This is a genomic window from Paenibacillus mendelii, from assembly GCF_024498075.1.
GTDB lineage: Bacteria > Bacillota > Bacilli > Paenibacillales > Paenibacillaceae > Paenibacillus_Z > Paenibacillus_Z mendelii.
The window spans coordinates 519,043-576,713 of record NZ_JANHOF010000004.1 but is presented as its reverse complement, the minus strand read 5'-3'; the positions used below and the strand labels follow the sequence as shown (position 1 = coordinate 576,713).

Genomic DNA, 57,671 nt, shown 5'->3' with positions numbered 1-57,671 from the left:
GGCGCGCTGCGCCAGCTGATGGCCGACATATTCGGGTGTCCGGTGACCCTGGCGGACACCGAGGAAGCATCGGCCATCGGAGCGGCCATGCTTGCTCTGCTCGCGCTGGGCGAAGCAGGCAGCCTGCGCGGGCTCGCCGCGGCCGTGCATATCGTCGACCGGCGCGAGCCGCAGATCGAGGCGGTCCGCGTATACGACCGCCTCTACCCGGTCTACCGCTCGCTGTACGATGCGCTCGCGCCGGCATTCGCAGACATCGCCGCCTATCAGCGTGATGTTATCACTGATCCGCAGTAACCGCTTGCAGGCGGTTGGCATCAAGGCGATGGTAGAATTCCTGCATGAGAACGCACCGGGTGATTCGGCCGTTTAAGGCGATGAATTGACAATTTTCTGACCGGCATGGTTTTCATTCCCGGTCAAAAAGAGTAAAATAGAGCTATTACAGACCATAACGTTATGATAAAGGATGGAAGAAACCAGATGTCGAAACAACAAATCGGTGTAATAGGATTAGCCGTCATGGGCAAGAACCTGGCGCTCAACATTGAAAGCAGAGGGTTCACCGTGTCGGTGTATAACCGCTCCCGCGAAAAAACAGATGATTTGCTTCAAGAATCGACCGGCAAAAACTTGGTAGGTACATATTCCATTGAAGAGTTCGTCCGCTCGCTTGAGGTTCCGCGCAAGATTTTGATTATGGTTCAAGCCGGCGCCGGTACTGATGCTACAATCGATGCGCTTGTTCCACACCTGGATCAAGGCGATATTATTATTGATGGAGGAAACGCCTATTTCCCTGATACGCAGCGCCGCAGCAAGGACCTAGAAGCGCAGGGCATCCGTTTCATCGGTACCGGCGTATCCGGCGGTGAAGAAGGCGCGCTGAAAGGACCGTCCATTATGCCGGGCGGCCAGCAATCCGCATATGAGCTGGTAGAACCGATTCTAACGGCCATCTCCGCCAAAGTAAACGGTGACCCATGCTGCACCTACATCGGGCCGGACGGTGCGGGCCACTATGTGAAGATGGTTCATAACGGGATCGAATACGGGGATATGCAGCTGATCTGCGAAGCCTACGACCTGCTTAAACGCGTGCTTGGCGTCAGCACGGAAGAGCTTCAATCGATTTTCTCGGAATGGAACAAAGGGGAGCTGGACAGCTACCTGATCGAGATTACGGCCGATATTTTCTCCAAATACGACCCGGAAACCAATCAGCCGATGGTAGACGTCATTCTCGACTCCGCCGGACAGAAGGGAACAGGCAAGTGGACAAGCCAAAGCGCGCTTGATCTGGGCGTTCCGTTGTCGATTATTACGGAATCCGTATTCTCCCGCTTTCTCTCTGCGCTCAAGCAAGAGCGCGTAACGGCAAGCAAGCTGCTCAAGGGACCGCAAACAGCTCCTTATCAAGGCGACAAAGCCGCTTTCATCGAAGCGGTTCGCAAAGCGCTGTTCGCCAGCAAAATTTGCTCGTACGCGCAAGGATTCGCTCAAATGCGCGCCGCTTCCGACGAATACGGCTGGGATCTTCGCTACGGCGACATCGCGATGATTTTCCGCGGCGGCTGCATCATCCGTGCACGCTTCCTGCAGAATATCAAGGACGCGTACGACCGCGATCCGGCTCTGCCGAATCTGCTGCTGGACACGTACTTCCAAGAAATCGTGGAGTCGTATCAAGGCGCATGGCGCGAAGTCATTGCAACGGCCGTGACGCAAGGTATCCCGGTACCGGCGTTCGCAAGCGCGCTGTCGTACTATGACAGCTACCGCACGGAGCGTCTTCCGGCTAACCTGCTGCAGGCGCAGCGCGATTACTTCGGCGCACATACATTCAAGCGTGTGGACAAGGAAGGATCGTTCCACTTTAACTGGCTGCAATCGTAATCTTCTAGTCCGAGGTATAGACTTCTTTAAGCGCCTGCGATGCTTCTCTCAGGCAGCTGCGCAGGCGGTCAGTCTCAGGGCCGCATCCGCCGCTCCGCTGCTTGATCAGGATCATCGAGGCCTCGGCAAAGCTTTGAAAAATATGCAGCAAACGTGGTTGGGGAAGGTTCGATAACTCGGACGCTTCGTCAGCCACTTTCTTTTTCACATACTCGAGCATCCATATAACGTCGTCGCGGCAAAGTGGATAATCGGGTGCAAGCAGGCGGCTGAATCGATCGCCTGCCTGATGAGGATCCCGGTTAAGAGCCATGTTCGGATCACTCCCTTGAATACAGATTTTTTATGACTAGCAGTGTACTATCATCTCTACGGCAAAATGAACTTTTTTATACCCGTCCCAACGTAATAATGGTATGATAGTGGCTGGTTAAACAGGGTGGATACTCGCATGATAAGTAGGTGCCAAGAACAATGAATGGAAAGAAGATGCCGACGCATATTGTGCTTATCGGCTTTATGGGGACCGGGAAATCGACAGTCGGGCAGCTGCTCGCCCAGCGGCTGGGTTATGCTGTCGTCGACATGGATGCCGAGATTGAACGCCGAGAAGGGCGTCTCATACGGGATATATTCGCCGAAGAGGGTGAAGGTGCTTTCCGGAAGGCGGAGTCGGACACGCTTAGCGAGATCCTGTCGCGTTCAGAAGTTCAGATCATCGCGACTGGCGGTGGCGCCGTACTAGCGGAACAGAACAGGGAAGCGATGCTCAGCAATGGTTTTGTCATAGCGTTAACGGCCGACACGGCTGACATTATCCAGCGGGTCGGCAATGATCCGGCAAGGCCGCTGCTGCAGGGTAATGCGGCAGATCGCGTACACAAGCTTCTGCTAGAACGTAAACATGCATACGATTTCGCGCATTTAACCCTTAATACGACAGGACTGACCGCCCAGCAGGTAGCCGATAAAATATGGGACAGCTGGCGGAGTCGGGGATGAAAACAGCCGGTTTGATCGCTTTCTTCGGAGCGTTTGGCGCCGTTTGCAGATATGGGGTGAACCAGCTGCTGCCACAAGCATCCGTATACTCTTGGCCGTGGGCGACATTCCTTTGCAATATCGCAGGAAGCTTCGTGCTTGGCGCTTTTTTTGCATACGTCTCCCGTTACTTCGTTAGTGATTTGTGGAGAGAAGCGATAGGAACCGGCTTTATCGGAGCCTTCACGACATTTTCGTCCTTTAGTTTAGAGACTCTCCACATGGTTGAGCACGGTCATCTGCTATCCGCTGCGGGATATATTGTCTTAAGTGCAGGTATCGGACTTGTGGCAGTCTATGCGGGCCATTCACTGATCAAACCGCAGCAGAAGCAAGAGGAAGGACAATCGTCATGATCACCGTTATCCTCATTGCCTTGGGAGGAGCGATCGGCTCTGTTGCCCGATACGGGATCGGCCGGCTGGCACAAAGCCGAGGCTTCCGGCCTTACCTGGCAACATGGGTCATTAACGCGATTGGATCTCTATTGATCGGCCTGTTAGCCGGAGTCTATGATCACGATACACATAAGACGTCATACCTTTTCTTAGCAGTGGGGGTATTAGGAGGCTTCACGACCTTCTCCACCTACATGGTGCAGATCGTGAACTTGGCCAGGCAGCGTTCCTACCGCGAGGCATCTCGATATGGAGCCGGGACGCTTGCTGTCGGAATTCTGTTGGCTGCTCTTGGCTATGTGGTTGCTTTGCGTTGTTTGAATTGATGCCCTTTAGCATACAATTGAATCCATCAAGAATACATAGAATTTTCTACATACAAAGGAGTTTGACGAGATCATGGATGTTATCGTTACACCAACGCCGAACCTGCAAGGCGAAATTCAAGCCCTCTCCTCCAAAAACTATACGACCCGCTATTTGCTTGTTGCGGCGCTCGCAGAAGGAACCAGTACGATATATTACCCGGCTCATAGCGAGGACAGCGATGCTATGCGCCGCTGTATCCGGGATTTGGGTGCCATAATCGAGGAAGATAACGAGAAGATCGTCATAACCGGTTTCGGCCGTACACCGAAGAATATCAAGCAGCTGGATGTCGGCAATGCCGGAGCCGTCCTTCGTTTTCTGATGGCCATTGCGGCACTCAGTCCGGAGGTTACCTTCATTAACCGGTACCCGGATTCCCTTGGCAAACGGCCTCATGACGACCTTATAACCGCCCTTGGCCAACTCGGGGTGGAGGTTGAGCATCATGAGGGCAAACTGCCCATCACGATCCGCGGCGGACAGCCGAAGGGCGGCAAAATTCAAGTATCCGGCGCTGTAAGCTCCCAATTCCTGAGCGCGCTCTTGTTCCTTACGCCGCTGCTTGAAGAGGATAGCGAGATTGAAGTGCTTAACGATCTGAAATCGAAGGTCGTTGTGGGTCAAACGCTAGAGGTGTTGGCCCAAGCGGGTATTGTCATTGAAGCCAGCGATGATCTTATGCATTACCGTATACGCGGCGGTCAACGATACGCGGCCAAGGATTATATCGTCCAAGGCGATTATCCGGGATCGGCTGCCATCCTCGCAGCGGCTGCGGTCACTCAATCCGATGTGACCATTCATCGTCTGGAAGAAAACAGCAAGCAGGGCGAGCGTGCCATCATTGATGTTCTACGGACGATGGAGGTTCCGCTGACACATGAGCAAGGAGTCGTTCGCGTACAAGGCAACGGCAGGCTGAAGGCGCTTGAATTTGACGGGGACAAAGCAACGGACGCCGTGCTTGCGATGGTGGCCGCGGCTGTATTTGCCGAGGGAACTTCCCGTTTCTACGATGTCGAGAACCTTCGCTACAAGGAATGCGACCGTATCACGGATTATTTGAACGAGCTGCGCAAAGCAGGCGCGAATGTGGAAGAACGAAGAAGCGAGATTATCGTTCACGGTCGTCCCGAGGGCGTGGAAGGCGGAGTCGAAATCAACGCACACTATGATCATCGGGTCATTATGGCGCTCACGGTGGTCGGTTTGCGGGCAAAACAGCCGCTGCGCATACGCGATGCCCATCATGTCGCCAAATCATATCCCATTTTCTTCGACCATCTTAAGGCGCTTGGCGCCAATGTGGAATGGGTCGAGTAGTATTCCATTTATGTGACAATATAAGATAACTCAGGAGAGGATGTGTTCATGAATGGCTTTTCAAAATCCATCGCGTGACGAAATCAAAGGTATCCTGGAACAAACGAATACCATCGCAGTTGTAGGTTTGTCGGATAATCCGGACCGGACTTCTTATATGGTATCTCAAGCCATGCAAGCCAAAGGTTACCGGATCATTCCGGTTAATCCCAATGCAGAGGTTATTCTGGGGGAGAAATCGTACCCGTCCTTGAAAGATATCCCTCATCCTGTTGATTTAGTGAATGTCTTCCGACGCAGCGAGCACACGCCTCCAATTGCGGAGGAGACGGTTGCGATCGGCGCTAAAGTGCTCTGGCTGCAGCTAGGCGTCCATAACGATGAGGCGGCAGCAATCGCTGAGCAGGGCGGTGTCCGGGTTATTATGGACAGATGCATCAAGGTCGAGGATTCCATCCTTCTGCCACATGGAAAACCCAAATCCTAACGGACATAATTTCGACTTGTCACTCCAACAATAAGTAAGGTTCAGCGGCGGTTCTAGCCATCCGCTGGAAACCCATTACAATTATTTCGAGGAGGACAAGACGTGTATCAAAACAACCAGCAGTCTCAGAATCAATCCAACAAGTATCAGCCGGTAGGGTTTGTGCAGTCCCAGTATCAAGGTATTCCGAAATCAAGAGGCGGCATCTCAGCCCAAAACGCCGGTCCGGTCATCTCGCACGTTGGATATTCTGCTGCTCAATCTAACCAAAACGGCTTGTTCCAACAACAAATGCGGTCCAGCTCGCAAGGTGGAGGAAGCGGCTTTGGCATAAACGCTTCTGTCGGTCCGGTTATATCCCGCGTTGGATATTCGAACGGCCAAGATTTCTATGCACCACAAGCTTCTGGACAGCAGCAACAACAACAGCAGCAAATGCAAGCGCCGATGAGTCAGCAGCAACAACAACCAATTATTTCGAGATTTGGTTATACCGCTGGGCAGAATTCTTCTGCAAGCTCGTCGTCCTCCATGGGACAGCAAGCTTTCCAAGGAACGAGCAGCTTCAGCTCGCAGGCGCAATCGCAGTTCCATCCGGTTTATCAAGCGACAGGACAAGCGCAGCAAGCAGGTCCTGTGATCTCGCATGCCGGCGGTTATACGGCAGGCGGGCAATCCCAAAGCGGCCAGCGTTTCTAGTTAAACGCGGGCGGGCAATGCTTAAATTCGTTTGTGGCGGGCCCTAAGGGTCCGCCGTTTTCTTTTGACAAAGAGGCTGTGAACGCTTACGATCAAATCACCGCTTAACAGATACACGAGATTATAATGGTTAACCAATGGCTTAGGGTTACCCCATTACAGCGACTATATCGTCAGGAAAGGAGGTTTGTTAATGAATGTGATGGGGCAACTGCAGCAGCTGGGAAGATCGCTCATGCTTCCCATGATCGTCCTTCCTGCTGCTGCTATCTTTTTAAGCTTGAGTGCTTTACCATGGGTGGATTTCGGCATGCCGGGCATGCCAGGTCACCTGCAGACGGCAGGGGAAGCCTTGTTCGCTTTTCTGCCGTATTTGTTTGCATTTGGTGTTGCAATGGGCATGACAAGCAATGCGATCGCGGCTGGTTTGGCGGCATTGGCGGGAATGTTTATATATACAAGCATTATCGGTGCAAGCCGGTTCGAACTAGAACCAACGGTACTTACCGGCGTGATGATCGGGTATGTGACCAGCTTGTTTAACGAGCGGTTCAAGTCGATTCAGCTGCCGGAGTATATTCAATTTTTCGGCGGACCTCGTTTCGTCCCGTTAATCGTCAGCCTGTTTGCCGCTCTTTGGGGTATTTTTATGGTGGAGCTTGCTCCCAATATTAGAGACCTGATGGTGGAGCTTGGCAATATTGTTTCTTCAGGCGGCGGCTTCGGCGTCTTTCTGTTCGGATTCGTGCTGCGGATTCTCGTCGTATTTGGTCTTCATCATCTGGTTAGCCATGTGTTCTGGTTTCAGGTTGGCGGATACGAGCTGTCGGACGGATCGATGGTATTCGGCGATTTGCCGCGTTTCTTTGCCGGCGATCCGAGTGCGGGTGCGTTCATGGCCGGTCTATACCCGACGATGATGTTCGCGCTTCCGGCGATTGCCTTCGCCATTATCCACGAAGCCAGGGAGGACTTGAAGCCCAAGATCCGCATCACCTTTATGTCTGCGGCGCTCGCTTCTTTCCTTACCGGTGTAACGGAGCCGATCGAATTCGCGTTTCTTTTTGTTGCCCCTTACTTATTCGTCGTGCATGCACTGCTCTCCGGGGTCATTATGTGGATTACGTATGAGCTGGGTATCCGACATGGTTTTTCCTTCTCGGCAGGGGCAATTGATTACTTGATTAATGAGCACTTGGCGACAAGAGGCTGGCTGCTGCTGCCGATCGGTATTGTGTTTGGTCTGATCTATTACTTTCTGTTTCGCTGGGCAATCAGGCGCTTCCGCATTCCTACTCCAGGGCGTGAAGAGGGGTCTCAGCTGGACGAGTGGGCCGGAGATATCCCTTATCGGGCTCCGCTCATCCTGCAGGCAATCGGCGGCAAGGAGAACATTCAACAGATGGAAGCCTGCATAACCCGGCTCCGGCTTAAGGTAGCCAGTGATAAGCTGATCGATACGAATGCGCTGAAAAATTTAGGTGCTGCGGGAGTCATCCGCTTGGGCGGGGGCAACGTGCAGATCGTATTCGGGACGTATTCGGAGCTCATTCGGGAGGAGATGGACAAGGCGATCCGCCGCGATCTGTCCCGCGTTCTGTTCTGTTCCCCTATGCAGGGACGCATGATTCCGCTCAGTGAGGTTCCGGATCCGATCTTTGCGGGCAAGCTTGTAGGCGATGGCGTCGCGTTTATCCCGGATCGGGGAGAGCTGGTCTCGCCCGTCAACGGCAAAGTCATCCATATCTATCCATCCTTGCATGCTATAGGGATTCGAACGCCTGAAGGACTCGACGTGCTGCTTCATATCGGTATCGATACTTCACAAATGAAAGGAACGGGCTTTACCGCTGTAGTAGAGGAAGGCGATCAGGTGAAGCCTGGCCAGCTGTTGATCAGATTTGACCTGCAGCATGTACGCGCCGGCGCTAAATCGCTTGCAACACCGATGGTCATTACAAATTCCGATCGCGTCAGTTCTTGGAGCTTCGCACCGTTCAAGAGCGTGAAACGGGGGCAAGCGTCGGTTATGTCGGTTGTACTGAAAGAGAGAAGCAGTGGAGGGGATAAAGAATGATTCATGGAATAGGAGCTTCTTCAGGTATCGCGATCGGTAAAGCGTTCGTGCTGCCAAACTGGGAATGGGATTTACCGGAACAAAAAATCGACGTTGGTGACTTAGCCAGAGAGTTCGAACGTTTGTACGAAGGAATCCGAACGTCCAAAAGTGAGATCGAGCAGATGAAAGATGAACTTCGGGAAGTTGTCGGTACCGAGGAAAGCTATATCTTCGATGCGCACATTGCCATTTTGGAAGACCCCGTGTTCATGAATGAAATTCAAGGGATTATCCAGCGACAATATAAAGCGGCTGAAGTGGCGGTTAAGGAAGCCATCGATCATTTCGTAACGATGTTTGATCTGCTCGATGATGAATATATGAAGGAGCGCGCTCTCGATATCAAGGATGTCGGCAACCGGCTGTTGAAGCATTTGCTGGGCGCCCCGGAAATTACGCTGCCTTCCGACACCCAGCCCTTTATTCTCGTCGCCAAGGAGCTGTCACCGTCGCAGCTGGCCCATCTGAACCCTAACCATGTGCTAGGCATAGCAACTCTTGCAGGCAGCACGACATCGCATTCATCCATCATGGCGCGCGCACTGGGTGTACCCCTCGTCGTCGGCATTGAAGGCAAGCTGGAGGATGCGATCCAGACCGGCGACATGCTCATCATTGATGGAACGACCGGAATCGTTCACCTGGATCCGGACGACCATCTGATTGACAACTATACCGAGCAGCAGCTCCGTCAGAGAGAGGCTGGACAACGGCTCAAAGGAATCGCTCAAGTTCGCTCCGTCACGCCGGACGGCAAGATTATCGAGCTGTCCGCTAATATAAGCTCGCTTAAAGAGCTTGATATTGCGTTAAGCAGCGGGACGAGCGGGGTGGGATTGTTCCGAACCGAATTTCTCTATATGGACCGCCACCGCCTTCCCAAGGAAGAGGAACAATTCGATGTCTACCGGAATGTCGCGGAACAGTTGAATGGAAGACCGTTAATTATCCGGACGCTCGATATCGGCGGAGACAAGCAGCTGGACTACTTTGAGCTTCCGGAAGAGGACAATCCATTCCTCGGCTACCGTGCCATACGTATATGCTTGGATAAGACGGATCTGTTCAAAACGCAGCTGAGAGCCATTTTGCGAACCAGTGCCTATGGCGAAGTGAAAATTATGTATCCGCTCATCTCTTCCGTCGAAGAGGTGAGGGGGGCCAATGCGCTCCTGCAGGAGGCGAAGCATGAGCTGGAAGCGGAAGGCATTGCATTCAACAACGACATAGAAGTGGGCATTATGATCGAGCTGCCTGCTGCGGTCATGATTGCGGATATGCTTGCGGAGGAAGTGGACTTTTTCAGTATCGGCACGAATGATCTGGTTCAATTCACGCTGGCCGTCGACCGTATGAATGATCAAATTTCTCACCTTTACGAGCCTTATCACCCTGCTGTTCTGCGGATGCTGAAGATGACGGTAGAAGCAGCCAAGCGAAGCGGAACGCATGTTGGCGTCTGCGGGGAGCTGGCAGGAGATATTCGTGCCTTGCCGATCTGGCTGGCTCTCGATGTGGATGAGCTTAGCATGTCCGCACACGCAATTCTGCCCATTAAAGAACGGCTGCTTAGCCTAAGGCAGCAAGACAGCCGTTCGTTGTTCGAAGAATTATTGAAATGCCGGACAAGTGCAGCCATACATGAGACCGTAAGAGCCTTTCAACAGCAATTCGAAACGGGAGCCGATGCTTAAGCAGCCGTCCCCGCCGCGGGGTTGAACGAGTTCAAATTAGCTGCGCAGGGCCTCTACGAATGCTTTGGCATATGGCGGCAAATCCGGAGGCCGGCGAGCCGAGATTATATTCCCGTCGACAACCACAGCTTCGTCATACCATGTGGCTCCCGCATTCTCCATATCATCGCGAATGCCCGGGGTTGACGTTACTTTACGGCCTTGCAGGATTTTCGCGGAAATGAGCACCCAACCGGCATGGCAAATTTGTCCGATCGGTTTGCGGGCTTGATCCATTTCTTGGACGAGCTTAATCACCTTTGGATAGCGGCGAAGCTTGTCCGGCGCCCATCCTCCCGGCACGAGGAGCCCGTCGATGCGGCTGCCGTCCATTTCGTCGAAGGAGAGGTCTGCTGTGGCAGGAACGCCGTACTTTCCGATATGCGTACGGCCTTTTTCCGGACCGGCGAATAATACGGCAGCGCCTTCCTCGCGAACGCGATAGACCGGATACCAAAGTTCCAAATCTTCGAAATCGTCATCAAGCAGACAGATGATTGTTTTTCCTTGTAATGTCATGGGTCCATCCCTTCTGAATAACCTGCCGCTAGACGTTCTAGGGAGGCATTCATTGCTATTATTTCGATCATTCTCATTTATTGTAACGGAGGGAAAACGTTGAAGCAAACCGATAGCGCTGCTGAATCAAGGTCAAGAGGCGGGAACCGGGGATGGCTTCGATTTCTTCCTGCAATTGCGTGGATGGCAATCATATTTGCCTTCTCCTCGCGAACGGGAGATGAGCTGGGCACCGTTCTGCCTTGGTTTCAGAAGCTGTTTCCGTTCATGACCAGCTTTGACTGGGGGCATTTTGTTTCGTATTTCGTGTTGGGTCTTACCTTCGACTACGCCTTTGGCCGCAGGTCGGACCGTGTAATGGGAAAAGTGTTCATCGTAATGCTGTGCACGCTCTATGGAATCTCCGATGAATATCATCAATCGTTTGTAGGCGGGCGTTCGCCGGACATCTACGATGTCCGCAATGATGCGATCGGTGCTGCTCTTGCGGTCATAGTGACTTCGATTCCGTTCGTTCGTAACCGCTGGCGCAAAATTGCATCATAAAGCGAAATCATGCAAAAATTACAATGTTGCCTCAAGAAGGACTTTATGCGAAATAGGTCGAATACTTTAATCGTCAAGCACCGTTTCCCGCGAGGGGAAGCATGCTTTCGTCACGTGAGAAGGAGTGGACCAATTTGCAAAAGCGTTGTCCTTGCGGCGATGTGATGCCGATGAAGCTGCGAACCGTCATTTATTCCGGCAAGGTAGAGATTGATAATGTGCCGATTTACTCTTGTCCGACTTGCAGCCGCAGTGAAGTGTTTCCTGAGGTGAAACCCGATTTGACCGGATTGATCGGCAAACTAGGGTCACATCCAGTAAAACAGACTTATTTGTTTAACGAGTGGAATGAATGGGCAGATTTGTTAGTAGAAGCTTATCATGCTCGAAGAAGCACAGACCCGGCTGTCGTTAAGCCGATGATCCAAGAACGTATCAATATGCTTCTTGATTTGTATTCGATGGCGCAATCGACTCATGATGAGGAATGGGTTGCGGACATACATAAGCGGCTTGTTCAATTAAGCCGGAGCGTGGTGTAGTACCAGGGTATTCTCGGTCCAAGCAGCGCTAGGGCGCCTTGGTTCGGTGGGAGTTCTATTAATGGAGTGAGGTCATGGAACAGATTCGTAATCTGATGACGTTAGACCAATGGGAAGAAGCTTATGCCGCTTCGCATAATAAGCCGCTTCTCATCTTCAAACACAGTACGCGTTGTTCGACTAGCGCAGGCGCCTTCGAGGAATTGTCGAATTGGGTCGAGGATGCCGGGCAGTCTCCCTTGGATTGCGTTCTCGTCCTCGTCGTCGAGAATCGGCCGGTTTCGGATGCCATTACAGAACAATTGGCTCTGAAACATGAGTCCCCGCAGGCGATTTTGTTGGAGAAGGGAAAAGTAGCTTGGCATGCTTCGCATTGGCGCATAACGTACTCGACATTAGACGAACATCTCGGGAATCATTGCGAAAAGTAATATTTTGTCGTATCATTACGGTAAAGTAATGCGGAGCGAGACCTGAAAATTTGAGTTAATGGAGAGAAGGCCGTGACGGTAACTATTTATGATGTAGCAAGAGAAGCAGGCGTTTCGATGGCAACGGTTTCCAGGGTCGTGAATAATAACCCGAACGTAAAGCCTCAGACACGAAAGAAAGTATTCGAAGCGATCGAACGACTGGGCTATCGTCCCAATGCCGTCGCGCGCGGTTTAGCGAGCAAGAAAACAACGACCGTCGGCGTCGTTATTCCAGATATTTCGAACGCGATTTTCGCTGAAGTAGCTCGGGGTATTGAAGATATCGCGAACATGTATCACTATAACATTATCTTGTGTAACGCAGATAAGAAGAAAGATAAAGAAATTCGAGTGATTAATACGCTGCTCGAGAAACAGGTTGACGGCCTATTGTTTATGGGCGGAACGGTAACGGAAGAGCATTCACAAGCTTTCAAGACGGCTAATGTTCCCATCGTGCTCTGCGCGACGACTGACGAGAACGGAGAAATCCCTTCGGTCGATATCGACCATGAAGCTGCTGCATTCGATGCGGTACAAGTTCTCATTAAGCAAGGCCACACCTCGATCGGGATGATCAGCGGCACTCTTCAGGATCCGGCTAATGGCTATGCGCGGTTCCAAGGGTATAAGCGCGCCTTGCAAACCGCAGGTATTTCCTATGACGAGGAGCTTGTACGCATCGGTAACTACCGGTATGAATCCGGTGTGGACGCGATGAAGTATTTCCTGGAGCTGCCTAAACGTCCAACGGCCGTATTCTCGGCAACGGACGAGATGGCGATCGGTGCCATTCACTGCATTCAGGACTTCGGTCTCAAGGTGCCGGAAGATATCTCCGTTATCAGCGTAGATAACAGCCGGATGGCCTCGATGGTACGTCCGCAGTTAACTGCCGTTGCACAGCCAATGTATGATATCGGTGCCGTATCGATGCGTCTGTTGACGAAGCTGATGAAGAAAGAAACGGTTGAGCATGCGAAGGTTGTTCTGCCGCATGAGATTGTAACCCGCCAGTCGGTAGGCGATAAATAATGGCGGCGGTATACAAGAAAATCGGCATCATCGGTGCTATGGTTGAAGAGATCGATCTGCTTCATAAGCATGTTCAAGTGACGGGATCATTCGATAAGGCAGGCATTACTTATGTGGAAGGGACGCTTCATGGACGTCCGGTCCTATTCTGCAAGTCTGGTGTCGGCAAAGTGAATGCTGCCGTATGCACACAGCTGATGATCGATGCCGGTGTAGACTGCGTCTTGTTCACAGGTGTAGCTGGTGCAGTAGATCCGTCTTTGAATATTGGTGATATCGTCGTATCGACGACTTGTATTCAGCATGATATGGACTGTACGCCACTTGGGTTTGTACGTGGACAAATTCCTTTTCAGGACGTGTGGGAATTTCAAGCGGATCCTCAATTAATTGAGCTTGCCCTTGGTGCGTGTGAGCGTTTATTTCCGGGGCGGAGCACGCGCGGTCGGATTTTGTCCGGCGACCAATTCATCGCTTCCCGTGAAACCGTTCGGCTCTTGCATCAAGAATTGAACGGGGCATGTACGGAGATGGAGGGGGCTGCTCTTGCGCAGGTTTGCGCCATGAATGAAACCCCATTTGTCGTCATTCGCGCGATGTCGGATAAAGCCGATGGTACTGCTCACGTAAACTTCGCCGACTTTACGGTCGAAGCTGCGGTAAACTCCCATCGTATTATTGATGACATGATTCAGCATATGTAGCTTCGCATACTATTCATATAGGCTATCCCCTGCAGCTTTGTCCTTGATGGACAGGCTGCGGGAGATAGTCTTTTTTGTTATGCGATGTTAATGCTCTTGGATGGCGAGAAGGGTCGTCTGCCGATTCTTCTCTTCGATCTCCGTACGACGCGGCATAGCCGGCCAATTCGATGTATCGTCCAGCCAGCAAGCCGGCAGCTCGTCCGGGCTAAGAGAGCTCCAATGGGATAACCACGACTCAGGCAGAGCCTCGTTAGCTCCTTCAACAGCGAGCCTGGCTGACAGTGGGTGGCCGGTCATCTCAAGCCATACGAGTGCCCATGCACGCGGAACGACACGCCATACGTCATACCCGCCGCCCCCGACAGCCATCCAGCGGCCTCCCGTGTGCTGGTGGGCTAGGCGATGGATGATGGCCGGCATAGCCTGATAGATCCTCATGCTGCAATGGGTATGGGACAGAGGGTCGTATGCATGCGCATCGCAGCCATGTTGGCTTACGATAATATCAGGTTTGAAAGCGGCCGTTACTTTCTCGATGGAGGTTTGAAAGCTCTCCAGCCACGAGTCGTCCTCCGTGTAAGGCTCGACGGGAACATTGACGGTGGCTCCCCGCCCGAGCTCATTGCCGCGTTCATACACGTATCCGGTTCCGGGAAACAGAAATTTACCGGTTTCGTGAATCGAATACGTACAGACTTCAGGATCATTGTAGAAGGTCCACTGTACACCGTCTCCATGATGCACGTCTGTATCAATATAGAGTACGCGAGCTCCGTAGTGCTCACGGATATGTGAGATGGCAATCGCTGCGTCATTATAGACGCAGAAACCAGAGCCACGGTCAGGGAACGCGTGATGAAGGCCTCCAGCCATATGATAAGCGTGCAGAGCCTTGCCGGACATGACTTGGTCCGCTGCATACACCGAACCGCTTACAACCGCCATAGCGGCCTCGTGCATGCCGGGGAAGAATGGGGTATCCTCAGAACGCAGTCCATAGCGCTCTGCCTGCAGCACCCATTCCGGATCCGGTTTAACGCTGCTTAATTGCTTAACTGCCTCAATATAGTCTTCACGGTGAATAAGCGATAGTAAACTTTCGTCAGCAGGCTCGGGTACCATTCGATCCTCTGTACCTAATGCGCCCACAGCTTCGAGTAAATCGAGCGTTAGGGTCAGCCTATGCGGATGAAAGGGATGGTCTACATTGAATTGATACCGGGCAGCACCCGGATGATGGATAAATACGGCATTAGCCGTCATCGGCCCTCATCGTCCTTCCTCATTAGTACATAAATCGTTGTCTGAACCGAACGCGGTCGAACTGCTCCACGGACGATAGCGGTACGTCCTTGCCGATGCGTACCATTAAACAGTTAGCGGGATGTGCACATATTTCCGGATCATCTGTCGCAAACCAAACCATGCCAACCGACTGCATCAGCTTTTCCATCATGGATCGATATTCCCAAACATTCATCTTCGTGCCTTCTAAATCCCAATGCCAATAATATTCCGTTGTATATACAATGGCATTCTCCAGCTGATCACCGGCAAATGCCGTACGTATCATACGCTTGCCAAGTCCGAGCGACCGGTAATCGTCTGCAACCTCAACGGCGCCAAGCTCTATTAAATCGTCCATACCGCCTTCTGACCAACGTTCCAGCTCATCCGGATAGTGAAACGTGACGTAGCCCACGATTGTTTCTCCGTCCCGTGCGGCAATGATCCGCCCTTCTTCGAGGTCAGCGATCTCGATTAGCGCTTTATGCTGCTCGCTCGGCCTGCGAAAAGCGTCCAAATCGGGATGCAGAATAAGACGGGAAAGGGCATCCGCCGGAATCGGTCCCTCGATAATAAGCTCCCGGCCGTCGTAAGGCAGACGTTCCGCATGCATGATTTTGCTATGTTTCAAGGTCCATGACTCCTTTCGAGGTCTATAATACTTATAGCATTAAAGTGTCGCTATGAAAAGAATGGATGTCCGGCGGGTAGCTATGTTATAATATGAAAGCGTATTCGCTTACGGATAGGCATCGCTCATCTAATTCCATTTTTGCATGCATCGGATCAACAGCAGAATCTTAGGAAGCAGGGGCGAATAGAGGTTGTACATTGGGTAGGAGGATGATGATTATTATGGAAAATATGAATCAAGAACGGTTACCGGCAACGGCATCCGGCTCCAACATGACTAACTACGAAGAAACTTATAACCAGTTTGACCTTGCTCAAATCGAGCAGCAGTTCTCTTGGCATGCAACGGGAAAGGTCAACATGGCTTATGAAGCCATCGACCGGCATGTAGAACAAGGGCGCGGCGATAAGATAGCTCTTTATTATAGCGATAATCAGCGTGATGAATCCTACACGTTTGAGCAGCTCTCCAAACAATCGAACCGGTTCGCCAACGTACTGCGTAATCGCGGCATCGGGAAAGGCGACCGTGTATTTATATTTATGCCGCGGACGCCTGAGCTTTATTTCAGCCTGATCGGCACGCTGAAGGTCGGTGCAATCGTTGGACCGCTATTCGAAGCGTTCATGGAAACCGCTGTCAAGGATCGGCTGCAGGATAGCGAAGCTGTCGCAATCGTTACGACGCCTGCACTTCTGCCACGAATCCTTCGCAGTGAGCTGCCCGATCTGAAACATATCTTTGTCGTTGGTGACGATGTGCCCCAAGAGGAAGGTATCGTTGATTTCAACGCCGAGATGGCAGGTGTCTCCGATGAAGCAGAGATTGAATGGCTGGGCCGCGAGGATGGGCTGATTATTCACTATACCTCCGGATCCACAGGCAAGCCAAAAGGCGTATTCCACGTTCAGAATGCTATGATCCAGCATTATTTTACCGGACAAGTTGTACTTGACCTGCAGCCTGACGATATCTATTGGTGTACAGCCGATCCGGGCTGGGTAACGGGTACTTCGTACGGAATATTCGCACCTTGGCTGAATGGAGCTACAAACGTCATTCGCGGTGGACGCTTTAGCCCGCAGGATTGGTACAATACGCTTCAGAAGTACCGTGTAACGGTCTGGTACAGCGCACCGACTGCATTCCGGATGCTCATGGGAGCAGGCGACGATGTCGTCAATCAATACGATTTGACTAGCCTGCGGCATGTGCTTAGCGTAGGTGAGCCGCTTAATCCCGAAGTGGTTCGTTGGGGGCAGAAGGTATATAATCAACGCATTCATGACACCTGGTGGATGACGGAAACGGGCGGTCAGTTAATTTGTAACTACCCTTGCATGGTTATTAAGCCCGGCTCGATGGGCCGTCCTGTTCCTGGCGTTCAAGCGACTATTCTTGACGATGCCGGCAACGAGCTCCCGCCATACCGGATGGGGAACCTGGCCATCAAGACGCCATGGCCGTCCATGATGCGCACAATATGGAATAACCCAGCTAAATACGAAGAGTACTTCCGTATTCCAGGATGGTACATTTCAGGCGATTCGGCTTATAAGGACGAGGAAGGCTACTTCTGGTTCCAAGGACGTATCGATGATGTCATCAACACAGCTGGCGAACGTGTTGGGCCTTTCGAGGTAGAGAGCAAGCTTGTCGAGCATCCAGCCGTCGCTGAGGCGGGTGTAATTGGTAAACCTGATCCAATGCGCGGTGAGATCATCAAGGCGTTTGTAGCGCTTCGTGAAGGCTATACAGCCTCCGATGAGCTAAAGGCTGAGATCACTCAATTCGTTAAGGTTGGCTTGTCCGCACATGCTGCTCCTCGCGAGATCGAATTTAAAGATAAGCTGCCGAAGACACGCAGCGGCAAGATCATGCGCCGTGTTCTGAAGGCGTGGGAGCTTAACCTCCCGACTGGAGATTTATCGACCATTGAAGATTAAGATCTGATTGTTATAAGCCAACTGGAGCAATTTCCGGTTGGCTTATTTTTTTTCATAAGCGGGTACGGAAGCTGATGCAGTCTTGCAATGAAACAAGAAAGGCTTCTGTCGATTCGGATAGGTTACGCATTGCAGCGTATGTTTCCGAAAGACAGAAGCCTTATTGTTATTTCAATTCGATTGTTGAGGAGGAGCGTGATTCCCCGAATTCGTTAACAGCCGTGACGCGGAATAGACCGCTAGTCATGGGGGATACGTATTCGAATCGAGAATCTTGCGTAGTGCCCAATTGCTTGAACCTTCCCTTGCCGTCTTCGCTGTAATAGACTTTATAACCGGTCACCTGTTCGGAAGCCGCGTTGGCGGTCCATGTCAGGCGGATTCCGATCTCGGTGCGTTCCGCCGTTACATCGACTGGAGCAACAGGAGCAGTATTACCGATTGAATTGCTCTCGCCATCCGAAATCGTTGTGCCGCTTCCGTTACTACCCGTGGACGTATCCGATCCGGCTGGCGGCTGGATCGGGCCGCCGTTGGATGAGACGATGGCACTTGGAGCTGATTCTCGTCCGGCTACGTCAACGGCAGTCACATAATAAGTGTACGTGATGCCGCTGTTGGTATAGTTCACGAAGCGGGTGTCTTCACCAGTAATAACCGGCGAGCCTACATTCGCGTATGCAGATTGGTTCAGCGAACGATAGAGACGATAACCAACGACATCTCTCTCAGGTGAAGCCGAGAAGGAGATGCGGTAAGCGCTCTGTCCGCTTACAGGCTCAATCCGGACATTGGGTGGAGCTGATGGGGCGCCTCCGTCATCGACCCGAGGATCGGTCTTGGAAGGCGCATCGTTAGATGCATCCCTCGGCAAGTAGAAGCTGAGCGCGCGCCTGCTCTTGGCCGGCAGCGATGCCTGTGCGGCTTCGATTTCCTGCATGAGCACATCGAGAGGTTTTTCTCGTTTAATAACGAGCTGCTCGCGAACCATATCGGACGGTGTCGTTGGCTTAGGAATATAATTGACTCCGTTATACGGGATATACGCCATTTTTACTAGCGCATCATCGCGTTCCTTGGGAAGGAAATCTTTATTAAACAAATCAGTGACCAGCTTACCCATCTGTCTGGTCAGATCAGTAGGGAGCTTGCCGCTGACACTCGATACCGTCGCTTTGACGATTCCTTCAGGCTTCTTAAACTCCTTGGTAGGGAAGAGCTCAGGCTTTTCTTCCGTTACCTTGTTCATGATCAGCGTCCAAATGTTTCGTGCACGGGTACGACCGTCCTTCGATAGGGTATGGACCTGTCTCTCATAGCCTGCCCAGATACCGAGCGTAATGTCAGGTGAGTACCCCATGAACCAAACGTCGCCATAGTCTTGCGTCGAGCCGGTTTTGCCGACGATTGGAATCTTGCCATAGTTCTTGAATTTCGAAGTAATCGCGTGAGCCGTGCCATTCGCATCGGAAATAACGGTTCTCAACATATCTGTCATTAGAAATGCGGTACGCTCTGAAAAGACGCGAAGCGGTTTGTTTTCATGCTGATAAACAATATTTCCTTTGGAATCGGTTATTTTGCTAATCATATAAGCATCATTCAGTACGCCTTCATTGGCGATGGAGCCGTATGCGTTGGTCAGCTCCTCTACAGAAACACCGACGCTCAAACCGCCGATAACGCCGGTTTGCGCATACTCATCAGCAGGCTTGATGCTGGTGATGCCGAGCTTGCGTGTGAATTTCCAAGCCTCCGAAATCGTTACTTTCTGGTTGTACACCTTGAGCGCGGGCATATTGAGCGACCGGTTCAAGGCTTCCCGGGCAGTAACGAGACCGTAGTACTTATTATTGGAGTTCTTCGGTATGTGGAACCCCTTCTGACCGTCCTTCAGTACCATGGTCGTATCGTCCAATATGCTTCCGGGCTGTACAAGCCCTTTCTCGATTGCCGGCAGATAGGCTGCGATCGTCTTCATCGTCGAGCCAGGCTGACGGGTCATCTGAGTGGCATGGTTCATCTGCTCCAGATAGAAATCCCTGCCTTCCAGCATACTTACAATCGCGCCGGTTTTGTGATCCAGCATAATGGCGGCGATTTGCTCCACACCTTTCTCTTTGCTGTCCGGTGTGAAGTTCTCAGGATTCGAACCGATCTCATGCATAATGTTATAAATTTTCTTGTCGATTGTCGTATAAATGCGATAACCGCTTCGGAGCAGCTGTTCCCGCGCTTCTTCAAGCTTAGGGGAGTTTTCCTTCTTGCGCACATCCACAAGTGTCATACTCGGATTCTTCTGCATGACCAGGATCTCCGCTGCTTGCCGCTCCGCTTCGAGCATTAAGTAAGGGAATGTGGAGTAGGCCTTCTGCACCGGTTTGGCGAGTGTTGCCCGGATATCGAATTTGAGCGCTTCATCATATTGGGCGCTTGTGATTCGATTCGTCTCCAGCATGCGTCCCAGAACATTCTTCTGACGTTCCATGGCGAGCTTGAAGCCCTGCTCACTGAATTTGCCCTTGCTGGTGAAAGCCGTGTATGCAGATGGACGCTGCGGCAATCCAGCCAAATAAGCGGCTTGAGCGATGCTTAGCTTGTTCAAATCGGTGATGTTGAAGATGCCCTTCGCTGCCGCTTTGATCCCATACAAATTGTATCCGTTCGCTCCAGTGCCGAACGGTACTTTGTTCAAGTATGCGGTTAAGATCTCGGGTTTCGTTAAGAAACGCTCCAGTCGCAAGGATAAGAATATTTCTTTTACTTTGCGGCTGTCGGTCTTATCGAGGTTTAGAAAGACGCGCCGGGCTAATTGTTGTGTGAGCGTGCTGCCGCCGGTCTGTGTATCCTCATTAAACAGCTTCTGCTTCACGGCCCGTCCCAATCCGTTAATATCGACTCCGATATGCTTATCAAAGTTATTGTCTTCTGTCGCCAATACGGCGTCAATGACAAAATCGGGCAAGTCTTCATACTCGATTAAACGGCGATCTTCTTCCGTTCGAAGCTGACCAACCGGTGTTATACCATCGTTAAAATATACGAAGCCGGTGATCGCGTTTTCATTAATTTTTCCTTCTATTTCCGCTCTGGAACGGATGGGCTCGTCTTTGACGAAGGAGGCTACATAGCCGGTCAGTATTCCTCCTGTAAACAAGCCGATCAATAATCCGAAAATAAAAATCCATTTTACGGTTATGAGCGTCACAAGGCCAAATGTCCGCCATCGGCTGTATCCATTTGCGCTCTGCTCACGTTCTTCTTCCATAAAGTTATACTCCTCCTCCGATTATCAGAGCTATTATAGCATAAATCGCCAAACGAAAGCAGGCATTGAGGCTCATTTTTCAGAAACCTCATGATTGGAATTCATTTGCCGGGGTGAACGTCTTGAGCGTTGACTTTCCATCTGGGTCTATGGTATAACGTATCAAAGCAATAATCATATGTCGAAAAGCTAAGACAGGCCACAGTAAAACTGTCGTACGACGATTCCAGAGAGCCGGTGGTTGGTGCGAACCGGTACGCGCTGCAGTTTGAATTACCGCCTCGAGCTGAACGGACGAACGCCAGACGGAGATGATCCGTCTGTACCATTAGTCCGCTTCCGGATTACAGTCCGTTACATAAATGAAGTGAGAGCTGCTTCTGATTGTTATATGGGCCGCTCTAACGAGGGTGGTACCGCGAGCAAATCCTTCTCGTCCCTTGAGGACGAGAAGGATTTTTTTTGTTTTTTAAATAGATAAAGGAGTGGAATTGTAATGGTGAAATGGGAACAATTGACGCCGGAGCAGCAGCTGGAGGTGGATCGACAATTGAATGCCATCCGCCGCGGTGTCGTAGAGATCGTACCGGAGGATGAACTGAAAGACAAAATTGCCAATTCCGTAGCAACCAATAAACCTCTAAAAGTGAAGCTGGGACTTGATCCATCCGCACCGGATATTCACATCGGACATACGGTCGTTCTGCACAAGCTTCGCCAATTTCAGGAACTGGGGCATGACGTGCAGCTTATCATTGGCGATTTTACAGGGCGGATCGGAGATCCAACCGGTAAGTCCGAAACCCGCAAGCAGCTTAGTGAAGAAGACGTGAAACGGAATGCGGAGACATACCAGGTCCAAATATACAAAATCTTGGATAAAGCCCGGACGACGGTGTACTACAATTCCGAGTGGCTCGGAGCGTTGAACTTTGCTGAAGTTCTGACATTGTCAGCCAAGGTGACGGTAGCACGCATGCTGGAGAGGGATGATTTTAAGAAAAGATACCAGAACGGTCTGCCCATCGGTATCCATGAGTTTTTCTACCCCCTCATGCAGGGCTATGATTCCGTAGCGCTTGAGACGGATGTGGAGCTTGGCGGAACGGATCAAACGTTCAACCTGTTGATGGGGCGTGTGCTGCAGAAGGAGTACGGCAAATCGCCTCAGGTGGCGATCACGACACCGCTTATCGAAGGACTGGACGGCGTGCAGAAGATGAGCAAGAGCCTGGGGAATTACATCGGAATCGACGAAGAACCGAATCAAATCTACGGGAAGGCCATGTCGGTGCCGGATGAATTGATGGTGAAGTACTACGAGCTAGCTACCGACTTGTCCAATGAGCAGCTGGAGGCGCTTCGTCAAGGGCTGGCCGACGGTACCACGCATCCACGCGATGCCAAGATGCAGCTGGCTCGCACCTTTGTTCGGATGTACCATGGCGAAGAAGCAGCCCAAGCAGCGGAGCAGCATTTTGTTACTGTATTTCAGCAGCGTGCCCTTCCGGAAGATATCGAAGAGATGGTTATACCCGCGAATGAGCTGGAGGAAGGCCGGATCCGAATCGTGAAGCTGCTGATGGTACTAGGCTTGCAATCCTCAACCAGTGAGGCGAAGCGGAGCGTTCAGCAGGGCGCAGTCAAGCTTAATGAAGAAAAATTAAATGATCCGATCAGCGAGGTAACCCCGCAAACCGGGGATGTGCTGCAGGTTGGCAAACGCAAATTCGTTAAGCTCATCGTTGGCTAGTCTTACTGCAGGCTTGTCGAATGACGGCAGGGTTTCGAAACCTTTGGCCGGTTTAAGCGTAATAAATATCGGAACAGCTTCTAATATCTGGATAACGATCGGAGGGGGAGGTGGCAATGGAAGCACTATTCTGGTCCTGTATGGTCGGAGGGATTCTGTTCGCGGTCGTAAGTGTAATTTTCGGGGATTGGCTCAGTTTGGCACTCGACGGTATGCTCGATTTTCTTTCCTTAGACGGTCACCATTGGCTGCAGCCGATGTCTGTAGTCGGCGGTATTACTGTCTTCGGCGGGGCAGGGCTGCTGCTGTACCGTTACAGCCCGCTGGGCGATGCGGTGATCATCCTGCTGTCGATCCTGATTGCAGTTACTGCCGCCGTACTTGTCTATTTTCTCTACGTTCGACCTATGGAACGAAGTGAAAACTCGACCGGTTATTCCATGAAGGAGCTTACAGGTGCGATTGCGGAGGTGCTGGTACCTGTACCAGTCGGCGGTTATGGCGAGGTCATGATCAAGGTTGGGGCCGGTCGCACCAATCACATTGCGGCAAGCTATGAGGGGGACAGCATACCTACTGGAACGCGTGTTGTCGTAGTCGATGTGAAGGAAGGCGCGTTAATGGTTTCGAAGCTGGATTTGTAAGAGATGAAGCGAATGTGAGAGAGGAGAATGTGAGTTGGAATTGCCGGAATACTTATATATCCCCATTATTGTCGTGGGTGTGTTGATCGTTCTAGGTTTAGCTTTCTGGGCGAGATACAAGACAGTGGGCCCGGACGAAGCGATGATTGTAACGGGTTCATTCTTGGGCAGCAAGAACGTAGATATTGATGAAACAGGAAGAAAGATCAAGATTGTACGAGGCGGCGGGGCGTTCATCCTGCCTATCTTTCAGAAAGCCGATTTCTTGTCGCTGCTCTCCCACAAGCTTGATGTCTCGACACCGGAGGTATATACGGAACAGGGCGTTCCGGTCATGGCAGACGGGGTAGCCATTATTAAAATCGGCGGTGCGGTAGAGGATGTAGCAACAGCCGCGGAGCAATTCATGGGCAAGCCTACGGAAGCGCTGAAGAGTGAAGCTCAAGAGGTGCTGGAAGGGCATCTGCGAGCCATTCTCGGAACCATGACCGTTGAAGAGGTTTATCGCAACCGGGATAAGTTCGCTCAGGAAGTGCAGGGCGTTGCCGCCAGAGACCTCAAAAAAATGGGTCTGCAGATCGTCTCCTTCACGATTAAGGATCTTCGTGATAAGCACGGTTATCTAGACGCGCTCGGGAAGCCAAGAATTGCGGCTGTTAAGCGCGATGCCGATATTGCTGAAGCGGAGGCTATCCGGGATTCCAGAATTCAGAAGGCGCGCGCCGAAGAGGAAGGTCAGAAGGCCGAGCTGCTCCGCGATACGAACATTGCGGAAGCTTCCAAGGAGAATCAGTTGAAGGTAGCGTCCTTCAAGAAGGATCAAGATATGGCGAAGGCTGAAGCGGATCAGGCGTATGCAATCCATGAAGCCCGTGCCAAGCAATCCGTGGTTGAGGAGCAGATGCAGGTTGAAATCGTCCGCAAAGAGCGGGAAATCGATCTGGAGACGAAAGAAATTCTTCGTCGTGAGAAGCAATATGACTCTGAAGTGAAGAAGAAAGCGGATGCTGACCGGTATGCTGTTGAGCAAGCGGCGGAAGCCGATAAAGCGAAGCGTCTTCGGGAAGCAGATGCACTGCAATACCGGATTGAAGCTGAGGCGAAAGGTCATGCGGAGCAGAAACGGCTGGATGGTCTCGCGGTTGCGGATGCCGAGCGCGCTAAGGGTACAGCGGAGGCAGAGGTTATACGTCTTCGTGGCTTAGCGGAAGCGGAAGCGAAGGAGAAGCTGGCCATAGCGTTCGAGAAATTTGGCGAAGCGGCAGTTCTCGATATTATCGTCAGGATGCTTCCAGAGCTTGCCGGCAAAGTAGCAGAGCCGCTCAATAATATCGATAAACTTACGATCGTGGATACCGGTCATGGCGAGGGCGCAGCACGTCTAAGCAATTATGTTACTTCATTAATGGCAACGGCGCCCGAGATGTTGAAGGATGTGTCAGGCATCGATTTGACTGCACTAATTAAAGGTTTGACCAGTACTAAAGCTTCTGCCAGCGGCACAGCGGTTACTCCGCTACCTGCCCCAATTAAGCCGATTCCCGCACCACAGAGCGGGCCGGTAACCAATGTCACCGAATAAATGAATGGAAGGAGAAGAGGTTATCCTGCAAGGACATATCGTCCACGGATAACCTCTTCTTGGTTTTCCATAAAAGAACGGGGCTGTCCAAGACATCTGCAAGCAGATGTGCTGGACAGCCCCGGTTTTATTAACGGCTGTAGAATTCGACGATTTGTTTCTCGTCAATTTCTTGTGGAAGCTCAGCGCGCTCAGGAATGCGAACGTACTTGCCTTCCAGTGCAGCTTCGTTGTATTCCAAGTAGTTCGGAAGGTAGTTGCGGCCTTCCAATGATTCTTTGATCGTTTTGAGACCACGGCTGCGCTCACGCAGGCCGATTACGTCGCCAACCGATACCGAGTAAGAAGCGATGTCAACTTTTTTGCCGTTTACAGTCACGTGACCGTGGGAAACGAGTTGACGGGATCCTGCACGGGAGTTCGAGAAGCCAAGGCGGTATACGAGGTTGTCCAGGCGGCTCTCGAGAAGCGCCATGAAGTTTTCACCCGCAATACCTTTCATTTTGGTAGCTTTGTCAAACAGGTTGCGGAATTGTTTTTCGTTCATTCCGTACATGTGGCGAAGCTTTTGTTTCTCTTGCAACTGCATGCCATAACCGCTCATTTTTTTGCGTTGTGTTGGACCGTGCTGACCCGGAGGGAAAGCGCGTTTCAATTCTTTGCCTGTTCCGCTCAAGGAAATGCCTAGACGGCGGCTTAGTTTAAATTTAGGACCTGTATATCGTGACATGTGTCGTAAAACTCCTTCTTCAAATGGGATGTTTGAAAATGGGTGTTTCGCCGAGTGCTGTCTGCGTTCGATCGGTCTTACCGATGAAGCCCTGATAGGCATGTTCAGCCGCAGTCCTGCCAGTGACAGTCTCTGTGAGGGTGACACAAAACCGTTCCCAATATTCAAGTATAAATTCTAATGAATTCAAGAGGTAAAGTCAAGGAAAACAACTGGGAAAGTTCATGTTTTGTGGGGAACAAAAAAGGAAGGAATGTTACCGGATAAAGCGAGCAAATAAAAAAGATATGAAGTGAATCTAAAGACCTAGTGAATAGAGCCTATTATAGTGCAATAATCTCACAGTTGCGCTATGATAGATAAAAGAATGTAAGATGTGAAAAGGTGGGGCTGCGTCATGCGAAAATCGATGCTTATCGGCGAACCGACGATTCTTGACCGCTCGGCGGAATATCAAGGCAACACGCAGCAGCCAGCGATTTGGTATGTGAATGAAGATATTCAGGATACAGACGAGCCTTATATCGTCCCCTTGCTGGAGGATAGCTTTCACCAGTGGCTGGAGGAATCCGCTCCTTCTTCGCTGCTGGGGTTGAGGCTTCTGTTTGATGCTCAGGGACAACAGCTTGCCGCAGGCGGTGATATGAAGCCTGACAGAGTGCAATTTGACCGGATCGGCGAGCTGGTAAGAGAAGCTTGCGAAACGACCGAATGTATAAATTCCGAGGAAGCTATTATTATCCCGCTGAAGAAGCGATTCTCTAATCAGCCATTCGCGGCGCTTGCCTGGCTTGGAGTAAGCACGAGTGAAGGGGTTCTGGAATGGCTGAAGACAGCAGCCCTTCATTATATAACGATATTTTATCACCGGTTTGAACAGGTGTTCGTCCGGGATTTGATCAGGCAGCAGCAATACTTCGAGAAGGATGCGACCCGGCGCGATTCCTTGTATCAAGCAACTAAACGCCTTCATGATCAGATAGACGTGTCATCCGTCGTATGCGAGCTGATGATCATCATGGAGAATTGCTACCCCCATGCCGACTTTAATTTGTATTTATCGCAGGACTTCGTCAATGTCGATCAGCGGATCAAGCCGTTGTTTATTCGCAATACGGCCAATGATTTATATGAGAAGGCTTTTCTTGAAAGCAAGCCGAACCTGGAGCTGCACGATGACGGTACGGTAAGAGTTGGCATTCCAATGAGCGGCAAGCAAGCCGTATATGGCGTGTTAGGCATTACGATGAACCGTGAGCAATGGGACGAATCGGAGCTGAGGGCATTCGTCTTGCTTGCTGCCAGCGCGGGTTCGGCATTCGAGAATGCTAAGCTATATGAACAATCCAACTTGCTCATTGGCGAACTGCAGCTCATTAACGAGCTGACACAGCGTCTGAATCAGTCGCTGCGATTGAATGAGATTTTTGAGTTTACTACGAAGGAACTGCTGCAAATATTCAAAGCTGATTATTGCTGCGTGCTGCAGCTGAACCGCAGCGACAACAGTTTTCAAGTCATGTCGAGCAATCTCCCGGCAATCACGGCAGAGAATTTATCAATCGACTTTGGATACTCCGGAATTGTCTATCAAACGAAAGAGCCGATCATCGTATCCGATTATTGGAACACGCGTCTCGTGACGTCCCAATTGATGGAGACAACTGGCTCCCGTTCATTGATCGCAACGCCAATCATGGCGGGATCCGATATTGTAGGCGTTATTATGGTGGCCCATCAGAGCCCGAACTTTTTTTCATACGAAAACTACAAGCTGATACAGGTACTATCCACACATATAGGTCTTGCCATTTCTAATGCTTCTCTGCATGCTGAAGTTCGGCGGATGGTTATTACCGACAATCTGACAGGATTGCATGCGCGCCATTATTTGAACGAACAGATTCAAACACGACAACGCAAGGACCGCTGCGGCTCGCTGGTACTGGTTGATATCGATCACTTCAAGAAAGTCAATGATACCTACGGTCATCAGGTGGGGGATCAAATCCTGATCGCAGTGAGCGATGTTATTCGCTCCGTTATCCGAGAGAGCGATATTGCCGCGCGCTGGGGCGGGGAAGAGTTGGCCGTCTATTTGCCGCAGATTCGATCCGATCAGGCTCACAAAATCGCAGAACGAATCCGCTATCGTGTCGAAGCACTGACAGAGCCTCCGGTTACGGTATCGTGTGGGTTGTCGGAATGGTCCTTCGAGGACGAGAAGATAAGCGTGGAATCACTCTTCTACAAGGCTGACATGGCGTTGTATGGGGCGAAGAACAGCGGACGAAATCAAATTATTATCGATGGAGAATCATAATCATACGTACGAAGCGTGGAAGCAGATTCCACGCTTTTTTGTCATATCAGCCCTACATTCCAATCATTCGAATAATGTTCGGGGTAGCTACGAACGATAAACGGAGAACTTGTTCGTGATTGTTAATCAGGAGGCGATACCGATGAGAACACGGATGAAAACAGCTTTCTTCATAGCGCTGCTGGTTGTGATGCCAGGCTGCCAAACTACGATTCATGATAAAACACCTCAAGAGATGCTCTCCCTGACCGTTGCTGGGCTCGCGGCAGTGGATCGCTACACCTTTACAGGCACAACCGCCATCTACGGGGCGGATGCTTCCTCGGCCAAGCCTATTACCTTCCAGGGGTCTGTAGAAGACCATAACCGAGTTCAGGTGCAGTCGAGCGAAATGACTGCAACTGCGAATATTGTGCACCACCCATACAGTCTGCTGAAGCAAATCGAGGACACTGCAAATACGACCGAAGAGATTGCAGCCTTATCAAGCGATAGGACGGCCGTTCTTCGGATTGAAGCGGATCAAGCTGCGGCGCGCCGCAAATGGATTACGGAGATGAACGAAGCTTTCGAACGATCGGTCAAGGACGACAAGACCGCTGCGGACGGTCATCGAAGGCTCACTGTGAATGAAAGCAGCCGTTCAGACTATGAACAAGAGCGTGCAACAGAAATTAGCCGGCTGAGAAAGCAGCTGGGGGAAATGCTGCATTCCTTGGAGGTTCAGACGAGCTATCGTCTTGTTGTCGACCGCAAACGGCTGTTGCCGTTGAAACTTCAGGAGCATACGGTGCTCCAATATAAGGTGGAAGGCCAATCTCAGCGAGAAGAACGCAAAGCTGAACTGGCATTTATTACAGATTGACGATAAAGTGCAGGGCCAAATGAAACGTGATAGGATAAATAAGAGAATAATTAATGAAGGATGTGTACACGATGCGCGATAACCGTTTGCAGAAGCTGGCTTCGAATTTGGCCGGTTATTCGATTGATGTTCAACCTGGGGATAATGTGCTCATTGATATGATTGGCTCCGAACGGGAATTAGTGAAATGCCTCATCGAAGAAGTAGCCAAGCGCGGCGGACGCCCATTTGTAGAAACAAGTGACCGTTCTGTCCTCCGAACGATGCTTCAGCATGCAACCAAAGAACAAATTGAGCTTTGGGCGGAGTTCGATCTGAAGCGTATGGAAGCTATGCAGGGCTATATCGCGATACGTGCTGGCGGCAACGCCAATGAATTGGCTGATGTGCCGAGCGAGAACATGCAGATGTATGAGCGTCTGTACCGTCACCCGATTCATTCCGAGCGGAGAGTCAAGCATACCAAATGGGTTGTCTTGCGTTACCCGAACGATTCTATGGCGCAGCTGGCCAATATGAGCACGGAAGGATTCGAGGACTTTTATTTCGACGTATGCAATCTGGATTATGCCAAGATGGATCAGGCGATGGATCCGCTTGAGGCGCTCATGCAGCGGACCGACCGTGTCCGGATCGTATCTCCCGGGACGGATCTCACGTTCTCGATTAAAGGAATCGGCGCCAAAAAATGTGCCGGACTCCGCAACATACCGGACGGCGAGGTGTTCTCGTGTCCCGTTCGTGACAGCGTTCAAGGAAAGATTACATATAACGCGCCGTCGCTGTACTCAGGCGTGACCTTCGAGCATATTTCCTTCACGTTCAAAGACGGTCGAATTATCGAAGCGACATCCAATGATACGGGGAAGCTGAACGAAATATTGGATACGGATGAAGGCGCCCGTTATATAGGCGAGTTCAGCATCGGGTTTAATCCGTATATTCTGCACCCAATGAAAGATATTCTGTTCGACGAGAAAATAGCCGGAAGCTTGCATTTCACGCCAGGCCAAGCGTATGAGGAAACAGATAATGGTAACCGGTCGGCGGTTCATTGGGATCTCGTTCTCATTCAGCGCCCGGAATACGGAGGCGGCGAAATTTATTTTGACGATCGGCTGATTCGGAAGGATGGCCGGTTTGTCATACCGGAGCTCGAAGCGTTAAATCCAGAAAATTTGAAGTAAAAGTCCCTTGTACGAGAATCGAAATAGGGTTATGATGGAGGAAAGCTTTTCTAGCAGCTTTAACTACTACTGGAGGGATCCCTATGTCCAACAACGCGGCAATCGTAGACATTTCCCAGACGGCTAATAAATTTAGGTCGTCAATCGTTCTCCAAGCCGAGAACAAATATATCGACGTCAAAAGTATACTCGGTCTGTTCACCACGTTGGTTGGCGGACACTCCTATGAGCTGCATGTTCACGGTCCAGATGCAGAGGAAGCGCAAGCTGCAATGGCGGAAGTATTCGCCAAGCATAGTCTCGATATCAAAATCGTAACCGAATAAGAGCTCCAAATTTTTCAAGGCACCGCACTGTTTTTAATAACAGTGTGGTGCTTTGTTGTTTTGTCCTTGTGTATTGGATGCTTTTTGTTTAATATAAAAGGTATAGAAGACGGCGAGCAATACGCACAAGGGGGAGTACGATGTCTTCATCCGAAGTTCTCATCCATTTGAACCAAAAAGCGCTCAATCTCCTTCAGGAAGATGCCTATAAAATCGAAAAGCTGATTGAAGTCCAAATGGAGCATTTGACGACAAGACAATGTCCGCTCTATGAAGAAGTGTTGGACACCCAAATGTATGGCTTCTCCAGAGAAGTTGACTTTGCCGTTCGTGCAGGACTGGTGTCGGAGACGACGGGCAAAGAAATCATTAGCAAGCTTGAACGCGATTTGGCAAAGCTTTATGAAGCGCTGAACAACAAGTAGAAGCCTCTTTCTGGAGGCTTCTTTTTTGTGAAAATGAAAGAAGCCGTCCCGTTCGGGAAGCGGCTTCTTTCTAATGCGCTCTACACAAGATAGAACGCGAATCCGAGAATGACATAAACCATGATTAATAAGACGCCCTCGTACCAGTTTGTTCTGCCATCCCTGGAAATGGATTTAGCAATAAAGACAGACACACCAATTGCTGCGAGCTCGATCGGAGTGAACAGAATATCCATCGGTTTACCGAACAGCAGGCTGATAAACACGAGAGCAGGAGCGACAAACAGCGCAATCTGCAAGCTGCTTCCGATGGCGATCTCGACAGCAGCGCCAATCTTGTTCTTCATCGCGAGCATGACCGCAGCACTGTGCTCTGCTGCGTTACCTACAATCGCGATTACGAAGGCCCCAATAAACAGCTCGCTCAGGCCAAATTCCGTTGTGAATGTGTGCAAGGTCCCTACCAGCCACTCACTGACAAAGGCGGTCATAACCGTGGCGACGATCAGAAAGAGAACCGACCTGCCTTTGGACCAGGCTGCAGTCTCGCCGTGATCTGCAGAGGTCTCTTCCACATCCGAGAGGATGTCCTTGTGCGTTACCATGGAGAAGACGAGCCACAGCACATACGCAATGATGAGAATGCCGGCGACGGATAGGCTGAGCATCTCATCCTTCTCTGGGGAGAAATGTTGATTCGTGACAAACATAGCCGGAATGAATAGTCCGATAACGGCCAGAATCATTAAGGACGAATTATGACTGGCCAGTTGTATGTTAAACCGCTGTTCCTTGAATTTTAAGCCTCCAAGAAGAACGCTCAATCCAAGAACGAGCAAAAGATTACCGATAATGGCGCCGGTAAGACTCGCCTTGACCATATCGAAGAGGCCTTCCTTGACAAGGAATATCGCGATGATCAGTTCCGCGGCATTGCCGAATGTGGCATTGAGGAAGCCGCCCAGCCGCTGGCCAGCGTAGTGAGCGACGCTCTCGGTCGCTTTGCCGAGGAAGCCTGCGACGAATAAGATTGCAAGAGCGGATAAGATGAACTGCGCAATCGGGTCCCAATGGGCATAGTGAGCGACACCGCTTAGAACGAACAGGACAATTAATGCAGTGAAAAAGAGTTTTTGATTCATCGGTCACACCTCATCCATTTAATTTAATTGGGCAATTCTGTTAAACAATATAACCAAAAAAACGGTGCATGTAAACTTAGATCCCGGAAAACAGGGGGAGCCTTGATTCGTTGAGTTGCTTCTATTACAATGGAAACATAAGGCGAAAAGGAAGTGTGTGGCATGACAGAAGAACTTCAAACCGGTATTATTCGTATCGCAGATGACGTAGTCGCCACCATTGCGGGACTTGCAGCGCTGGAAACGCCAGGAATCGCTGGGATGTCGGGCGGAATTTCGGAAGGACTTGCAAAGCGATTAAGCGGCAAGAACGTGCAGAAGGGTATATCCGTCGAAGTCGGGCAGCTTGAGGCCGCAATCGATCTGCGTATTATTGTAAAGTATGGCATTCCCATTCAAGAAGTATGCCGAATCTTGCAAGAAAATGTACGTGAAGCGGTAGAGAACATGACAGGACTTCAGGTCGTTGAAGTGAATATTAAGGTAGAAGGCGTTGCGTTCAAAGAAGAGGAATTGGATGATCTGAACCGCGTCAAATAGGAACTTCAGCCGCTTCGGGATGGATCATATTCCTGAATAAGCGGACTACAAAAAGAAACAGCGCACTTTTAGATGCGCTGTTTCTTTTTGTAGTTGGTCGAGGTCTTATTGTCCTGTCTATAGTACTCGCGGGAAATGCTGAGCAGAACACCCATGGCTGCGAGCGAGACGAGCAAGGAGGAACCGCCATGACTGATGAACGGAAGCGTAACCCCCGTAATTGGCATCGTTCCGGTAACGCCTCCGATGTTAATGATTGTCTGAAGAGCAAGCAGGCTGACAATACCAACCCCGACGATCGTTCCATAGCTGTCGGGACATCGCAGTGCGACAAGTAAGCCTCGCCATAAGAAGAAGAGATAAAATAATAGAAAGAGCAAGCTTCCGATAAAGCCGAATTCCTCGGCAATAACCGAGAAGATAAAGTCACTGTAGGCATAAGGCAAATATTTCAGCTTCTGTACGCTGTGACCGAAGCCGGCTCCTGTCAATCCGCCGTGCCCGAGAGCTTGCAGCGAACGGGACAAGTGGTACGTGGTCCCGAGTTCATCGCCCGTCGGATCCATGAAGGCGGTAAACCGATCGATACGGTAACTCCACGCATCCGGATCTTTCATCATGGAGATGCTAGCCCAGGCAGCCACAATAGAAGAAATGATAATGCCTGCAAGGAAAAGCTGCTTCAAATTTGCTCCGCCTGCGATGATAATAATAATCGCGCATCCGGCGATAACAATACATGAACCTAAGTCAGGCTGAAGCATGATAAGTCCGCAGATGAAAGCGACAATGACGAAAACCGGCAGCAGTCCTTTTTTGAAATCCCGAAATTTGTCGCCCTTCTTGGAGATGAGCGAGCCCAAATAAAGAATAAGACCCAGCTTTGCAAATTCCGTCGGCTGAACCCCGAATGAACCGATGCCGAACCAGCTTCTTGCACCATTCCTGACTTCACCGATAAACGGCACGAGTAAGAGCATGATCACAACCGGAATAAAGTAAAGAATGAAGCCCTTCTTAAAGGCTGTATAAGGGATGTTCATGATGAAGAACATTAAGCCGATACCAACTACCGCAAAAAGCAGCTGCCGCTTCGTAAAGTAAAGCGCGTCGAAGTTGAATTCCTTCGAAACGACGGCGGTATTGGAGCTGGCGCTGAATACCATGACGAGGCCAAAACCGACGAGTAGAAGCGTGAGGACGAGAAGTAAGAAATCCGGCCTGCCGCGCAGGCCGTTCGTCTTTGTTTTCATCTGGGGACCTCCCCGCCCTAGGCGAGAAGTTTTTTCAGTTCTTGCAGTCGCTGTGTCGCAGCATTAAGGATCGGCTGCGGTACAGGCGACTCATAGTCTAGTCCGTGCGGGAAAGTGGCTCGTCCTATGTAAATCGCTTCCACCTGCAGAACTGCGTAAGCAGACTCCAGCTTGCCTTCGATGGCACGAGTATTAACGCGGAGGAAGTATTCCTGCTGGTTAGCGCGGTCTTCCAGCTTCAGGTCGTAGGTTGCACGGTAGTATTCCCACTGCCAGCGAACGAAGCCGAGTTTCTCAGCGGAATCGTCGAGATGGGCAAGCTCACTAGTCAAGCCATTCAGGCCTGTATTCTCAATAATCATTAATGGTCCTCCTAAAGTTTTGTGTGTTGTACGCAATTTAGTGTGCTTACGCGGCCGAAGGAGCGGATAGAGTAATACTCACATCGATAGCGAAGGCTGCGTCTTATGTGTGTACCGGTTCATAGGCTGCGTAAAGCTATGCGATACGCGCTTTGAAAGCGTCAGACCTAGCATCAGGGCAGGTTTCTTTATCCATGATAGTATGTTTCCCCACCCAGTGCAAGCCTTAGTCAGGCCGCTGGAATGAGCGAAAAGTGACATTTTTACGAAATTGCTGGAAGAACGATTGCAAATCACTTTCGGGAGCGGGAATCGTTCTGGTACAATAGGGTATAGAAGAGGCAAGGGCGAGGAGGTTAGCGAGCATGATGGGCACGAATGCGGACATTGAACAATCGCTACAAACCGTCTACCCGGATATGGTACAGTGGCGCAGATATTTACATCGGCACCCGGAGCTTTCCTACAAAGAGCAAGCAACATCGGTGTGGATCGCGCAGAGATTAAGAGAGATCGGGTGCGACGTCCGCGAGCAGGTAGGCGGTTATGGACTTATCGCCACCATCCATGGCACCCAGCCGGGGCCGGTTGTCGCGCTGCGTGCGGATATCGACGCACTCCCGATCCAAGACGAGAAGAAGTGTGAGTATGCCTCAACAGTACCGGGCGTGATGCACGCCTGCGGACATGATGCGCATACGGCCACGATGCTGGGCATTGCCAGTTACTATGCCTCCCGTCGCGGTCACTTCGCAGGAGAGCGGCGGCTGCTGTTTCAGCCGGCAGAGGAGGTTACACCGGGCGGAGCCCTTGGCATGATCGCAGAAGGAGCGCTATCCGGCGTCGATGCCATTTATGGCGTCCATCTTTGGACACCGCTTGCATATGGTAAAGTTGCCACGAAAGGCGGCCCATTCATGGCTGCGGCAGATGAGTTCTATGTGGACATTATCGGCAAGGGTGGACATGGCGGTCTCCCGCACGAAACGATCGATACGATCGTAATTGGTTCAGGGCTGGTACAATCCCTTCAATCGATCGTCAGCCGCAATATGAACCCCTTGGAGCCTACCGTTGTAACCGTCGGATCGTTTCATGCCGGATCAACGGCGAATGTCATAGCCGAGCGCTGCAGCCTGAAAGGCACGGTCAGGACGTTTACGGAAGATGCGCGGCTGCGGATCCGGGAACGGCTGGAAGCCATCGTTCAGCATACGGGTGAATTATACGGAGCCGAGACGACGCTTGATTACCGGGACGGTTACCCGCCTGTGGTGAACGACGAAGCCGAAGCGCAGCGGTTTTTCCGGGTCGCAGCCGGGCAGTTCGGGAGTGATGCCGTTGAACAAGCTTCCTATATAATGGCCGGAGAAGATTTCACTTACTATCTGCAGAATGTCCAAGGCTGCTTCATGCTCGTTGGAGCAGGCAATCCTGACTGTGGAGCAGAATACCCGCATCACCATCCTAAATTTGATCTGGATGAGCGTTCCATGCTGATGTCCGCCCGTTTGATGATCGCAATGGCGGAAGATTTCGCTGGCAGTGACAAGTAACGAAGAAATCGATATAACATGGTACTGAAGTAACGACTTAGATTCATTCATGTAACGGTTAGGAGCGAACGCGTCAATCGGCATGTCCGAAGGCGCGTTCTTTTTCATGAGAGAGAGGGTCTGTCTATGAAGAGCTTTACACCATTTCTGACAGTCATTCTGTTGGTAAGCATACTATTAACCGGATGTGCGCAGGCCAACCAGCCTGCGGTGGAACCAAACGTGCAAAAAATGATTGACCAATACCCAGATTTGTCGGGAAAACCGTATACGATCGAGCAGGTGGACAGAGTCGTCGACGGGGATACGTTCGTAACATCGGAAGGGCATAAAGTGCGGCTCATCGGCGTAAACACGCCAGAGGTGAAAGGGGAGAGCAAGGAGCTCGGGCTGGAGGCAAGCGCATATACCGACAATCTTCTGAAGGGAAAGCGAGTGGTCTTGTTCCCGGATACAGGGGATACGGACAAGTATGGCCGGCTTCTCCGTTACGTGTTCCTTGAGCAGGATACGACGATGTTTAACGAACGTCTGTTAGTGGATGGCTATGCGTCCGTCATGACGATATCGCCTAATGTTACATATGCCGATTATTTCGTCACATTAGAACGTCAGGCGCGTAATGCCGGAGCCGGATTGTGGGGCGAGCCCAGCCAAGAAAAGCCGGAGGGAACCAAAGGGGGCAAGCCTGACGAATCGGCGGCAGCCTGCAAGGAACCGCAAATTAAAGGGAATGTCCGAGGAGACAGTAGAATTTATCACATGCCGGATGGCAAGTCCTACGGGCAAACGAAGGCGGAGCAGATGTTCTGTACCGAAGAAGAAGCCCAAGCCGCCGGATTTCGAAAAGCTTCGCGTTAAAGAATAAAATGGCTCCGAATCCTTCATACTGTCTAGAAGACGTAAACTGCAGCATTTTCCAGCAGTTACCGAGAGCCCGGTGATGATAAGAATAACCAGTGCCAAATTTGACATAGTTCACCGGCCTTCTAGACGATCAGTGAGGAGCGGAATATAGCCATGATCAGGGAAGATCACCCTTTAATCGTACAAGCCGATTCCACGGTCTTGCTTGATGACCGTCACATTGAGGCGGAAGCTGCGCGTGAGCAGCTTGCCCAATTTGCCGATTTGACGAAGAGACCCGGTCATCTGCACACCTATCGGATTACTCCTCTGTCGCTTTGGAATGCGGCGGTTTCGGGATTGTCCGCAAACGATATCATCGATTCACTTGCGAGGTACAGCAGCTACGAGCTGCCGCTGAAAGTAACGGGCCGGATCCGGACGATGATGGAGCGCTATGGCAAGCTGCGTCTGGAGCGTTCGGAGGACGGGTCTCTGATGCTGTATGGGGAAGCGGAACTGCTAGAGCAGCTGTCTGATCAGCCAGAGCTGAAGGCGATGCTGCTTCCCTCTCCCAATCATGAACCGGATGCGCGTCTCGCCAAGCCGGAGGATCGCGGTATGCTCAAGCAGGAGCTGACCCGAATGGGCTATCCGGTTATTGATCTGGCCGGTTATCGGGCGGGGGAAGCGCTTCAGGTCAGACTGCGCGAGCAGGCCATATCCGAGCAGCCGTTTCAACTGCGCGACTATCAGAAACGAGCCGTAGATATGTTTTATTGCGAAGACCGGATGGATGGCGGCAGCGGGGTTCTGGTCCTGCCATGTGGAGCGGGCAAGACCGTTATCGGAATTGCCACCCTGGCCAGACTGGGCTGCGATACCTTGATATTAACCTCCAATGTAACGTCGGTGAAGCAATGGAAGCGCGAGCTCATGGATAAGACGACCTTAACGGAGTCATTCATCGGCGAATATGCGGGAAATTCGAAGCAGGTTAGGCCTGTAACGATTGCAACGTACCAAATCTTAACGAACAGAAGGCATAAAGACGATGAATACGCCCATATGAAGCTGTTCTCGGAACGGAACTGGGGATTAATCATTTATGATGAAGTGCATCTCCTGCCTGCCCCGGTGTTTCGTATGACCGCCGAGCTGCAGGCGACCAGAAGACTGGGATTAACGGCTACTCTCGTCAGAGAAGATGGCCGTGAAGCGGATGTGTTTTCCCTTATTGGTCCGAAGCGGTTCGATCTGCCGTGGAAAACCCTTGAAGCACGTCATTGGATTGCAACGGTTGAATGTACGGAAATCCGAATCCCGCTGCATAAGACGGATCGGGACAAATATGCAGGTGCGGCAGCCGCGGCCAAGTCCCGGATCGCATCGGAGAATACCGCCAAGATCGATGCGGTGAAGACGCTGCTGGAGAAGCATCAAGGAAAGCCGGCTCTGGTGATCGGTCAATATTTGCAGCAGCTGCATAAGATTGCTCAGCGTCTCCAAGCCCCGCTCATGACGGGGGAAATGCCGCATCAGGAACGCGAGCGGCTGTACGCGTCCTTCAAAGCCGGCGAGATTCCCGTTCTTGTCGTCTCCAAGGTAGCCAACTTTGCTGTAGATCTTCCTGATGCGGCGGTAGCCATCCAAGTATCGGGCAGCTTCGGCTCAAGGCAGGAGGAGGCCCAGCGGATCGGACGCATTCTCAGACCGAAGAAGGACGACAATTCAGCATGGTTCTATACCCTTGTTACCGAGGGAACGAAAGAAACGGAATATGCCCGAAGGCGCCAGCTGTTTCTGCTTGAACAAGGATACCGGTACAAGGTCATGAATTGGCGGCCCGGGATCGACCGTGGCGATGAAGCCGAGCTGCCGCTTAACGAGCTTTATAAGGAGGCGGGTTCGCCTTGATGCAGAATGACCATTCGAGCTCTAGTCCGATGGAATCGTTATCCGCGAGGGCGACGCATGCGCTGGCAGTGGCGATGCGCCGCTTCGGCTCTCTGCCTTTTCAAGAGGAACAGCTTCTGCGGGTTGGTCAACCAGCCTATTCCGGAGCCGAATACCGGGTAGCGCTCTTGGAGCTTAGGAAAGCGGAGCTTCTCATCGCTGTCCGCAGGGGGTGGGGAGAGAAGCTGTACTGCGTCCCCCCTGAGGTGTATTTCCGTTGGCACCCTGTTTTGTTTCCGAAGATGCCAGAGCCTGTGGAGCAGGCTGATATCATGTACATGGACGAGCATACGCCATGCCCGCCGCTTGGTCTTCAACTCCTGCATGCTGCAGCGGAGCTGGTAAAGACCGGGATGAAGCTGACAACGAAGGGAATTCTCACCAAACGGACGATTGAAAAATGCTCGCAGCATCTTTTCTTAGGAAACGAGGCTGCAGCCTTTTTGTCATTTCCACCGGAAATGGACGGCTATCCTTTCAAGGTCGCCGTGATGCTGGATATGGCGGCCCGGTTAAATATTTTCGTTAAACATGAGAAAAAGCTCGCCCTTCATGAGGAAGCATTCGCGGGATGGATGGAACTGCCGGTACGCGAGAGGGAGGCGGGGCTTATTCGAATGTGGAGAGATCTCTACGCGGTGCGTACTTCCTACAGTGCAGATGCTGCCGCACTTGTGAGCCGTTTAGAACCATTCAAGTGGTACCGGCTGGATGATCTTGACCATGTGCTGGAAACTCGGATGCATGGGGTTCCAGATGGATCTCGCCAGGAAACGCCGGTTAGGGCTTGGTGTCGTCTCATGATGCAATTAGGCTGGATGGAGGAAGCTGCGACCCATCATGGCGAGCGGGCTTGCCGTTGGCTTTACGGATCAACAGCCATGGAGCAAGCTGAAGCCGGGCATACAATCTCAGAGCCGATCCGCGTTACGCCTGACTGCGAGGTCTTTGTTCCGCCGCTTGCTTCGACTGCGGTCCGTTGGCAGCTGGAGATGATGGCGGAGCGCGTCCAAAGTGATGTGATGACCATCTACCGGCTGAACGCTAAGAGCATTGCTGCTGCATGCGAGAGGGGAAGCCAGTATGAGGAGCTCGCAGCCTTTCTTGAATACGCCTCCGGAGAGCCGCTTCCGGATACGGTGCAGTTCGCGATGGAAGGCTGGGCTCAAGCCGGACCTGCCGCTGCAGCGTTACCCGAATCTATATCCTCAGGGGCGGAGAGCGGGCATCAGCTTGCGCTGGATCCTTTGTTCACTGATCCCACCAAGACGGACCATCTCGATCGATTAATGGAATTGCCTACGGTGGAATCGCTTTTTCAAGGGCTGGATGAAGTGCCGCTTGTGTGGCGCAGTCAAATGCGGGCCTACCATAAATCCACGCGCAGGGAGCTGATGGAACGTGCGTTAAATTGGCGAGTACCGGTTAATCTAAGTGTGATGGGAACCATCATTCCTTTCGTACCTGATGAGCTGGTGGACGGAATGGGGGATTGGGCGGTTTCCGGACGGCTCCTGAAGAATTGCGGAGCGGAACCGGTCAAGCTGAAACCAGATATGTGGGATGAAATGATGCTGGTCATCCCTAAGCTGCACTAACAAAGATACTTTGGAGACTCTACCTTTTTCTATCCCTCCTATGGTATGATTACGAATAAGCCTCAGGGCGATTATAATTAAAGGAGTGGGTGCAGTGCAAACGGTAACAACCGAAGAGCAAACGACGGCTGCCTGGAGCACATCGTCCGTTAGTGGCGGCGGGACCCAGACACTTGATATGGCCGCATTGCTCCTGGATGCTTATGAGCTTGGCGACATGATTAACCGGTCGACAGAGGTCGCCGAGTATGCATATTGGAAAGCCGTAGTAGAGCAGGATAAACAGATCCAGCAAGTGGTGAAGCGTTTCGAGAAAGCGAAGGAATTGTTCGTCGAGACGGAACGATTCGGAAGATTCCATCCGGATTATAATGAAGCCAAGGATAAAGTCAAAGCGATCCAGACTGAGCTGGACGCCATAGAAGCGGTTAGCCGGTACAAGCTGGCAGAGGAAGCGGTCGACTCGCTGCTGTTCGATGTCGCGAGCCAAATTGCTGGTTCCGTATCGGAGACGATCAAAGTACCGGGCAATGCCCCTGTCAAAGGCGGGAGCTGCGGTAGCGGAGGTTCGTGCAGCTGCGGTTCTGGAGGCTGCGGTTAACGTAGGAGAGGCGGGGGAAGAGGATGTTTTCAGAACGTATCGGATATATCATATGGGTTAGCGATTTGAAAGCGGCCCGCTCATTAGAGAAATATGGAACCGTTCACTATATGTCGCGTAAGATGCATTATGTAGTCATGTACATGAATTCTGACCGGTCGGATGAAGTCGTGCGCAACATTCAACGGCTTCCGTTCGTCAAAAGAATAGAACGCTCGTATCGCAACGAAATTAAAACCGAGTACACCCGGGGAGTGCCTGACAAAACGCGGTTTTACAGTTTGTGATCCGTAGGCTTCCAACCCGGTGGCAGTTCCGGGGCGGAAGCCTCTTTTATACCCCCATAATCCAGTAAGCGGCATTACTGGGGTGAGTTTATTTTTATATTGAATTCTTGGACAGGCATGCTACAATGAAAGCGTATGTAAAATATAGATAATTAGGCCTACATCCTGGGGAGGGGTGGATCGGATGAAAGACAAAATCACGGAAAGATGGGGGACTTACGAATCGTTTCACGTCGTTCTCGGCGACAAGAAAGTTGCAGATATTGTCATCACGAACCACGCCAAGAGCCGATGGGCCGATCGCGTCGAGAGCGAGAAAACCGGATATGATGATATTGCCGACTTTTTGTGGCAATGCTTGAAGCAGGGGCGTATCGAGCCCTATTACCGCAATGAGGAAGACGTTTACTTAATTGACGACGATCTGGTGTTCGTCGCTGAGTTTGCAACGTTGGAGAAAGAAACCGATATTGCCGGCAATCCGCTTCATAAGATGATCGTAGTCACATTTCTAGGTCGAATGTCCGAGACGATCGAGCTTCGAGACTTAAAGTCCTACTATTCATGGTTAAGACATTCCAGAAGGATGACTTTAATTAAAAATAGTAGAAAAAGGAAATAAGCAATGGGATTATAGCAGAAAGTTATAGTTCATCGAGATCTGCATGCGCTCAACAGAGCACATGCTTTTTTTGCGTGGATGTGAATACTTTGTACAAGGTTTGTTGTATAATGATGGGCATAGAAAGGATGGTCGTTTGCATGGCACTTAATTTCCATCAACTTCATATTTTTTATACCGTTGCCGAAAAGGGAAGCTTCTCGGCCGCTGCCAGTGCGCTTCATATGACACAGCCTGCCGTCACCATGCAGGTGCAATCACTTGAGGATTATTTTGGAACGAAGCTGCTTCAACGTTCAACCAAGCGGATTGAATTGACGGAAGCAGGCCGTGCACTCATGCCGTACGCTCAACGGAGCATTGATCTGATTCGCGAGACGGATTCCCAAATGTCCAAATTCACAAAGCAGCTCAAGGGTCGTCTGCAGCTTGGTGCGAGCTTGACGATTGGCGAATATATTCTTCCGCGGCTGCTTGGCCCGTTCGGACAGGAGTACCCTCATATATCGATCAGCATGAAGGTGATGAACACGGCGCAAATCATGGACGATATTCTAAACCATCATTTGAATTTCGGGTTGATAGAGGCTCCTGTTAACCATCCGGATATGCATATGGAAGCGGTTCTGAGCGATGAGCTGAAGCTGATTGTCGGCAAGTCGCATCCGCTTGCAGATGCGGAGGATGTTAAACTCGCCGACGTGCTCAAGTACCAGATCGTTCTACGGGAGCAAGGCTCGGGTACACGGCTTGTGATGGAAGATCAGCTGCGTCAAATGAACATAGATCCGACCGATTTGAATATCATCATGGAGCTTGGAAGCACTGGGGCCGTCAAATCAGCTGTTGAAGCGGGTTTGGGCATTTCATTCGTTTCGGCTTCCTCGGTCAAGCATGAGGTTGCGCTCGGACTGATACGTACCATTCCGTTGACCGACGTTAAGTTTAAGCGGCAATTTTATTCGATGTACCTGAAATCCGCGCTGCTGCCGATTTCTGCAGTAACCTTCCTGACTTTCCTCCGCGAGAAGGACTTGCACCAATGGTTATGAAATTAGCGGATCTTCATACGCATACAACGGCTTCCGATGGGTTGCAGCGCCCTTCGGAGAACGTTCGGCTAGCCAAAACAGCAGGTCTGGCTGCGGTCGCGATTACGGATCATGACACGGTGGACGGAATCGAAGAAGCGATGATTGAAGGGCAGCGGCTTGGAATTTCCGTTGTGCCGGGAGTGGAGATCAGTACTGTAGCCGGCGGCAGCGATATTCACGTCCTTGGCTATTATACCGATTGGCAAAGCGACGCATGGCGGGCAAAGCTCTCCAGTCTCCTTGAGGTTCGGGATCGACGCAACGAAATGATCTTAGAGAAGCTGCGTTCCCTTGGCATTCCGATCTCGATGGAAGAGGTCATTGAAGAAGCGCTTCGTCAAGGCAAGGATAGCGGTTCGATTGGGAGACCACACATAGCTGCTGTTCTTCTCGCTAAGGATGCAGTCGGTTCGATGCAGGAAGCATTCGACCGTTATTTGGCTTCCGGCGGGCAGGCCTACATGAATCCCCCAAGGCTTCATCCCTTCGAAGCTATCGAATGGATCCGTGAAGCGGGAGGGACGAGTGTCATCGCCCATCCTGGTTTGTACGGCGATGATGCTTTGGTGGAACAAATGATTCATCACGGGGCGGAAGGCATTGAAGTGTTTCATTCGGATCACTCCGCAGAAGATGAAGCACGTTACGGCCGACTTGCTCACCAATATGGTCTGATCGTCACCGGGGGCTCGGATTTCCATGGAGAACGTCAGGGAGAAATATTTCATGGACCGATCGGAAGCAGAACGGTGGATGCGTCTGTGCTCAATCAGCTCAATCCGGCCCGGAGGGGGCGCTGATGACCGGTCGGTTGCTCACCATCAAGGAAGTGGCGAAGCGGACGGGCCTGTCCACCCAGCTCATCCGAAAATGGGAGGAACGGTACGAAGCGGTTAAGCCCGATCGAATGTCTAATGGTTACCGGGGCTACACGGATGCAGATGTGGAGACATTGGGCTGGCTGAAGCAGCGCGTCGATGAAGGGGTGCCGATTGGCATGGCTGTTCTGGAGCGGCAAAGAGAAGACGGCCGTGTATCGTCGACCCCTGAATTATCCTGGTCTCCGCGGACAAGCGGCCGTGAGGCCATAAGGATGCCGGACACCGATTGGAGAGAGCCGATTACCCGCTTTATCGAATGCTTCGAGCAGGTGGATTTAAGCGGTGCGCAGAAGCTGTATGAACAGCTGTTGTCTCTGCATCGCGTAGAGCATCTGCTCACGCGCATTCTGGAGCCTACGCTGGTGGAGCTTGGAGAGCGCTGGGAGCGCGGTGAAATATCCGAATATCAGGAACACTTCGGCAGCCATTTCATCCGTGATAAAATTCTGTCTATTCGGAATCTATTCCACCCGTCCGACGACAGTCCGCTCATTGTCACTGCTTGCGGGCCTGGAGAACGCCATGAGCTAGGCATTCTGTTTCTAGGCTTCTTCGCACTTCAACAAGGGTACAAAGTCATTTATTTGGGTACGTCGCCTTCGGAGAAAGGTCTGATGGACTGCTTGCGGCAAATGAAGCCGGCCGCCTTCACCTTCAGCTTCTCGACTAGTGAGCGATTAGAGAACGCACGGCCCTTCCTGCTCGAATTTGACCGGCAGATTCCATTGCTGTCTCCGAATACGTATGTCTTCATCGGTGGGCGGATTATTGAAGAGGATGCGTTGCTGGAAGGGACAAGCCGGATCTATATGCTTAGCGGGGATGCACCAAGCGCTATACACAAAATCGCGTCAAGGCTCGGTGACAAGCCTTGACGCGGGTGCTCCGTGGTATATATTAGGTTTTGATTTGGGAAGGCCACTGTTTAATGCGCTGTTCATCCGGAGTGATGAACAGCGTTTTTTGATGATCATAAATAACAAACCCCGGCTTGGATCCGTTAGGCTTCTTCACATGACGGACAAGCGTATAGTCGACAGGCACGGAACTCGAAGAACGGGCTTGACTGTAGTGCGCGGCTAGCATAGCCGCTTCCTCGAGGGTAGCGTCCCCGAAATTCGCGGAACGAATGACGACGTGGGAGCCTGGAATATCCTTCGTATGCAGCCATGTATCGCTTGGGCTAGCTGTCTTGTTGGTTAGAAAGTCATTCTGCGTATTATTCTTGCCTACGTATATCGCGATGCCCTCGGATGATTGGTAACAGAGCAGTGCCGGACGAGAGACTTTCCGTTTCTTGGATCCCCGCTTCGTCCGATCCCGTAGATAGCCTTGCTCGACGAGCTCTTCGCGGATTTCATCGATATCGCTCAGAGATGCGGTCTCGAGCTGCTGCAGAAGCGTTCCTAAATAGTCCATCTCTGCTCGCGACAATTCCATTTGCTCGGCGACAGCGGTCAAGCTGGATTTATGCTTCGCATAACGCTTGAAATAACGCTGCGCATTCTCAGAGGGATTAAGCTGCGGATCCAACGCGATTCGAACCACCCGCTGTTCCTCATCGTAATAATCGATCACCTCGACCGATTCATCGCCGCGCTCGATTTGATGCATGTAAGCCGTAAGAAGCTCTCCCAGGATGCGATACTTGTCCGCATCCTTCGCGATGTCGAGTGTTTCCTGCAGCTTCTCCAGCTTCTTCTCGTTTTTGTTCCATTCGTTCTGAAGAAACCGAATTAAATCGGAGACGCGCTGCTTGACTGTGTCACGCTCCGCCTTGTCCCCGTAGAAAGCCTCCAGGCATTCGCTGATGCTTGTAAAGGCTTGGAGGGTACTATCTGCAGCTGCGGTCAGATGTGTCAACGCAGTAACGGAGAAGGCAGCTTTGCCGCTGTTTGGCGTAACCAATTGCGGTTCGTATTGATGCTTGTCGAATTGCCCCATCATTTGGCGGAAAGCCGGCCAAAGCAAAGGTGCGATGGTCTGAGAATCCGCAGGTATCGATGAGATGCTGCTCCGGAAAATAAGTTCCTTCGCCAGCAGCGGGCTCATACCGCTAAAGGCGGAAACCAACTGCTTGTCCGGTACTATAGCGACCTGCGGAGCAGGCGAATCTGTGTCATCCGAAGCTCCCATTGCATCCGGATCTTGGGCATTGCCATCGCCTCTGGCCGATGGCAGCAGCGCAGACGCGAAGTCGGTTTCGTCTGTGACGGACAAGGGGTCGCGCTTACCTTGCTCAGGCGGTGCAACATAGGCCGTTCCCGGCATGACGATACGATAGCTGCTGATCGCCGGCGTGACATGGTGGATGCCGTCATGGATCATGCCTGTCGTGTCATCCATGAGAATAATGTTGCTGTGCCGGCCCATTAACTCGATAACGATCAGCTTCACGTTAATATCGCCCAGTTCATCGCGTTGACGAATGCGGATATGAATGATCCGCTCATTCCCGACCTGTGTGATAGCCTCTATAAGGCCGCCTTCGCAATATTTGCGCAGCAGCATGCAGAACATAGGGGCTTCCTTCGGGTTCAGGAACGACTGCTGCGTCCAGTGGACGCGCGGATAGGTTGGATTCGCCGAGAGCAGAAGCTTGCCAGGCACATTGCCCCCGCGAATTTGCAGGACCAGATCGTGATTGGTGGGTTGATGAATTTTATGAATGCGTGCACCGACACAAGCCTGCAGCTCGTGTATAATCGCACGGGTTACGATACCATCTAAAGCCATATTCGTTGAATTCTCCTTTGTTTACCGACCTTCATTCCCCTATCATGCCATAGATAAGACAAAAACTTAAGTCCTTCAATGGGATATTTTGCAGTTTGTCCGAATACATTTAGGCAAAGAAGGCTGCAAGCAGGGATATGTAACGGGAGGGAGAAGGGGATGGAACAACGGAAGTGGCATCAAATGGAGGCCAAGGAGCTTGCGCAGACGTTGCAAGCTTCGCTCGACACGGGGCTTTCGTCGAACGAAGCATCGGAACGGTTGGTGCGTGACGGTCGCAACGAGCTCTCCGAAGGAAAGAAAGCTTCGCCTCTGGTATTGTTTTTAAATCAATTTAAAGATTTTATGGTTCTGGTGCTGATTGGAGCAACACTAGTATCCGGGCTGCTCGGCGAATATTTGGATGCAATTACTATTGTAGCCATCATTGTGATTAATGCGATTCTTGGCTTTGTGCAGGAGTATCGTGCGGAACGTTCATTAAGAGCGCTCAAGGAGCTCTCAGCCCCGATCGCAAAGGTGCTTCGCGGCGGACAAGTTCATGCCATACCGGCTCGAGAGCTCGTAGCGGGCGACTTGGTAATAGTGGAGGCTGGAGACCGGATTCCGGCGGATCTGCGTTTAATTGAAGCGAACAGCTGTTATGCGGAGGAATCCGCGCTTACCGGGGAGTCAGTTCCGGTCGGTAAGCACTGCACGCCTATTCATGCGGCTGACCTGCCGCTGGGCGATCAGCGTAATATCGGCTTTATGGGAACGATGATTACTCGGGGATCGGCCAAGGGCATCGTTATTCGCACCGGTATGGGGACTGAAATGGGGAAGATCGCCGATCTGATCCAAAAAACCGAATCCATGGAAACCCCCCTTCAGCATCGTCTCGAGCAGCTTGGCAAAATACTTATCGTAGTCGCGTTAGGCTTAACCGTTATGGTTGTTCTTGCCGGCATTTTTCATGGACAGCCTGCCTATGAAATGTTCTTGGCTGGCGTTAGTCTTGCTGTCGCCGCTATACCGGAGGGACTCCCTGCCATCGTTACGATCGCACTTGCCCTTGGTGTACAACGGATGATTAAGCGCAGAGCGATTGTTAGGAAGCTGCCTTCCGTCGAAACACTTGGATGCGCCTCGGTCATTTGCTCCGATAAAACGGGCACGTTGACGCAGAACAAGATGACTGTGACACGTCTATGGATCGGCGGGCGACCGCTCGAGGTGACTGGCGAAGGCTATGAGCCAGTTGGCGCGGTATACGAGGACGGGAACGCCATTGATGTCAAGAATGACCTGTCTCTTCGCAGGATGCTGCAGGTCGCTGCTCTGTGCAACAATGCCTCGGTCGTAAAGACGGAAGTCGAAGTGGAGATGAGACGCAAGAAGGGGAAAGATACCGTCCTGCAGGAGGAATGGGTCCTTAAGGGAGATCCGACTGAAGGGGCGCTCACGGTAATGGCAGCGAAGCTTGGTGTTACCGCCAAGTCGCTGGAGAGCCTCTACAAGCGGGAGAAGGAATATTCCTTTGATTCCGAGCGAAAGCGGATGTCGGTGCTCGTATCGCATCAAGGCGGACAGTTAATCTGTACGAAGGGCGCGCCTGACGTGCTGATGCAGCAGTGCAGTTATGTGCTCTGGGATGGTAAAGTCGTCCCGTTCACAGGCACGCTGAAGAAGAAAGTAATCGAAGCGTCGGAATCCATGGCACAGTCTGCGCTGCGGGTACTCGGATTTGCTTACCGCGATTTGCGGCCGCATGATCATACCGAAACCGAGACGGATGTGGAATGCCAGCTCATATTTGTCGGACTGGCTGGAATGATCGACCCTCCGCGCAAAGAAGTGCGCGATGCCATTGCAACGTGCCGGCGTGCCGGGATCAAGACCGTTATGATAACGGGCGACCATCAACTGACAGCCGAGGCGATTGCCGGGCAGCTGAGTATCATGCCGCGCGGTGGGTTGTCGATCAGCGGTCAGCAGCTTGCAGATATGGACGACGAACAGCTGGACCGGCTTGTCGATAATATTTATGTCTATGCCAGGGTGTCACCGGAGCATAAGCTTCGCATTGTCAAAGCGCTCCAGCGCAAAGGCCATGTTGTTGCCATGACAGGCGATGGGGTAAATGATGCGCCGGCGATCAAGGCAGCAGATATCGGAATTGCCATGGGGATTACGGGTACGGACGTTTCGAAGGAAGCTTCGTCCCTGATTCTAAGCGACGACAATTTCTCCACCATCGTCGCTGCCATTGAAGAAGGCCGCGGTATTTATGAGAATATTCGTAAATTCATCCGCTACCTGCTGGCTTCTAACGTAGGTGAAATCCTCACCATGTTCCTGGCCATGATGGCAGGGCTGCCGCTGCCGCTCGTTCCGATCCAGATTCTGTGGGTCAATCTGGTCACGGATGGGCTTCCGGCTATGGCGCTGGGCGTGGACCAAGCGGAGAAGGATCTGATGCAGCACAAGCCCCGCTCTGCGAAGGAAAACATTTTTGCCCGGAGGCTCGGATGGAAGATCATTAGCCGTGGTATTCTGATCGGCGTCTGTACGCTGGGCGCATTCTGGATTACTCTTCGCAGTAATCCGGGCAGCCCGACCAATTTAATCGAAGCGCAGACCGTTGCGTTCGCGACTCTTGTCATGGCGCAGTTGATTCATGTATTCGATTGCCGCAGCTCACGATCCATTTTTCACCGCAATCTCTTTCAAAATAAATATTTAGTGTTTGCTGTGCTCTCCTCGCTGCTTCTTATGCTGGGCGTTGTGTATATCGATGCCATGCAGCCGATCTTCAAGACCGTGCCGATCGGATTGCGTGAATGGTGTCTCGTCCTGGTAGCCGCAGGAATCCCGACATTCCTCATGGGGATTGGCAGCGTTCTCGGCTCCAAAGGGAAGAAGAAAAAATCGAACTGGCCGCTCAGCGGCTCCAAGTCGCTCGCCCGTTAAAAGGGTAGGACGCCAGCCTCAAATCGAGGCAGGCGTTCTTTTTTTTGTGTAAAAAGGGATAATTCCACGAAGAGAAATCGCTTCCTGGAAGGACGCTGATTTATAGGAGGAAAGTACAAAGATTGATCCAATTTATCAATGTTGCATCCAAAAGCTATGAGGTATGCTAGTGAAAAATTGAACATGCCTGAGGGCGATGGTTCCAGTAAAAGGAGTGCAAGAAGATGAACTTTACAAAAATGCATGGACTAGGTAACGATTTCATAGTAATATCGGGAGAAACCGCACTACCCGATCAAGCAGCGGAGCTAGCCATCCAATTATGCAACCGGTACTTCGGTATTGGCGCTGATGGTTTAGTTTATATTCTGCCGTCCGAGAAAGCGGATTTCCGCATGCGGATTATCAATTCTGACGGTTCCGAAGCGGAACAATGCGGGAATGCGATCCGGTGTGTAGCCAAATACGTATATGATAATGGTTTAACCGATAAAGAACGCATCACGATCGAAACGCTGGGCGCTGGCGTGCAGCAGGTACAGATTAACATCATGGACGGCAGAGTGCATACGGTTCGCGTCGATATGGGGGAGCCGATTCTGGAGGGGCTGAAGGTCCCGACTACCGTCGATGCGAACCCGGTCCTGAATCACGTAATAGATGTCGAGGGTACCGAATTCCGCTTCACGGCGGTATCCATGGGCAATCCGCACTGCGTGATTTATGTGGACGACGCTGTGAATTTCGACCTCAATACGTGGGGACCCAAACTTGAAACCCATCCGATGTTTCCGCGTAAAATCAATGTGGAATTCGTCACGGTCCGATCTCGCGATTACACGGATATGCGCGTGTGGGAACGTGGAGCGGGACCTACGCTTGCCTGCGGTACGGGCGCTTGCGCAACGCTCGTGGCCTCGGTGTTGAACGGATATACGGATCGGAAGGCAATCGTATCCCTGAAGGGCGGAGAGCTGTCGATCGAATGGAACGAAGCTGACAATCATATCTACATGACAGGCCCGGCGGCAGAAGTATTCCGCGGTTCACTGTAAGGATTAAGAAGGAGTAATGCATAATGAAACCCGATTTGCGTGAGGCGCTCAGCGCGCGCATATTGACGGGAGACGGAGCGATGGGAACCTATCTGTATCAGATGGGGTTCCCTGTCGGCGTTTCTTACGAAGAATTCAACGTACTGCGTCCTCAAGTTATCGAAGATGTACATCGTCTATATTATGAGGCGGGTGCTAGGGTAATTGAAACGAATACCTTCTCGGCGAATGATGAAAGCTTATCCAAGTATGGACTCGATTCCGAAGTTGAAGCGATTAACCGGGCCGGTGTAAGGGTGGCGCGTGCTGCAGTCGGCGCCGACGCATATGTGGTTGGCGCCTTAGGTGCGATCCGGGCCGGTAAACGCAAGAACATTCGCTCAGCGCAGCTGATGCGGTCGTTCCATCAACAAATGTATGCCTTGTTGGAGGAAGGCGTTGACGGATTGCTGCTGGAGACGTTCTATGACCTAGACGAGATGCACCTTGCGCTCAGCGTGGCAAGGGAGCTGTCCAACGTCCCCGTTATATGCCAGTTCGCCGTTGAGAAAGATGCGGTTACACAGGACGGCTTCCCGCTTGCCGATGCCTTTGAACGGCTACGTCAAGAAGGTGCGGATGTCGTCGGATTCAACTGCCGCAGTGGTCCGAACGGAATCAAGCGGGCGATCGATGCGATCGGAGCCGAGGTGGTCCTGCCTTTATCGGTCTTTCCGAATGCGGGTCTTCCGGATTATGTAGACGGCAAATATATGTTCACGGCTACTCCGGAATATTTTGCCCAATCCGCGCGCGACTTTGTGGACCGGGGCGCTCGTCTAGTCGGGGGATGCTGCGGTACGACGCCGGAGCATATTGCCGCAATCGCTGCTGCGCTCGAAGGTTATGTCGCGCAGCCGATAGTAGCGGGACCTTCGTCGGTGCCGGTACAGGAAATCGTAACCGTGAGTCCGGCTGAGCCGTCAGTTCAGCCTTCAGGTTCGGGAGATGCCCCTTCCATCGTGGAGACGGTGCAGCAGCGGCATACGGTGATCGTCGAGCTGGATCCGCCGCGCGATCTGGACATCCGCAAGTTTATGGCGGGAGCAGCCGCGCTCAAAGCCGTCCAAGCGGACGCCGTCACAATGGCGGATAATTCGCTTGCCGTAACGCGTATGAGCAATCTGGCTTTAGCATCGCTCGTTCAACAGCAGGTTGGGATTCGTCCACTCATTCATATCGCATGCCGTGACCGCAATCTGATCGGAACGCAATCGCATATGATGGGGCTTGACGCACTTGGCATCGATCACGTGCTCGCGGTAACCGGAGACCCGGCCAGATTCGGGGATTTGCCGGATTCTAAATCGGTGTATGATTTGACTTCCTTCGAGATGATCCGGATGATCAAGCAATTGAATCAAGGAGTAGCATTCTCGGGCAAGCCGCTGAAACAGCATGCGAAATTCGTGGTAGGCGCTGCATTCAATCCGAACGTCCGCTTCCTGGATAAAGCGGTCAAGCGGCTTGAACGCAAGATCGAAACCGGCGCCGATTATATCATGACGCAGCCGGTCTATGATCCGGAGCTTATCATTCAGGTCGCCGAAGCGACGAAGCATCTCCATGTTCCGGTGTTTATCGGCATTATGCCGCTGGCAAGTGGACGCAATGCGGAATATTTGCATAACGAGGTGCCGGGCATTCAGCTCTCCGATGAGGTGCGGAAGCGTATGGCAGGCCTTGAAGGTGAAGCGGGACGGGCAGAAGGCGTGCAGATCGCCAAGGAGCTGCTGGATACAGCCTTGAAGCATTTTAACGGGATTTATTTGATTACTCCTTTTATGTTCTATGATATGACCGTGCAATTGACTGAATATGTATGGGAACAGACGGGCCGCTGAGGGTACTGGCTCGTTTTTTCTCTTTACAGCGCTTTAACACTTGTTCCTCATTCGAAAATGAATTATTATAGAACAATAGGATACACTTGCCATGATGACCTTAACCTGTCCATTGGCAAGTACCAATTCCCCCCCCAGTAACACAGTTTGGAAGCTGCCGGAAGGCCAACGTATGCTCCGGACTTTATTCGTCAAGAATAATGCAATGGGTCTGTTCATTTTTTCCATCATGGCAGGATTGCTGCAACCATTATTCTAACGTACATTATATTTCGTGTTTATATTGCAATCATCATGCACGAGAAAGACCGGAGGGGAACCTGACATGGCCATTAAATTGATTAACATCGGCTTCGGAAACATTGTTTCAGCCAACCGCATTATTTCCATCGTGAGTCCGGAATCAGCGCCGATTAAACGTATCATCCAAGAAGCCCGCGACCGTCACATGCTCATTGATGCGACATACGGCCGGCGTACACGCGCGGTAATCATTACCGACAGCGATCACGTTATCTTGTCCGCCGTTCAGCCGGAAACGGTTGCTCATAGGCTGTCGACGAAGGATGACGATCACGACGAATAGCGACGGGGAGTATTATGAACAGAGGATTGTTAATCGTATTATCCGGCCCTTCGGGAGTCGGCAAAGGTACCGTATGCACGCAGCTTCGGCAGAAGCAGAGCGAGCTGATCTATTCCGTATCAGCGACGACTCGCACGCCAAGGCAGGGAGAGATTGAAGGGATTAATTATTTCTTCAAATCAAGAGAACAGTTTCAAGATATGATAGCCAGAGACGCTTTATTGGAATACGCAGAGTATGTCGGCAATTACTATGGCACACCGCGTGATTTCGTCGAGCGAATGCTTGATTCCGGCAAGGATGTCATTCTTGAAATCGAAGTACAGGGCGCGCTGAAAGTGAAAGAGAAGTTTGCAGAAGGCGTGTTTATCTTCTTGCTTCCCCCATCGCTAGATGTTTTAAAACAGCGCATTACGGGACGCGGCACGGAAAATTCCGATGTCATCGATCACCGAATGTCGGTAGCGGTGGATGAAATGAACTTGATCCGTTATTACGACTATGCGGTCGTCAACGATGAGATCGAAGCCGCATGTCATCGCATACAAAGTATCATAACTGCAGAGCACTGCCGCAAAGAACGGTTTATGGCCGGTTTTGACGCATTCAAGGCGACGACCGAGAAAGCTTAGTGAGGTGAAGCATATGTTGTATCCATCCATTGATGAAATGGTGAAGAAAGTTGACAGCAAATATTCACTTGTTGTTGCCGCATCACGCCGGGCCCGCATGCTGAGGGACGGAATTAAAACAGATCTGCGCCAACCCAAATCTCATAAATTCGTTGGCGTCGCGCTAGAAGAAATTTATCATGATAACGTGCAAGTCGAGAAAGGCAACGAGACGGATGACTAGAGCAGTACTACAATGAAATAGGAAGACCCGATAACAACCCTTGCGGTTGTTATTTTTTTCAAAACAATCAGAAAGTATCAAGATGACGCGCATATTTTCTGTTAATAGGAGCGTGAAGGAATGCTGAAAGGGAAACGAATCCTGCTTGGTATATCGGGGGGTATCGCAGCTTACAAAGCGGCTGCACTCTGCAGCAAATTGGTACAAGCGGGCGCTATTGTGAAGGTCATTATGACAGAATCGGCGACGAAATTCATTACGCCGCTTACGCTGCAGACGCTGTCTCGTCATCCGGTGTATCTCGATACGTTCGACGAGTTCGATCCTTCAGTGGTGTCACATATTGATCTTGCCGACCATGCCGACCTGGTTATCATTGCTCCGGCAACGGCAAACATAATAGCCAAGATGGTGACAGGCCTGGCCGATGACATGCTAAGTACAACCCTTCTTGCTACGACTGCGCCGATTCTTGTTGCGCCTGCGATGAATGTTCATATGTACGCACATCCAGCGGTGGAGAGGAATATGGAGCTGCTCGCGGAGCGGGGGGTTCGCTTCGTTGAGCCCGGTACCGGGCAGCTGGCATGCGGGTATGTGGGGAAAGGACGGCTGGCGGAGCCTGAGGATATCGTGAAGGCTGCGGAGCAATGGTTTACTCAAAGCCAATCCTTGGCTGGTAAACGAGTTCTCGTTACAGCGGGCGGAACGATTGAGCGGCTTGATCCCGTACGTTATCTGACGAACGATTCCTCCGGTTTGATGGGCTTTGCCATTGCTGAAGCCGCGTTGAACCGCGGGGCGGATGTTACCGTCGTTGCCGCGAAGACGGCCATGCAGCCAGGTGCCGGCCTGAACGTGGTTCGAGTCGAATCCGCGGAGGAGATGCTTCAGGCTGTTCTGGAGCGTTATGCAGCGACCGACATTGTCATAAAAGCGGCGGCAGTTGCGGATTACCGTCCGACAACGGTCGCGGCAAGCAAGATCAAAAAAACGGGTGAGCACCTCACTTTGGAGCTTGAGCGTACGACGGACATACTTAAGACGCTGGGTGAGCAAAAGAGTGGCCAATTCTTGGTAGGCTTCGCGGCGGAGACGGATAACGTCAAGGCATATGCGATGGACAAGCTGCAGCGGAAAAATTGCGACTTGGTAGTCGCCAACGACATCACACGCGAAGGTGCCGGGTTCAATGTCGATACGAATATCGTCGATGTATACGGGTCGGAGGGATTGGTTGCAACGCTGCCTCTGTTATCCAAGCGCGAGGTCGCGGACCAGCTATTGACTCTTGTGGCTAACCGGATGGCATCCGGGGAGACGAGGGAATGATTGCCAAAGTTATCGTCGATGTGCCGAGTCGGCAAACGGATCGTCCCTTCGATTATGAAGTGCCAGCCGATATGCAGGGCTGGCTGGAAGTGGGGAGCAGAGTCGGTGTTCCATTCGGCGGCCGTGTCGTGCAGGGATTCGTCGTTGCCATCACAGAAACGGCAGCGGTCGACCGCAAGAAGCTGAAGGCCGTTGCGGAGCTGCTTGATCATACGCCTCCGTTATCTCCTGATTTGATCCAGCTGGCAGAGTGGGTCAGCGATAAGTATTGCTGCACGATGACGACAGCGCTGCAAGCCATGATACCGGCAGCATTGAAAGGGAAAGCAGAAACGACGGTTTCATTGGCTGGCGAAGATCAAACGGTGTTTATTTCTTCTTCCGACTGGGCGGAGTATATGCGCCGGAGTGGAGGATCCGTCAAGCTGTCCGTACTTCAGGAGAGGTTTCCTTCTGCGGCGAACGAAGTGAAGGCGGCCATCCGGGAAGGCGCATTATTGGGGCGCGTCGCCATCCGGGACCGTTTATCCGTGAAGAAGATGCTCACTGTCTTTCCACCGGCCAATCGGGATGAAGCGCTCATGGCACTGGCCGATTGGCCGGCGAGAGCAGCTAAGCAACGTGAAGTCCTCCAATATATGATCGACCATGAAGAGCCGATTACCATGCAGGAGCTTCTAGATCACCTTAAGACAACTTCAGGGACAGTTAAGGCCTTGGCCGAGAAAGGACACATCGTGATCCGGGAGGTCGAGAAGGATCGGGATCCATACGCGGGTCGTGAATTCCGGCGAACCTCACCGCTTCCATTAACGGATGAACAGCAGGCTGTTTTCACGCCAATAGCGGCTGCCATCGACAACCGGGATTCCCGGGTTTTTCTGCTGCATGGAGTGACGGGAAGCGGCAAGACGGAAGTGTATTTGCAGACCATCGAGCATTGCTTGCGGCTTAACAAGCAGGCCATCGTGCTTGTTCCGGAAATTTCACTGACCCCTCAGATGGTCGAACGATTCAAAGGCCGCTTCGGCGATGCCGTAGCCGTTCTGCACAGCAGGCTCTCCAGCGGCGAGAGGTACGATGAATGGCGGAAGATTCGCGAGCGGCGGGCATGTGTAGCCGTAGGCGCCCGCTCAGCCATATTCGCTCCGTTCGACCGGCTCGGCCTCATTATTATTGACGAAGAGCATGAATCCTCTTACAAACAGGAAGAAAGCCCGAAGTATCACGCAAGAGATGTAGCCGTTCAGCGCGCCCGGCAGCATGGCGCTGCGGTAGTGCTTGGTTCGGCGACGCCTTCACTCGAAAGCTACGCGGCTGCGTCCCGCGGAGGGCAAGCCGGCGAGCAGCCAGGCCGGGGATCGGCATTGCTGCCAATGCCTCACCGGGTAGGAGGACGCCCCATGCCGCCCGTTCATCTCGTCGATATGCGGGAGGAGCTCAAGGATGGCAATCGTTCGATGTTCAGCCGGCAGCTGCATCAATCACTCGTCCAGCGGCTGGAACGCGGCGAACAGGCCGTTCTGCTGCTGAACCGCAGAGGGTATTCTACGTTTGTTATGTGCCGCTCATGCGGCTATACCGCGCAATGTCCGCATTGTGACATATCACTAACCTACCATCAGAAATTACGTACGCTTCGATGCCATTACTGCGGACATGCCGAGATGGCGCCGACAGCTTGCCCTTCCTGCGAAAGTGAGCATATCCGATTCTTCGGAACAGGAACGCAGCGGGTGGAAGAAGAGCTGTCCAAGCTGTTCCCCGGTATACGCGTTATCCGCATGGACGTAGATACTACGACAGAGAAAGGCTCCCATGAGAAGTGGCTGACGATGTTTGGGGAGCGTCAAGCTGACGTGCTGCTCGGGACGCAGATGGTGGCGAAAGGGCTCGACTTTCCATATGTTACATTAGTCGGCGTCATTGCAGCAGATACCTCGCTCCATCTGCCCGATTTCAGGGCGGCGGAAAAAACGTTCCAGCTGCTCACTCAGGTGGCAGGGCGTGCAGGACGGCATGAGCTCCCGGGTGAGGTGGTCGTTCAAACCTATAATCCGGATCATTACGCCATCCAAACCGCGCAGCAGCATAATTACGCTTCGTTTATCCAGGAGGAGCTGCGCCACCGCAGATACATGTCCTATCCGCCATACTGCCGGCTTATTCTCATCACACTTTCGCATGAACAGCTTCCGCTTGTCATCGCGGAAGGAGAGAAGCTCGCCGCTATGCTCCGCCAATCCGTTGCGGAGGCCGGATTATCGGCTTCTTCCGAGGAAGGAACGACGGGACGCTTTATGGATATCCTCGGCCCTGTCGCGTCTCCGATTCCAAGAATGAAGGATCGCTATCGTTTTCAATGTATGGTAAAATATCGTGGAAATGTTGACGCGGTCGGCATGCTGAAGCGGGCCGTCAGCTCGCTTGCGGGTTCAAATGGCCAACCTCAGGTTCAGCTTAGTGTAGATGTTGATCCACAGGTCATCTTATAATTTTACATGCGATACAAATCCAAGGAGGGACATGTTTTGGCTATTCGAATAATTGTGAAAGATCCGGATCCCGTCTTGAGAGAGCGGGCAATACAAGTCACTAAATTTAATTCCAATTTGCATAAGTTGCTTACCGATATGGCAGAAACGATGTACGATGCGGAAGGCGTAGGTCTGGCTGC

General features: G+C 51.7%; 54 protein-coding genes and 1 other annotated feature (2 of these 55 only partly in view). Of the genes, 44 read left to right on the top strand and 10 right to left on the bottom strand.

The window, feature by feature from the left end:
* Positions 1 to 297, top strand: partial view of a gluconokinase gene (locus NNL21_RS16915; protein WP_204818423.1) — the final stretch only. Its footprint begins 1,305 nt before the window's first position; only the last 297 of its 1,602 coding nucleotides appear in the window; its start codon lies beyond the left edge, outside the window; it ends in the stop codon at positions 295 to 297.
* Between the two features lie 186 nt (positions 298 to 483).
* Complete coding sequence (gene gnd, locus NNL21_RS16910) at positions 484 to 1,896, top strand: NADP-dependent phosphogluconate dehydrogenase (protein WP_204818422.1); 1,413 nt, start codon at positions 484 to 486, stop codon at positions 1,894 to 1,896.
* Positions 1,897 to 1,900: 4 nt separating this feature from the next.
* Here the strand turns inward: gnd and NNL21_RS16905 are convergent, their stop codons facing one another.
* Positions 1,901 to 2,209 carry a hypothetical protein gene (locus NNL21_RS16905; protein ID WP_204818421.1) on the bottom strand — a complete coding sequence of 103 codons (309 nt, stop codon included), beginning with the start codon at positions 2,207 to 2,209 and terminating at the stop codon, positions 1,901 to 1,903.
* 161 nt (positions 2,210 to 2,370) lie between these two features.
* On the opposite strand from NNL21_RS16905, the gene NNL21_RS16900 reads away from it, so the two are divergent.
* The 8 genes from NNL21_RS16900 to ptsP all read left to right on the top strand — a co-directional run bounded on the left by NNL21_RS16900 (position 2,371) and on the right by ptsP (position 10,026).
* A complete protein-coding gene (locus tag NNL21_RS16900; RefSeq protein ID WP_256555287.1) occupies positions 2,371 to 2,898 on the top strand; it encodes a shikimate kinase in 528 nt (175 codons plus the stop codon).
* Positions 2,895 to 3,293, top strand: a complete 399-nt coding sequence (gene crcB, locus NNL21_RS16895) for a fluoride efflux transporter CrcB (RefSeq protein ID WP_204818420.1) — start codon at positions 2,895 to 2,897, stop codon at positions 3,291 to 3,293. Before NNL21_RS16900 ends, crcB begins: the two co-directional genes overlap by 4 nt.
* Entirely contained in the window at positions 3,290 to 3,661 is a 372-nt protein-coding gene (locus NNL21_RS16890; protein ID WP_204818419.1) for a fluoride efflux transporter FluC, read from the top strand. Before crcB ends, NNL21_RS16890 begins: the two co-directional genes overlap by 4 nt.
* Before the next feature lie 73 nt (positions 3,662 to 3,734).
* Positions 3,735 to 5,027 carry a 3-phosphoshikimate 1-carboxyvinyltransferase gene (aroA, locus tag NNL21_RS16885; RefSeq protein WP_204818418.1) on the top strand — a complete coding sequence of 431 codons (1,293 nt, stop codon included), beginning with the start codon at positions 3,735 to 3,737 and terminating at the stop codon, positions 5,025 to 5,027.
* A 52-nt stretch (positions 5,028 to 5,079) separates the two neighbouring features.
* Positions 5,080 to 5,514 carry a CoA-binding protein gene (locus NNL21_RS16880; RefSeq protein ID WP_204818417.1) on the top strand — a complete coding sequence of 145 codons (435 nt, stop codon included), beginning with the start codon at positions 5,080 to 5,082 and terminating at the stop codon, positions 5,512 to 5,514.
* A 102-nt stretch (positions 5,515 to 5,616) separates the two neighbouring features.
* On the top strand, positions 5,617 to 6,213 hold the full coding sequence (locus NNL21_RS16875; protein ID WP_204818416.1) for a hypothetical protein: 597 nt from the start codon (positions 5,617 to 5,619) through the stop codon (positions 6,211 to 6,213).
* Between the two features lie 193 nt (positions 6,214 to 6,406).
* Positions 6,407 to 8,290, top strand: a complete 1,884-nt coding sequence (locus NNL21_RS16870) for a glucose PTS transporter subunit IIA (protein WP_204818415.1) — start codon at positions 6,407 to 6,409, stop codon at positions 8,288 to 8,290.
* The gene (gene ptsP / locus NNL21_RS16865; protein WP_204818414.1) at positions 8,287 to 10,026 is read left to right on the top strand and encodes a phosphoenolpyruvate--protein phosphotransferase; all 1,740 of its coding nucleotides are present in this window, start codon (positions 8,287 to 8,289) and stop codon (positions 10,024 to 10,026) included. Before NNL21_RS16870 ends, ptsP begins: the two co-directional genes overlap by 4 nt.
* Positions 10,027 to 10,062: 36 nt before the next feature.
* Here the strand turns inward: ptsP and NNL21_RS16860 are convergent, their stop codons facing one another.
* Complete coding sequence (locus NNL21_RS16860; RefSeq protein ID WP_204818413.1) at positions 10,063 to 10,584, bottom strand: type 1 glutamine amidotransferase domain-containing protein; 522 nt, start codon at positions 10,582 to 10,584, stop codon at positions 10,063 to 10,065.
* A 99-nt stretch (positions 10,585 to 10,683) separates the two neighbouring features.
* On the opposite strand from NNL21_RS16860, the gene NNL21_RS16855 reads away from it, so the two are divergent.
* From NNL21_RS16855 to NNL21_RS16835, 5 genes are all read left to right on the top strand, one after another.
* Complete coding sequence (locus NNL21_RS16855) at positions 10,684 to 11,130, top strand: VanZ family protein (RefSeq protein WP_204818412.1); 447 nt, start codon at positions 10,684 to 10,686, stop codon at positions 11,128 to 11,130.
* A gap of 134 nt (positions 11,131 to 11,264) precedes the next feature.
* Positions 11,265 to 11,672: a hypothetical protein gene (locus NNL21_RS16850; RefSeq protein ID WP_204818411.1), complete on the top strand. Its 408-nt coding sequence runs from the start codon at positions 11,265 to 11,267 to the stop codon at positions 11,670 to 11,672.
* A 74-nt stretch (positions 11,673 to 11,746) separates the two neighbouring features.
* Positions 11,747 to 12,103 (top strand): bacillithiol system redox-active protein YtxJ, encoded by a 357-nt coding sequence (ytxJ, locus tag NNL21_RS16845; RefSeq protein WP_204818410.1) that lies wholly within the window; start codon positions 11,747 to 11,749, stop codon positions 12,101 to 12,103.
* 72 nt (positions 12,104 to 12,175) lie between these two features.
* Complete coding sequence (gene ccpA / locus NNL21_RS16840; RefSeq protein ID WP_204818409.1) at positions 12,176 to 13,180, top strand: catabolite control protein A; 1,005 nt, start codon at positions 12,176 to 12,178, stop codon at positions 13,178 to 13,180.
* A complete protein-coding gene (locus NNL21_RS16835) occupies positions 13,180 to 13,884 on the top strand; it encodes a 5'-methylthioadenosine/adenosylhomocysteine nucleosidase (RefSeq protein ID WP_204818408.1) in 705 nt (234 codons plus the stop codon). Before ccpA ends, NNL21_RS16835 begins: the two co-directional genes overlap by 1 nt.
* A gap of 87 nt (positions 13,885 to 13,971) precedes the next feature.
* Here NNL21_RS16835 and NNL21_RS16830 read toward each other — a convergent pair whose 3' ends face one another.
* Together NNL21_RS16830 and NNL21_RS16825 are read right to left on the bottom strand one after the other, a co-directional pair.
* Complete coding sequence (locus NNL21_RS16830) at positions 13,972 to 15,150, bottom strand: acetoin utilization protein AcuC (protein ID WP_204818407.1); 1,179 nt, start codon at positions 15,148 to 15,150, stop codon at positions 13,972 to 13,974.
* A gap of 22 nt (positions 15,151 to 15,172) precedes the next feature.
* Positions 15,173 to 15,787 carry a GNAT family N-acetyltransferase gene (locus NNL21_RS16825; protein ID WP_204818552.1) on the bottom strand — a complete coding sequence of 205 codons (615 nt, stop codon included), beginning with the start codon at positions 15,785 to 15,787 and terminating at the stop codon, positions 15,173 to 15,175.
* Between the two features lie 242 nt (positions 15,788 to 16,029).
* Between NNL21_RS16825 and acsA the strand changes: the two genes are divergently transcribed.
* On the top strand, positions 16,030 to 17,754 hold the full coding sequence (gene acsA / locus NNL21_RS16820) for an acetate--CoA ligase (RefSeq protein ID WP_204818406.1): 1,725 nt from the start codon (positions 16,030 to 16,032) through the stop codon (positions 17,752 to 17,754).
* Between the two features lie 166 nt (positions 17,755 to 17,920).
* Here the strand turns inward: acsA and NNL21_RS16815 are convergent, their stop codons facing one another.
* Positions 17,921 to 21,022 (bottom strand): transglycosylase domain-containing protein, encoded by a 3,102-nt coding sequence (locus NNL21_RS16815; protein ID WP_204818405.1) that lies wholly within the window; start codon positions 21,020 to 21,022, stop codon positions 17,921 to 17,923.
* 182 nt (positions 21,023 to 21,204) lie between these two features.
* Positions 21,205 to 21,466, top strand: a binding site (T-box leader).
* A 55-nt stretch (positions 21,467 to 21,521) separates the two neighbouring features.
* Between NNL21_RS16815 and tyrS the strand changes: the two genes are divergently transcribed.
* The 3 genes from tyrS to floT all read left to right on the top strand — a co-directional run bounded on the left by tyrS (position 21,522) and on the right by floT (position 25,001).
* A complete protein-coding gene (gene tyrS / locus NNL21_RS16810) occupies positions 21,522 to 22,775 on the top strand; it encodes a tyrosine--tRNA ligase (protein WP_204818551.1) in 1,254 nt (417 codons plus the stop codon).
* Positions 22,776 to 22,891: 116 nt separating this feature from the next.
* Positions 22,892 to 23,419 carry an NfeD family membrane protein gene (locus tag NNL21_RS16805; RefSeq protein WP_204818404.1) on the top strand — a complete coding sequence of 176 codons (528 nt, stop codon included), beginning with the start codon at positions 22,892 to 22,894 and terminating at the stop codon, positions 23,417 to 23,419.
* Between the two features lie 40 nt (positions 23,420 to 23,459).
* A complete protein-coding gene (gene floT / locus NNL21_RS16800; protein ID WP_204818550.1) occupies positions 23,460 to 25,001 on the top strand; it encodes a flotillin lipid rafts scaffold protein FloT in 1,542 nt (513 codons plus the stop codon).
* 130 nt (positions 25,002 to 25,131) lie between these two features.
* Here floT and rpsD read toward each other — a convergent pair whose 3' ends face one another.
* Positions 25,132 to 25,731 (bottom strand): 30S ribosomal protein S4, encoded by a 600-nt coding sequence (gene rpsD / locus NNL21_RS16795; RefSeq protein ID WP_204818403.1) that lies wholly within the window; start codon positions 25,729 to 25,731, stop codon positions 25,132 to 25,134.
* Between the two features lie 397 nt (positions 25,732 to 26,128).
* Here rpsD and NNL21_RS16790 point away from each other — a divergent pair, with 397 nt between their 5' ends.
* The 5 genes from NNL21_RS16790 (at position 26,129) to NNL21_RS16770 (ending at position 30,857) form a co-directional block, all read left to right on the top strand.
* Complete coding sequence (locus NNL21_RS16790; RefSeq protein WP_204818402.1) at positions 26,129 to 28,054, top strand: sensor domain-containing diguanylate cyclase; 1,926 nt, start codon at positions 26,129 to 26,131, stop codon at positions 28,052 to 28,054.
* Positions 28,055 to 28,196: 142 nt separating this feature from the next.
* Positions 28,197 to 28,919, top strand: a complete 723-nt coding sequence (locus tag NNL21_RS16785) for a hypothetical protein (protein ID WP_204818401.1) — start codon at positions 28,197 to 28,199, stop codon at positions 28,917 to 28,919.
* Between the two features lie 71 nt (positions 28,920 to 28,990).
* Positions 28,991 to 30,106 (top strand): aminopeptidase, encoded by a 1,116-nt coding sequence (locus NNL21_RS16780; protein WP_204818549.1) that lies wholly within the window; start codon positions 28,991 to 28,993, stop codon positions 30,104 to 30,106.
* Between the two features lie 83 nt (positions 30,107 to 30,189).
* Positions 30,190 to 30,432: an HPr family phosphocarrier protein gene (locus tag NNL21_RS16775; protein WP_204818400.1), complete on the top strand. Its 243-nt coding sequence runs from the start codon at positions 30,190 to 30,192 to the stop codon at positions 30,430 to 30,432.
* 140 nt (positions 30,433 to 30,572) lie between these two features.
* Positions 30,573 to 30,857, top strand: a complete 285-nt coding sequence (locus NNL21_RS16770) for an Fpa/YlaN family protein (protein ID WP_204818399.1) — start codon at positions 30,573 to 30,575, stop codon at positions 30,855 to 30,857.
* Between the two features lie 80 nt (positions 30,858 to 30,937).
* Here NNL21_RS16770 and cax read toward each other — a convergent pair whose 3' ends face one another.
* Positions 30,938 to 31,999: a calcium/proton exchanger gene (gene cax / locus NNL21_RS16765; RefSeq protein ID WP_204818398.1), complete on the bottom strand. Its 1,062-nt coding sequence runs from the start codon at positions 31,997 to 31,999 to the stop codon at positions 30,938 to 30,940.
* A gap of 162 nt (positions 32,000 to 32,161) precedes the next feature.
* Between cax and NNL21_RS16760 the strand changes: the two genes are divergently transcribed.
* Positions 32,162 to 32,539 (top strand): Asp23/Gls24 family envelope stress response protein, encoded by a 378-nt coding sequence (locus NNL21_RS16760; protein ID WP_204818397.1) that lies wholly within the window; start codon positions 32,162 to 32,164, stop codon positions 32,537 to 32,539.
* Positions 32,540 to 32,607: 68 nt separating this feature from the next.
* Here the strand turns inward: NNL21_RS16760 and ftsW are convergent, their stop codons facing one another.
* Positions 32,608 to 33,792, bottom strand: coding sequence for a putative lipid II flippase FtsW (gene ftsW / locus NNL21_RS16755; protein WP_204818396.1), 1,185 nt, complete (start codon positions 33,790 to 33,792; stop codon positions 32,608 to 32,610).
* Between the two features lie 17 nt (positions 33,793 to 33,809).
* Positions 33,810 to 34,154, bottom strand: a complete 345-nt coding sequence (locus NNL21_RS16750; protein ID WP_204818395.1) for a YugN family protein — start codon at positions 34,152 to 34,154, stop codon at positions 33,810 to 33,812.
* 368 nt (positions 34,155 to 34,522) lie between these two features.
* Between NNL21_RS16750 and NNL21_RS16745 the strand changes: the two genes are divergently transcribed.
* The 10 genes from NNL21_RS16745 to NNL21_RS16700 all read left to right on the top strand — a co-directional run bounded on the left by NNL21_RS16745 (position 34,523) and on the right by NNL21_RS16700 (position 44,470).
* A complete protein-coding gene (locus NNL21_RS16745) occupies positions 34,523 to 35,710 on the top strand; it encodes a M20 metallopeptidase family protein (RefSeq protein WP_204818548.1) in 1,188 nt (395 codons plus the stop codon).
* A gap of 126 nt (positions 35,711 to 35,836) precedes the next feature.
* Entirely contained in the window at positions 35,837 to 36,571 is a 735-nt protein-coding gene (locus tag NNL21_RS16740) for a thermonuclease family protein (RefSeq protein WP_204818394.1), read from the top strand.
* Between the two features lie 159 nt (positions 36,572 to 36,730).
* Complete coding sequence (locus NNL21_RS16735) at positions 36,731 to 38,473, top strand: DNA repair helicase XPB (RefSeq protein WP_204818393.1); 1,743 nt, start codon at positions 36,731 to 36,733, stop codon at positions 38,471 to 38,473.
* The gene (locus NNL21_RS16730) at positions 38,473 to 40,110 is read left to right on the top strand and encodes a helicase-associated domain-containing protein (protein ID WP_256555306.1); all 1,638 of its coding nucleotides are present in this window, start codon (positions 38,473 to 38,475) and stop codon (positions 40,108 to 40,110) included. The genes NNL21_RS16735 and NNL21_RS16730 overlap by 1 nt, the downstream gene beginning before the upstream one ends.
* A gap of 178 nt (positions 40,111 to 40,288) precedes the next feature.
* Positions 40,289 to 40,711: a YlbF/YmcA family competence regulator gene (locus NNL21_RS16725; RefSeq protein WP_204818547.1), complete on the top strand. Its 423-nt coding sequence runs from the start codon at positions 40,289 to 40,291 to the stop codon at positions 40,709 to 40,711.
* 23 nt (positions 40,712 to 40,734) lie between these two features.
* Entirely contained in the window at positions 40,735 to 40,998 is a 264-nt protein-coding gene (locus tag NNL21_RS16720) for a YlbG family protein (RefSeq protein ID WP_204818391.1), read from the top strand.
* 184 nt (positions 40,999 to 41,182) lie between these two features.
* The gene (locus NNL21_RS16715) at positions 41,183 to 41,620 is read left to right on the top strand and encodes a hypothetical protein (protein ID WP_204818390.1); all 438 of its coding nucleotides are present in this window, start codon (positions 41,183 to 41,185) and stop codon (positions 41,618 to 41,620) included.
* Between the two features lie 140 nt (positions 41,621 to 41,760).
* A complete protein-coding gene (locus NNL21_RS16710; RefSeq protein WP_204818389.1) occupies positions 41,761 to 42,672 on the top strand; it encodes a selenium metabolism-associated LysR family transcriptional regulator in 912 nt (303 codons plus the stop codon).
* Positions 42,663 to 43,514: a PHP domain-containing protein gene (locus NNL21_RS16705; RefSeq protein ID WP_204818388.1), complete on the top strand. Its 852-nt coding sequence runs from the start codon at positions 42,663 to 42,665 to the stop codon at positions 43,512 to 43,514. The genes NNL21_RS16710 and NNL21_RS16705 overlap by 10 nt, the downstream gene beginning before the upstream one ends.
* Complete coding sequence (locus tag NNL21_RS16700; protein WP_204818387.1) at positions 43,514 to 44,470, top strand: MerR family transcriptional regulator; 957 nt, start codon at positions 43,514 to 43,516, stop codon at positions 44,468 to 44,470. Before NNL21_RS16705 ends, NNL21_RS16700 begins: the two co-directional genes overlap by 1 nt.
* A gap of 22 nt (positions 44,471 to 44,492) precedes the next feature.
* Here NNL21_RS16700 and NNL21_RS16695 read toward each other — a convergent pair whose 3' ends face one another.
* A complete protein-coding gene (locus NNL21_RS16695) occupies positions 44,493 to 46,331 on the bottom strand; it encodes an Rqc2 family fibronectin-binding protein (protein ID WP_204818386.1) in 1,839 nt (612 codons plus the stop codon).
* Positions 46,332 to 46,490: 159 nt separating this feature from the next.
* Between NNL21_RS16695 and NNL21_RS16690 the strand changes: the two genes are divergently transcribed.
* The 9 genes from NNL21_RS16690 to def form a co-directional block, all read left to right on the top strand.
* On the top strand, positions 46,491 to 49,283 hold the full coding sequence (locus NNL21_RS16690) for a calcium-translocating P-type ATPase, SERCA-type (RefSeq protein WP_204818385.1): 2,793 nt from the start codon (positions 46,491 to 46,493) through the stop codon (positions 49,281 to 49,283).
* A gap of 224 nt (positions 49,284 to 49,507) precedes the next feature.
* Complete coding sequence (gene dapF, locus NNL21_RS16685) at positions 49,508 to 50,338, top strand: diaminopimelate epimerase (RefSeq protein WP_204818384.1); 831 nt, start codon at positions 49,508 to 49,510, stop codon at positions 50,336 to 50,338.
* Positions 50,339 to 50,361: 23 nt separating this feature from the next.
* The gene (locus tag NNL21_RS16680; RefSeq protein WP_204818383.1) at positions 50,362 to 52,221 is read left to right on the top strand and encodes a bifunctional homocysteine S-methyltransferase/methylenetetrahydrofolate reductase; all 1,860 of its coding nucleotides are present in this window, start codon (positions 50,362 to 50,364) and stop codon (positions 52,219 to 52,221) included.
* 325 nt (positions 52,222 to 52,546) lie between these two features.
* Entirely contained in the window at positions 52,547 to 52,807 is a 261-nt protein-coding gene (gene remA / locus NNL21_RS16675; protein WP_020615370.1) for an extracellular matrix/biofilm regulator RemA, read from the top strand.
* Between the two features lie 14 nt (positions 52,808 to 52,821).
* Entirely contained in the window at positions 52,822 to 53,439 is a 618-nt protein-coding gene (gmk, locus tag NNL21_RS16670) for a guanylate kinase (protein ID WP_204818382.1), read from the top strand.
* 13 nt (positions 53,440 to 53,452) lie between these two features.
* Positions 53,453 to 53,662: a DNA-directed RNA polymerase subunit omega gene (rpoZ, locus tag NNL21_RS16665; RefSeq protein WP_204818381.1), complete on the top strand. Its 210-nt coding sequence runs from the start codon at positions 53,453 to 53,455 to the stop codon at positions 53,660 to 53,662.
* Positions 53,663 to 53,782: 120 nt separating this feature from the next.
* A complete protein-coding gene (coaBC, locus tag NNL21_RS16660; RefSeq protein WP_204818380.1) occupies positions 53,783 to 54,994 on the top strand; it encodes a bifunctional phosphopantothenoylcysteine decarboxylase/phosphopantothenate--cysteine ligase CoaBC in 1,212 nt (403 codons plus the stop codon).
* Complete coding sequence (gene priA / locus NNL21_RS16655; RefSeq protein ID WP_204818379.1) at positions 54,991 to 57,489, top strand: primosomal protein N'; 2,499 nt, start codon at positions 54,991 to 54,993, stop codon at positions 57,487 to 57,489. Before coaBC ends, priA begins: the two co-directional genes overlap by 4 nt.
* Positions 57,490 to 57,525: 36 nt before the next feature.
* Positions 57,526 to 57,671, top strand: partial view of a peptide deformylase gene (def, locus tag NNL21_RS16650; RefSeq protein ID WP_204818378.1) — the 5' end (the start) only. Its footprint extends 340 nt past the window's final position; only the first 146 of its 486 coding nucleotides appear in the window; the start codon lies at positions 57,526 to 57,528; its stop codon lies off the right edge, out of view.

Bases quoted from the DNA above. Each gene is read 5' to 3' on its own strand.
- gnd (WP_204818422.1), top strand. From the start codon at position 484: ATGTCGAAACAACAAATCGGTGTAATAGGATTAGCCGTCATGGGCAAG.
- NNL21_RS16905 (WP_204818421.1), bottom strand. From the start codon at position 2,209: ATGGCTCTTAACCGGGATCCTCATCAGGCAGGCGATCGATTCAGCCGC.
- NNL21_RS16900 (WP_256555287.1), top strand. From the start codon at position 2,371: ATGAATGGAAAGAAGATGCCGACGCATATTGTGCTTATCGGCTTTATG.
- crcB (WP_204818420.1), top strand. From the start codon at position 2,895: ATGAAAACAGCCGGTTTGATCGCTTTCTTCGGAGCGTTTGGCGCCGTT.
- NNL21_RS16890 (WP_204818419.1), top strand. From the start codon at position 3,290: ATGATCACCGTTATCCTCATTGCCTTGGGAGGAGCGATCGGCTCTGTT.
- aroA (WP_204818418.1), top strand. From the start codon at position 3,735: ATGGATGTTATCGTTACACCAACGCCGAACCTGCAAGGCGAAATTCAA.
- NNL21_RS16880 (WP_204818417.1), top strand. From the start codon at position 5,080: ATGGCTTTTCAAAATCCATCGCGTGACGAAATCAAAGGTATCCTGGAA.
- NNL21_RS16870 (WP_204818415.1), top strand. From the start codon at position 6,407: ATGAATGTGATGGGGCAACTGCAGCAGCTGGGAAGATCGCTCATGCTT.
- ptsP (WP_204818414.1), top strand. From the start codon at position 8,287: ATGATTCATGGAATAGGAGCTTCTTCAGGTATCGCGATCGGTAAAGCG.
- NNL21_RS16860 (WP_204818413.1), bottom strand. From the start codon at position 10,584: ATGACATTACAAGGAAAAACAATCATCTGTCTGCTTGATGACGATTTC.
- ytxJ (WP_204818410.1), top strand. From the start codon at position 11,747: ATGGAACAGATTCGTAATCTGATGACGTTAGACCAATGGGAAGAAGCT.
- NNL21_RS16835 (WP_204818408.1), top strand. From the start codon at position 13,180: ATGGCGGCGGTATACAAGAAAATCGGCATCATCGGTGCTATGGTTGAA.
- NNL21_RS16830 (WP_204818407.1), bottom strand. From the start codon at position 15,150: ATGACGGCTAATGCCGTATTTATCCATCATCCGGGTGCTGCCCGGTAT.
- NNL21_RS16825 (WP_204818552.1), bottom strand. From the start codon at position 15,787: ATGCATGCGGAACGTCTGCCTTACGACGGCCGGGAGCTTATTATCGAG.
- acsA (WP_204818406.1), top strand. From the start codon at position 16,030: ATGGAAAATATGAATCAAGAACGGTTACCGGCAACGGCATCCGGCTCC.
- NNL21_RS16815 (WP_204818405.1), bottom strand. From the start codon at position 21,022: ATGGAAGAAGAACGTGAGCAGAGCGCAAATGGATACAGCCGATGGCGG.
- NNL21_RS16805 (WP_204818404.1), top strand. From the start codon at position 22,892: ATGGAAGCACTATTCTGGTCCTGTATGGTCGGAGGGATTCTGTTCGCG.
- rpsD (WP_204818403.1), bottom strand. From the start codon at position 25,731: ATGTCACGATATACAGGTCCTAAATTTAAACTAAGCCGCCGTCTAGGC.
- NNL21_RS16790 (WP_204818402.1), top strand. From the start codon at position 26,129: ATGCGAAAATCGATGCTTATCGGCGAACCGACGATTCTTGACCGCTCG.
- NNL21_RS16785 (WP_204818401.1), top strand. From the start codon at position 28,197: ATGAGAACACGGATGAAAACAGCTTTCTTCATAGCGCTGCTGGTTGTG.
- NNL21_RS16780 (WP_204818549.1), top strand. From the start codon at position 28,991: ATGCGCGATAACCGTTTGCAGAAGCTGGCTTCGAATTTGGCCGGTTAT.
- NNL21_RS16775 (WP_204818400.1), top strand. From the start codon at position 30,190: ATGTCCAACAACGCGGCAATCGTAGACATTTCCCAGACGGCTAATAAA.
- NNL21_RS16770 (WP_204818399.1), top strand. From the start codon at position 30,573: ATGTCTTCATCCGAAGTTCTCATCCATTTGAACCAAAAAGCGCTCAAT.
- cax (WP_204818398.1), bottom strand. From the start codon at position 31,999: ATGAATCAAAAACTCTTTTTCACTGCATTAATTGTCCTGTTCGTTCTA.
- NNL21_RS16760 (WP_204818397.1), top strand. From the start codon at position 32,162: ATGACAGAAGAACTTCAAACCGGTATTATTCGTATCGCAGATGACGTA.
- ftsW (WP_204818396.1), bottom strand. From the start codon at position 33,792: ATGAAAACAAAGACGAACGGCCTGCGCGGCAGGCCGGATTTCTTACTT.
- NNL21_RS16750 (WP_204818395.1), bottom strand. From the start codon at position 34,154: ATGATTATTGAGAATACAGGCCTGAATGGCTTGACTAGTGAGCTTGCC.
- NNL21_RS16745 (WP_204818548.1), top strand. From the start codon at position 34,523: ATGGGCACGAATGCGGACATTGAACAATCGCTACAAACCGTCTACCCG.
- NNL21_RS16740 (WP_204818394.1), top strand. From the start codon at position 35,837: ATGAAGAGCTTTACACCATTTCTGACAGTCATTCTGTTGGTAAGCATA.
- NNL21_RS16735 (WP_204818393.1), top strand. From the start codon at position 36,731: ATGATCAGGGAAGATCACCCTTTAATCGTACAAGCCGATTCCACGGTC.
- NNL21_RS16730 (WP_256555306.1), top strand. From the start codon at position 38,473: ATGCAGAATGACCATTCGAGCTCTAGTCCGATGGAATCGTTATCCGCG.
- NNL21_RS16725 (WP_204818547.1), top strand. From the start codon at position 40,289: ATGGCCGCATTGCTCCTGGATGCTTATGAGCTTGGCGACATGATTAAC.
- NNL21_RS16720 (WP_204818391.1), top strand. From the start codon at position 40,735: ATGTTTTCAGAACGTATCGGATATATCATATGGGTTAGCGATTTGAAA.
- NNL21_RS16715 (WP_204818390.1), top strand. From the start codon at position 41,183: ATGAAAGACAAAATCACGGAAAGATGGGGGACTTACGAATCGTTTCAC.
- NNL21_RS16710 (WP_204818389.1), top strand. From the start codon at position 41,761: ATGGCACTTAATTTCCATCAACTTCATATTTTTTATACCGTTGCCGAA.
- NNL21_RS16705 (WP_204818388.1), top strand. From the start codon at position 42,663: ATGGTTATGAAATTAGCGGATCTTCATACGCATACAACGGCTTCCGAT.
- NNL21_RS16700 (WP_204818387.1), top strand. From the start codon at position 43,514: ATGACCGGTCGGTTGCTCACCATCAAGGAAGTGGCGAAGCGGACGGGC.
- NNL21_RS16695 (WP_204818386.1), bottom strand. From the start codon at position 46,331: ATGGCTTTAGATGGTATCGTAACCCGTGCGATTATACACGAGCTGCAG.
- NNL21_RS16690 (WP_204818385.1), top strand. From the start codon at position 46,491: ATGGAACAACGGAAGTGGCATCAAATGGAGGCCAAGGAGCTTGCGCAG.
- dapF (WP_204818384.1), top strand. From the start codon at position 49,508: ATGAACTTTACAAAAATGCATGGACTAGGTAACGATTTCATAGTAATA.
- NNL21_RS16680 (WP_204818383.1), top strand. From the start codon at position 50,362: ATGAAACCCGATTTGCGTGAGGCGCTCAGCGCGCGCATATTGACGGGA.
- remA (WP_020615370.1), top strand. From the start codon at position 52,547: ATGGCCATTAAATTGATTAACATCGGCTTCGGAAACATTGTTTCAGCC.
- gmk (WP_204818382.1), top strand. From the start codon at position 52,822: ATGAACAGAGGATTGTTAATCGTATTATCCGGCCCTTCGGGAGTCGGC.
- rpoZ (WP_204818381.1), top strand. From the start codon at position 53,453: ATGTTGTATCCATCCATTGATGAAATGGTGAAGAAAGTTGACAGCAAA.
- coaBC (WP_204818380.1), top strand. From the start codon at position 53,783: ATGCTGAAAGGGAAACGAATCCTGCTTGGTATATCGGGGGGTATCGCA.
- priA (WP_204818379.1), top strand. From the start codon at position 54,991: ATGATTGCCAAAGTTATCGTCGATGTGCCGAGTCGGCAAACGGATCGT.